Annotated in this window: 41 protein-coding genes and 1 pseudogene; 19 read left to right on the top strand and 23 right to left on the bottom strand. The window is 71.9% G+C overall.

The window, feature by feature from the left end; genetic code table 11:
• Both G3I42_RS36065 and metG read left to right on the top strand, forming a co-directional pair.
• A partial coding sequence (locus tag G3I42_RS36065) for a VWA domain-containing protein (RefSeq protein WP_239096902.1) occupies window positions 1-697 on the top strand: 697 nt, incomplete at its 5' end.
• 239 nt (window positions 698-936) lie between these two features.
• Window positions 937-2655, top strand: coding sequence for a methionine--tRNA ligase (gene metG, locus G3I42_RS36060; protein ID WP_164291859.1), 1719 nt, complete (start codon window positions 937-939; stop codon window positions 2653-2655).
• Between the two features lie 68 nt (window positions 2656-2723).
• On the opposite strand, the gene G3I42_RS36055 is transcribed toward metG, so the two are convergent.
• The 3 genes from G3I42_RS36055 to aspS all read right to left on the bottom strand — a co-directional run bounded on the left by G3I42_RS36055 (window position 2724) and on the right by aspS (window position 5384).
• Window positions 2724-3119 (bottom strand): type II toxin-antitoxin system VapC family toxin, encoded by a 396-nt coding sequence (locus G3I42_RS36055; protein WP_164291858.1) that lies wholly within the window; start codon window positions 3117-3119, stop codon window positions 2724-2726.
• Window positions 3116-3343 (bottom strand): hypothetical protein, encoded by a 228-nt coding sequence (locus G3I42_RS36050; protein ID WP_164291857.1) that lies wholly within the window; start codon window positions 3341-3343, stop codon window positions 3116-3118. The genes G3I42_RS36055 and G3I42_RS36050 overlap by 4 nt, the downstream gene beginning before the upstream one ends.
• 277 nt (window positions 3344-3620) lie before the next feature.
• Window positions 3621-5384, bottom strand: coding sequence for an aspartate--tRNA ligase (aspS, locus tag G3I42_RS36045; RefSeq protein WP_164291856.1), 1764 nt, complete (start codon window positions 5382-5384; stop codon window positions 3621-3623).
• Between the two features lie 146 nt (window positions 5385-5530).
• Here aspS and G3I42_RS36040 point away from each other — a divergent pair, with 146 nt between their 5' ends.
• Window positions 5531-7891 carry a SpoIIE family protein phosphatase gene (locus G3I42_RS36040; protein WP_164291855.1) on the top strand — a complete coding sequence of 787 codons (2361 nt, stop codon included), beginning with the start codon at window positions 5531-5533 and terminating at the stop codon, window positions 7889-7891.
• A 94-nt stretch (window positions 7892-7985) separates the two neighbouring features.
• Here the strand turns inward: G3I42_RS36040 and G3I42_RS36035 are convergent, their stop codons facing one another.
• Window positions 7986-9092: an AI-2E family transporter gene (locus G3I42_RS36035; RefSeq protein WP_164291854.1), complete on the bottom strand. Its 1107-nt coding sequence runs from the start codon at window positions 9090-9092 to the stop codon at window positions 7986-7988.
• A 165-nt stretch (window positions 9093-9257) separates the two neighbouring features.
• Between G3I42_RS36035 and G3I42_RS36030 the strand changes: the two genes are divergently transcribed.
• Complete coding sequence (locus tag G3I42_RS36030; protein ID WP_164291853.1) at window positions 9258-9788, top strand: Uma2 family endonuclease; 531 nt, start codon at window positions 9258-9260, stop codon at window positions 9786-9788.
• On the opposite strand, the gene G3I42_RS36025 is transcribed toward G3I42_RS36030, so the two are convergent.
• Window positions 9754-10317, bottom strand: a complete 564-nt coding sequence (locus G3I42_RS36025) for an XRE family transcriptional regulator (protein ID WP_203607777.1) — start codon at window positions 10315-10317, stop codon at window positions 9754-9756. The two genes, G3I42_RS36030 and G3I42_RS36025, sit on opposite strands and share 35 nt — an antisense overlap.
• 88 nt (window positions 10318-10405) lie before the next feature.
• Here G3I42_RS36025 and G3I42_RS36020 point away from each other — a divergent pair, with 88 nt between their 5' ends.
• Together G3I42_RS36020 and G3I42_RS36015 are read left to right on the top strand one after the other, a co-directional pair.
• The gene (locus tag G3I42_RS36020) at window positions 10406-10903 is read left to right on the top strand and encodes a YbaK/EbsC family protein (protein ID WP_164291852.1); all 498 of its coding nucleotides are present in this window, start codon (window positions 10406-10408) and stop codon (window positions 10901-10903) included.
• 56 nt (window positions 10904-10959) lie between these two features.
• Complete coding sequence (locus G3I42_RS36015; protein ID WP_164291851.1) at window positions 10960-11691, top strand: SDR family oxidoreductase; 732 nt, start codon at window positions 10960-10962, stop codon at window positions 11689-11691.
• Between the two features lie 263 nt (window positions 11692-11954).
• Here G3I42_RS36015 and G3I42_RS36010 read toward each other — a convergent pair whose 3' ends face one another.
• Entirely contained in the window at window positions 11955-12155 is a 201-nt protein-coding gene (locus G3I42_RS36010) for a CsbD family protein (RefSeq protein ID WP_164291850.1), read from the bottom strand.
• Between the two features lie 143 nt (window positions 12156-12298).
• On the opposite strand from G3I42_RS36010, the gene G3I42_RS36005 reads away from it, so the two are divergent.
• Both G3I42_RS36005 and G3I42_RS36000 read left to right on the top strand, forming a co-directional pair.
• Window positions 12299-12988 carry a GntR family transcriptional regulator gene (locus tag G3I42_RS36005; RefSeq protein WP_164291849.1) on the top strand — a complete coding sequence of 230 codons (690 nt, stop codon included), beginning with the start codon at window positions 12299-12301 and terminating at the stop codon, window positions 12986-12988.
• Window positions 12985-14349 carry an MFS transporter gene (locus tag G3I42_RS36000; RefSeq protein ID WP_164291848.1) on the top strand — a complete coding sequence of 455 codons (1365 nt, stop codon included), beginning with the start codon at window positions 12985-12987 and terminating at the stop codon, window positions 14347-14349. Before G3I42_RS36005 ends, G3I42_RS36000 begins: the two co-directional genes overlap by 4 nt.
• 47 nt (window positions 14350-14396) lie before the next feature.
• Here the strand turns inward: G3I42_RS36000 and G3I42_RS35995 are convergent, their stop codons facing one another.
• Window positions 14397-15221 carry a maleylpyruvate isomerase family mycothiol-dependent enzyme gene (locus tag G3I42_RS35995; protein WP_164291847.1) on the bottom strand — a complete coding sequence of 275 codons (825 nt, stop codon included), beginning with the start codon at window positions 15219-15221 and terminating at the stop codon, window positions 14397-14399.
• 405 nt (window positions 15222-15626) lie between these two features.
• Here G3I42_RS35995 and G3I42_RS35990 point away from each other — a divergent pair, with 405 nt between their 5' ends.
• Entirely contained in the window at window positions 15627-16013 is a 387-nt protein-coding gene (locus G3I42_RS35990; RefSeq protein WP_164291846.1) for a VOC family protein, read from the top strand.
• A gap of 6 nt (window positions 16014-16019) precedes the next feature.
• On the opposite strand, the gene G3I42_RS35985 is transcribed toward G3I42_RS35990, so the two are convergent.
• Complete coding sequence (locus G3I42_RS35985; protein ID WP_164291845.1) at window positions 16020-16508, bottom strand: LURP-one-related family protein; 489 nt, start codon at window positions 16506-16508, stop codon at window positions 16020-16022.
• 174 nt (window positions 16509-16682) lie between these two features.
• Between G3I42_RS35985 and G3I42_RS35980 the strand changes: the two genes are divergently transcribed.
• Window positions 16683-18518: an NHL domain-containing thioredoxin family protein gene (locus G3I42_RS35980; protein ID WP_164291844.1), complete on the top strand. Its 1836-nt coding sequence runs from the start codon at window positions 16683-16685 to the stop codon at window positions 18516-18518.
• Between the two features lie 162 nt (window positions 18519-18680).
• Here G3I42_RS35980 and G3I42_RS35975 read toward each other — a convergent pair whose 3' ends face one another.
• The 3 genes from G3I42_RS35975 to G3I42_RS35965 form a co-directional block, all read right to left on the bottom strand.
• A complete protein-coding gene (locus G3I42_RS35975) occupies window positions 18681-18935 on the bottom strand; it encodes a DUF6458 family protein (RefSeq protein ID WP_164291843.1) in 255 nt (84 codons plus the stop codon).
• Window positions 18936-19043: 108 nt separating this feature from the next.
• On the bottom strand, window positions 19044-20351 hold the full coding sequence (locus G3I42_RS35970; protein ID WP_164291842.1) for a M18 family aminopeptidase: 1308 nt from the start codon (window positions 20349-20351) through the stop codon (window positions 19044-19046).
• Window positions 20352-20829: 478 nt separating this feature from the next.
• Window positions 20830-22656 (bottom strand): acyl-CoA dehydrogenase, encoded by a 1827-nt coding sequence (locus tag G3I42_RS35965; RefSeq protein ID WP_164291861.1) that lies wholly within the window; start codon window positions 22654-22656, stop codon window positions 20830-20832.
• 255 nt (window positions 22657-22911) lie between these two features.
• Here G3I42_RS35965 and G3I42_RS35960 point away from each other — a divergent pair, with 255 nt between their 5' ends.
• The gene (locus G3I42_RS35960; protein ID WP_164291841.1) at window positions 22912-23403 is read left to right on the top strand and encodes an SseB family protein; all 492 of its coding nucleotides are present in this window, start codon (window positions 22912-22914) and stop codon (window positions 23401-23403) included.
• Between the two features lie 87 nt (window positions 23404-23490).
• On the opposite strand, the gene G3I42_RS35955 is transcribed toward G3I42_RS35960, so the two are convergent.
• Window positions 23491-23865, bottom strand: coding sequence for a VOC family protein (locus tag G3I42_RS35955; RefSeq protein ID WP_164291840.1), 375 nt, complete (start codon window positions 23863-23865; stop codon window positions 23491-23493).
• Between the two features lie 160 nt (window positions 23866-24025).
• Here G3I42_RS35955 and G3I42_RS38160 point away from each other — a divergent pair, with 160 nt between their 5' ends.
• Both G3I42_RS38160 and G3I42_RS35940 read left to right on the top strand, forming a co-directional pair.
• Window positions 24026-24640: a hypothetical protein gene (locus tag G3I42_RS38160; protein ID WP_239096901.1), complete on the top strand. Its 615-nt coding sequence runs from the start codon at window positions 24026-24028 to the stop codon at window positions 24638-24640.
• Entirely contained in the window at window positions 24630-25142 is a 513-nt protein-coding gene (locus G3I42_RS35940) for a hypothetical protein (RefSeq protein WP_164291839.1), read from the top strand. Before G3I42_RS38160 ends, G3I42_RS35940 begins: the two co-directional genes overlap by 11 nt.
• A gap of 47 nt (window positions 25143-25189) precedes the next feature.
• Here G3I42_RS35940 and G3I42_RS35935 read toward each other — a convergent pair whose 3' ends face one another.
• A complete protein-coding gene (locus G3I42_RS35935; protein WP_239096900.1) occupies window positions 25190-26215 on the bottom strand; it encodes a hypothetical protein in 1026 nt (341 codons plus the stop codon).
• 102 nt (window positions 26216-26317) lie between these two features.
• Between G3I42_RS35935 and G3I42_RS35930 the strand changes: the two genes are divergently transcribed.
• A complete protein-coding gene (locus G3I42_RS35930) occupies window positions 26318-26971 on the top strand; it encodes a TetR/AcrR family transcriptional regulator (RefSeq protein ID WP_164291838.1) in 654 nt (217 codons plus the stop codon).
• Between the two features lie 123 nt (window positions 26972-27094).
• Here G3I42_RS35930 and G3I42_RS35925 read toward each other — a convergent pair.
• From G3I42_RS35925 to G3I42_RS35915, 3 genes and pseudogenes are all read right to left on the bottom strand, one after another.
• Window positions 27095-27277: pseudogene (locus tag G3I42_RS35925) on the bottom strand (DUF397 domain-containing protein); the annotation flags it as partial.
• A gap of 104 nt (window positions 27278-27381) precedes the next feature.
• The gene (locus G3I42_RS35920; RefSeq protein ID WP_164291836.1) at window positions 27382-27573 is read right to left on the bottom strand and encodes a DUF397 domain-containing protein; all 192 of its coding nucleotides are present in this window, start codon (window positions 27571-27573) and stop codon (window positions 27382-27384) included.
• Window positions 27570-28403, bottom strand: coding sequence for a helix-turn-helix transcriptional regulator (locus G3I42_RS35915; protein ID WP_164291835.1), 834 nt, complete (start codon window positions 28401-28403; stop codon window positions 27570-27572). Before G3I42_RS35915 ends, G3I42_RS35920 begins: the two co-directional genes overlap by 4 nt.
• A gap of 278 nt (window positions 28404-28681) precedes the next feature.
• Here G3I42_RS35915 and G3I42_RS35910 point away from each other — a divergent pair, with 278 nt between their 5' ends.
• From G3I42_RS35910 to G3I42_RS35900, 3 genes are all read left to right on the top strand, one after another.
• Window positions 28682-29383 (top strand): formylmethionine deformylase, encoded by a 702-nt coding sequence (locus G3I42_RS35910; protein ID WP_164291834.1) that lies wholly within the window; start codon window positions 28682-28684, stop codon window positions 29381-29383.
• Window positions 29384-29513: 130 nt separating this feature from the next.
• Window positions 29514-30704, top strand: coding sequence for a cytochrome P450 (locus G3I42_RS35905; protein ID WP_164291833.1), 1191 nt, complete (start codon window positions 29514-29516; stop codon window positions 30702-30704).
• A 283-nt stretch (window positions 30705-30987) separates the two neighbouring features.
• Window positions 30988-31944, top strand: a complete 957-nt coding sequence (locus tag G3I42_RS35900; RefSeq protein WP_164291832.1) for a pirin family protein — start codon at window positions 30988-30990, stop codon at window positions 31942-31944.
• Between the two features lie 225 nt (window positions 31945-32169).
• Here G3I42_RS35900 and G3I42_RS35895 read toward each other — a convergent pair whose 3' ends face one another.
• Window positions 32170-33012 (bottom strand): sulfite exporter TauE/SafE family protein, encoded by an 843-nt coding sequence (locus tag G3I42_RS35895; RefSeq protein ID WP_164291831.1) that lies wholly within the window; start codon window positions 33010-33012, stop codon window positions 32170-32172.
• Window positions 33013-33223: 211 nt separating this feature from the next.
• Between G3I42_RS35895 and G3I42_RS35890 the strand changes: the two genes are divergently transcribed.
• The gene (locus G3I42_RS35890) at window positions 33224-34150 is read left to right on the top strand and encodes a serine hydrolase (protein ID WP_164291830.1); all 927 of its coding nucleotides are present in this window, start codon (window positions 33224-33226) and stop codon (window positions 34148-34150) included.
• Window positions 34151-34342: 192 nt separating this feature from the next.
• On the opposite strand, the gene G3I42_RS35885 is transcribed toward G3I42_RS35890, so the two are convergent.
• The 4 genes from G3I42_RS35885 to G3I42_RS35870 all read right to left on the bottom strand — a co-directional run bounded on the left by G3I42_RS35885 (window position 34343) and on the right by G3I42_RS35870 (window position 40354).
• Window positions 34343-35851 (bottom strand): dihydrolipoamide acetyltransferase family protein, encoded by a 1509-nt coding sequence (locus G3I42_RS35885; RefSeq protein WP_164291829.1) that lies wholly within the window; start codon window positions 35849-35851, stop codon window positions 34343-34345.
• A gap of 17 nt (window positions 35852-35868) precedes the next feature.
• A complete protein-coding gene (locus tag G3I42_RS35880; RefSeq protein WP_164291828.1) occupies window positions 35869-36849 on the bottom strand; it encodes an alpha-ketoacid dehydrogenase subunit beta in 981 nt (326 codons plus the stop codon).
• A gap of 2 nt (window positions 36850-36851) precedes the next feature.
• On the bottom strand, window positions 36852-38192 hold the full coding sequence (gene pdhA, locus G3I42_RS35875) for a pyruvate dehydrogenase (acetyl-transferring) E1 component subunit alpha (RefSeq protein WP_164291827.1): 1341 nt from the start codon (window positions 38190-38192) through the stop codon (window positions 36852-36854).
• Between the two features lie 527 nt (window positions 38193-38719).
• Complete coding sequence (locus G3I42_RS35870) at window positions 38720-40354, bottom strand: protein kinase (RefSeq protein ID WP_164291826.1); 1635 nt, start codon at window positions 40352-40354, stop codon at window positions 38720-38722.
• A 390-nt stretch (window positions 40355-40744) separates the two neighbouring features.
• Between G3I42_RS35870 and G3I42_RS35865 the strand changes: the two genes are divergently transcribed.
• Window positions 40745-42664 (top strand): protein kinase, encoded by a 1920-nt coding sequence (locus tag G3I42_RS35865; protein ID WP_164291825.1) that lies wholly within the window; start codon window positions 40745-40747, stop codon window positions 42662-42664.
• Between the two features lie 270 nt (window positions 42665-42934).
• Here the strand turns inward: G3I42_RS35865 and G3I42_RS35860 are convergent, their stop codons facing one another.
• Entirely contained in the window at window positions 42935-43471 is a 537-nt protein-coding gene (locus G3I42_RS35860) for a bacterial proteasome activator family protein (protein ID WP_164291824.1), read from the bottom strand.
• Window positions 43472-43865: 394 nt separating this feature from the next.
• Complete coding sequence (locus G3I42_RS35855) at window positions 43866-44033, bottom strand: hypothetical protein (protein WP_164291823.1); 168 nt, start codon at window positions 44031-44033, stop codon at window positions 43866-43868.
• Window positions 44034-44338 lie beyond the last annotated feature (305 nt).

Raw genomic sequence — 44338 nt, 5'->3', positions numbered from 1 at the left:
GGCCACCCCCCTCGCAGCCGCCCCCTCCGGTCCCGCCACCCCCGCCGCCCGCGTCAAGCGCCTCGCGCCCGCGCTCGTCCCCGCGCACAAGAGCGCCGGTGCCGTCCTGCGCAAGGCCGGGCTCACCGGGACGCGGGCCCGCGTGTACCTCGTGCTCGACCGTTCGGGCTCGATGCGCCCGTACTACAAGGACGGCAGCGCGCAGGCGCTCGGCGAGCAGGTGCTCGCGCTCGCGGCGCACCTCGACACCGAGGCCGTCGTGCGGCTCGTCTTCTTCTCGACCGCGATCGACGCGACGGGCACGCTCGCGCTCGACGCCTACGAGGGCGTGGTCGACGCGCTCCACGAGGGCGCGGGCCGGATGGGCCGCACCAACTACGCGCTGGCGATCGAGGAGGTGCGCGCGCTGCACGAGAAGGACGCGGCGGGCGAACCCGGCCTCGTCGTCTTCCAGACGGACGGACCGCCGGACGCACGGACGGCCGCGACGCAGGCGCTCAAGGCGGCCGAGGCCGAACAGCCCGAGCTGCGCTGGCAGTTCGTGTCCTTCGGCGAGACGGAGTCGAAGAACTTCGACTACCTGCGGCGGCTCAGGGCGGGCAACGCGGGCTGGTTCCCGGCGGGCCCCGTACCGAAGGAGCTGACCGACGCGGAGGTGCTCGGCGGGCTGCTGGCCGACTGGCGGCCGCAGGGCTGAGCGAGGCGGCGAGCGCGGCCGGGTCCCGGAGCCGGGGCCCGGCCGTCTCACGTTGGGTGACCGTCCGGCCCCCGGCCGTACCGCCACCTCGCGCGCGGTGTCCACGGAGAGAAACCCCCGGAGCCGGTCTCGCCCGTTCGGCTACGATTTCCGGGATAACAGGTGACCGGCGGACACACCATTCGTCCTCCGCCCCTCACCTTCCGTAGCGACTCGTAGCAGCTTGGGAGCAGCCCCCGATGGCTCGACACCTCATCACCAGCGCCCTTCCGTACATCAACGGGATCAAGCACCTGGGCAACATGGTGGGGTCCATGCTCCCGGCCGACGTCTACGCGCGGTACCTGCGCCAGCGCGGGCACGAGGTGCTCTACATCTGCGCGACCGACGAGCACGGCACCCCCGCCGAGCTGGCCGCCGCCGCGCAGGGCGTGCCCGTCGCGGAGTTCTGCGCCGCCGCGCACGACGCGCAGAAGGCCGTCTACGACGGCTTCTCGCTCGCTTTCGACCACTTCGGCCGCTCCTCGTCCGCGCAGAACCGCGAGCTGACCCAGCACTACGCGCGCAAGCTCCAGGAGAACGGTTTCATCGAGGAGCGCGCGATCCGGCAGGTGTACTCGCCGGTCGACGGCCGCTTCCTGCCGGACCGCTACGTCGAGGGCACGTGCCCGCACTGCGGCTACGACAAGGCGCGCGGCGACCAGTGCGAGAACTGCACGCGCGTGCTGGACCCGACGGACCTGATCAACCCGCGCTCGGCGATCAGCGGTTCGACGGACCTGGAGGTGCGCGAGACGAAGCACCTCTTCCTGCTCCAGTCCAAGCTCCAGGGCGAGGTCGAGAAGTGGATCGACGCGACGGCCGACTCCTGGCCGCAGCTCTCCTCCTCGATCGCGCGCAAGTGGCTCACGGAGGGCCTGCACGACCGGGCGATCACGCGTGACCTCGACTGGGGCGTGCCCGTACCGGCCGACGTGTGGCCGGAGCTGGCCGCCGAGGGCAAGGTCTTCTACGTGTGGTTCGACGCGCCCATCGAGTACATCGGCGCGACGCGCGAGTGGGCCGAGGCGGCGCCCGAGGGCACGGGCCGCGACTGGAAGTCGTGGTGGTACGAGGCCGACGACGTGCGCTACACGGAGTTCATGGGCAAGGACAACGTGCCCTTCCACTCGGTGATGTTCCCGGCGACGCAGATCGGGACGCGCGAGCCGTGGAAGCGCGTGGACTTCCTGAAGTCCTTCAACTGGCTCAACTACTACGGCGGCAAGTTCTCCACCTCGCAGCACCGGGGCGTCTTCACGCACGACGCGCTCGAACTGCTCCCGGCCGACTACTGGCGCTACTTCATGATGGCGAACGCGCCGGAGTCCGACGACTCCTCCTTCACCTGGGAGCACTTCCAGGCGACGGTCAACAAGGACCTCGCGGACACGCTCGGCAACTTCGTCAACCGCGTGCTGTCCTTCTCGCGCAAGCGGTTCGGCGACGCGGTGCCGGAGGGCGGGACGCCGGGCGAGGCGGAAGCGAAGCTCGGCGAGGAGATCGCCCGGCTGCTCGCGGAGTACGAGGAGCAGATGGAGGCGCTCCAGTTCCGCAAGGCGGCGGCGGCGCTGCGCGCGCTGTGGTCGGCGGGGAACTCGTACCTGGAGGAGAAGGCCCCCTGGCTGGAGATCAAGACGGACCAGGAGGCGGCGGCCCTGACCCTGCGGACCGCGATGAACCTGATCCACCTCTACGCGGTCGTCTCCGAGCCGTTCGTCCCGACGACGGCGAAGGCGATGCGGACCGCCTTCCGGCTGGACGGGGACACGGCGACGTGGATCTCCCGGGACGGCGCGAAGTCCCTGGCCGCGGTCCCGGCCGGCACCCCGTTCATCGTGCCACCGGTCCTCTTCGCGAAGCTGACGGACGACGACCTGGAGGTCTTCAAGGAGCGGTTCGGAGGGGCGGAGGACTGACCCCTCCGGGGTCCGGAGGTGGGGCCGCTGCCCGGCGCGGGTGGCGGCCCCGGCTGCGTGTACGGGGGTCAGCCGATGAGCTCGACCGCGCAACGCTTGCCCGTGCCGCGTTGCAGACGCGCATCACCCGTGAGCAGCGTCGCGCCGAGCTGCTCCGCGAGGGCAATGTAGGAGGCGTCGTAGGGCGAGTAGTTGTGGCGCAGCTCCCAGACGCGGAAGAGCAGCCCTTCGTGCTTCACTCGGCGTATCGGAAAGGACGGCAGCTTTCGCATGGCCCTGTCGGCCATGTGCTCCGTGACCTTCCCGGCGCGCAGAAGACTGCGCGTCACGTTGATGAACTCCAGGTCGATCAGCGCCGGGGCGTAGACCTCGGTCATGCCACGCAAACGTTCTCTGGCGGCCTTCCCCTGCGGCCCCTCCTCGTAGTGGAGCGACACCAGCACCGAGTTGTCCAGAACGATCACCGGTCGCGGCCCTCGCGCTGCATCGCGACGATCTCGTCCATGGTCACATCGCTGACCGCGTGGTCGCGCAAATCGTCCAGGACCTCGTCAATACTGGGCCGCCGGGCCAGCTCTTCCACCTCGATACGCAGGTACTCCTGCAACGAGCGCCCGGACTCGGCAGCGCGTCGGCGCAGTATCGCGTACGCCTCGTCGTCGAGATTGCGGATCTGTACAGTCGCCATGCATACAGGCTAGCGCTGGTCCAGCGCCACAGCAGCCACAAAAGCGGCCGGACATCCGTTCGGACATCCGGCCGCGAAAGGCCCGGAACCCAGCCAGGCCAAAACCCGGCCCCTCCAGCGGACCAGGTCAACACCCAGCCACTCTGGGGGGCACCTCCCGGCCGGAGGCTGGGGAGCTTGAGGAGCGGGGGCGCGGGGGCGGAGCCCCCGAATCCGGGGGTGCGGGGGCGAAGCCCCCGGGCGGGGGCCCGGGGCGGAGCCCCGCCCCCGCCTCCCGCTACTTCTGAACCGGCTTCCTGAGCTGGATGTTCAGCTCCCGCAGCCTCGTCTCGTCCAGCTCCGTCGGCGCACCCATCATGAGGTCCTGCGCGTTGCCGTTGAGCGGGAAGGAGATCGTCTCGCGGATGTTCGGCTCGTCGGCGAGGAGCATCACGATGCGGTCGATGCCCGGCGCGATGCCACCGTGCGGCGGCGCGCCGAACCGGAGGGCGCGCAGCATGCCCGCGAACTCGTGCTCGACGGTGTCGCGGTCGTACCCGGCGATCTCGAACGCCTTCAGCATGATCGCGGGCTCGTGGTTGCGGATCGCGCCGGAGGACAGCTCGATGCCGTTGCACACGATGTCGTACTGCCAGGCCAGGATGTCCAGCGGGTCCTTGTGCTCCAGCGCGTCCATGCCGCCCTGCGGCATCGAGAACGGGTTGTGCGAGAAGTCGATCTTCCCGGTCTCCTCGTCCTTCTCGAACATCGGGAAGTCGACGACCCAGCAGAACCGGAAGACGCCCTCCTCGAAGTGCCCGGCCCGCTTCGCGGCCTCGACGCGCACCGCCGACATGATCTTCGAGACCTCGTCGAACTCGCCCGCGCCGAAGAAGACGGCGTACCCGGGGGCCAGCGAGAGGCGTTCGGTGAGCGCCTTCACGTCGTCCGCCGTGAGGAACTTCGCGATCGGGCCCGCGAGCTGCCCGTCCTCGCCCACGCGGACCCACGCGAGGCCCTTCGCGCCCTGCTCGACCGCGTACTCGCCGAGCTGGTCGAAGAACTTGCGGGACTGGCCGGCCGTGTCCGGCACCGGCAGCGCGCGCACGTGCTTGCCCGCGAACGCCTTGAACTCCGACGAGGCGAAGACGTCGGAGATGTCGTGGAGTTCGAGCCGGGCGCGCAGGTCCGGCTTGTCGTTGCCGTACTTCAGCATCGACTCGCGGAACGGGATGCGCGGGAACGGCGAGGTGACCTCACGGCCGCCGCCGAACTCGGTGAACAGCTCCGTCATGAGCTTCTCGACGGGCTGGAAGACGTCCTCCTGCTCGACGAAGCTCATCTCGACGTCGAGCTGGTAGAACTCGCCGGGCGAGCGGTCGGCGCGGGCGTCCTCGTCGCGGAAGCACGGCGCGATCTGGAAGTACCGGTCGAAGCCCGAGACCATGAGCAGCTGCTTGAACTGCTGCGGGGCCTGCGGCAGCGCGTAGAACTTGCCGGGGTTCAGGCGCGAGGGGACGACGAAGTCGCGGGCGCCCTCGGGCGAGGTCGCGGTGAGGATCGGCGTCGCCATCTCGTTGAAGCCGAGCGCGACCATCTTCTGCCGCACGGCCGAGATCACGGCGGTGCGCAGCATGATGTTGCGGTGCATGCGCTCGCGGCGCAGGTCGAGGAAGCGGTACTCCAGGCGCCGCTCCTCGTTGACGCCGTCCTCGGCGTTGATCGTGAACGGCAGCGGCCCGGCCTCGCCGAGCACCTCCACCTCGCCGGCCTCGACCTCGACCGCGCCCGTGGGCAGGTCCGGGTTGACGTTCTCGGCGCCGCGCGAGACGACCTTGCCGTCGACGCGCAGGACGGTCTCCTTGGAGAGCTTGTCGAGCGTCTCGAAGGCGGGCGTGCCGGGGCGGGCGACGAGCTGGGTGATGCCGTAGTGGTCACGCAGATCGATGAAGAGGATGCCGCCGAGGTCGCGCCGATTGTGCAGCCAGCCGCTCAGCCGGACGTCGCTGCCGACGTCGGAGGCGCGGAGCTCGCCGCAGGTGTGGGACCGGTACCGGTGCATCTCTATCCAGTCGCTCGGGTGTCAAGAATGTGGGCGTGCAAAACGTGCGCGTACCAGGTTACCGCCGCCCCGCTCGCCGCCCGGGCGCTGCCCCGAAGCACCCTTCCGACTGGCCACCCCCTCCGCGATCTACGTAAAATACGACAATGGGTAGCGAAAACGTCGCCCCCACCCCCGCCGAAGCACTCTCCGTGCTGCGCACGGGCCTGTGGCGGTGGGACGACGCGGCCGGGACCATCGCCGTGGACGCCGAGGCGGCCCGGCTGCTCGGGCTGCCCGCGCACCCCGTGACGCTCACCGAGGCCGCCGTACGGGCCCGTTTCCACCCCTCCGACTGGAACGAGATCCAGAGCGTCATCACCCTCGCCGCCGCCGAGGAGACCCTGGGCGAGGCACGGCTGCGGGTCATGGACGAGCAGGGCAACGTCGTACGGGTCGTCCGCACCCGCTCCCGCCCCACCCGCCCCGCCGCCCCGCCCGAGGAGGAGGACGTCGCGACCGAGCGCGACGTGGCCGACACCGCGGCGACGTGGCTCGGCAGCGACGTCACCGCCCCGGCCGCGGGCCGCACCTCCCGTACCGGCCCCGGTTTCGTCCTCGTCGGGACCTTGCAGGAGATCACCGAGCCCTCGCCGGGAACCGTCGCGCGGGCACCCGTCACGGGCGACTGGCGGCGCTCGCGCGAAGCGTTCCTGCTCGACGCGGGCCGCGCGCTCGCCGAGGCCCGCTCCACGACGGAGGTCCTGCGAGTCGCCGCCGGGCTCTCCATGCCGGGCTTCTCGCCGGACGGTCTCGCCGTCTTCGGCGTCGAGAACGACCACCTCACCGTCATCGGCCACCACGGCCACCGCAGGGACGCCGCCGCGCCCTTCGCCGACATCCCTCTCGACGCGGACTACCCGGCCGCCGAGGTCGTCCGCACCGGGCGCGCCGTCTACCTCTCCTCGCCGCAGGAGTACCGCGAGCGCTACCCCGCGACGTGGCCGCTCGTCGCCGCCTTCAACCGCAAGTCCTGGGCGTTCCTGCCGCTCGTCGCCTCCGGGCGCACGATGGGCACCTGGCTCGCCGCGTTCACGTACCCCGTCGCCTTCACCGTCGACGAGCGCTCCGTGCTCGCGACCGTCGCGCGGATGCTCGCGCAGGCGCTGAGCCGCGCCGGGATCGCCGACTCGCAGCGCGAGCTGTCCGAGGACCTCCAGCGCTCCATGCTGCCGCGCCTCGGCCCCGCCATCCCCGGCATGAGCCTCGCGGCCCGCTACGTACCGACCGGCGGCGGCCTGCGCGTCGGCGGCGACTGGTACGACATGATCCCGCTCCCCTCGGGCCGTACGGCGCTCGTCATCGGCGACGTGCAGGGCCACGACGTGCGCGCGGCCGGGCTCATGGGCCAGTTGCGGATCGCGGTACGGGCCTACGCGGCCGAGGGGCACCGCGCGGACGCCGTCCTCACCCGCGCCGCGCGCTTCCTGCACGGCATCAGCGAGACGCGCGGCATGGACTCGACGGCGGTGGAGGACGCGGACGCCCTCGACGACCTGGACGACGAGCCGCGCTTCGCCACCTGCCTGTACGTCGAGGTCGACCCGGCGAACGGGACGCTGGAGATCGCCCGCGCCGGGCACCCCGAACCGGCGGTCCGGATGGCCGACGGCACGATGCTGCGCCGCTCCGTCGCGGGCGGCCTCCCGCTCGGCATCGACCCCGACGCGGACTACCCGACGACGCGGCTCGTCCTCGAACCCGGCGAGACGATCATGATGTGCACGGACGGCCTCATCGAGACCGGCGGGCACGACCTCGACACCGGCTGGCGGCGGCTGCGGCGCGCCGTCGAGTCGTACGAGGGCGACGACGTCGAGGGCCTCGCGGACGCGCTGCTCGGCGCCGTCCACGGGCCGGGCGCGGAGCAGGACACGGGGCCGCTGCGACCGCTCCACGAGGACGACATCGCCGTCCTCCTGCTGCGCCGCGCGCTCATCGGCTCCTCCAGCCGGCTGCGCCACCCGCGCGGGCGCCGCGCGATCCTCTCCGTCGCGCAGGCGGAGCCGGAGCGGGTGGCGGGGGCGCGGCGGCAACTGCGCGACCTGCTGCACGACTGGCCGGAGCGCGAGCAGGTCGACTCGGCGGTGCTGATGTGCTCCGAGATGCTCACGAACGTGCTCGTGCACACCGAGGGAGACGCCCTCCTCATCGCCTCCGTGACGGGGCCGCCGGGGGCGCGCCGGATGCGCGTCGAGGTCATCGACGACGACGACACGCTCCCGCACCGCCGCGACCCGGGCGAACTGGCCTCCTCGGGGCGCGGCCTGGTGCTGATGGAACTGCTCGCGGACGACTGGGGGGTGTCGCCGCGGGGCGAGGGGAAGTCGATCTGGTTCGAGCTGCGGGAGGAGGAAGAGGAGGAGGACGAAGACGGCGGGGACGGGGACGTGGAGGGCGTGGGCGAGGGCGGCGGGGCGGACGCGGACGACGGCGGCGCGGAGGGCGCGGGGCGCGAGGAGCCGTGACGAGGTGGGGGTCCGGGACCCCCGTGCGGTCCCGGACCCCTATCCGTACCGTAGAGCGTTACGGACCGTTTTATGTGATTTAACGGTGAACCGTTCAGGGAGTGTCGCCCGCCTCCCCCGCGCTCGCGCCGCCGCCCTCGCCCCCGTACCGCTGCCGCAGCTCCCGGAAGATCCCGAACGCGGCGGCGGTCAGCGGGACCGCGAGGAGCATCCCGAGGATGCCCGCGAGCGAGGCGCCCGCCGTGATCGTCACCATGACGACGGCCGGGTGCATCTGCACGGTGCGGCTCTGCACGACCGGCTGGAGCAGGTGCCCTTCGAGCACCTGCACCGCGAGCACGACCCCGAGCACCCACAGCGCGATGACGAAGCCCCGGTCCGCGAGGGCCACGAGGATCGCGACGGCGCCGGAGAGGAACGCGCCGAGGTAGGGGATGTACGCGCCGAGGAAGACGAGCGCGCCCAGGCCGAGCGCGCCCGGCACCCCGAGGACGAGCAGGCCGATCGTGATGAACGTGGCGTCGATGAGCGCGATGATCGTCGTGCCGTGCATGAAGCCCGCGACCGCCTGGTACGCGCGCCGCGCCATCGCCTCCACGAGGTCGGAGCTGCCGCCGGGCGACAGTTCGCGCAGGGCGTGCAGCGCGCGGCCCGCGTCGCGCAGGAAGAAGAACATCAGGAGCAGCGCGAGCACGGCCGTCGCCACGAAACTGCCCACGACGCTGAGGCCGTTGATCACGCCGGTCGCCGCCGTGCCGCCGAACTTGTTGAGCAGTTGGCGGGCGTTGTGCGTGATGTCGTCGAGCGAGGCGTCCTCGGCGCCGACCCACGAGGCCGCGTCCTCGTAGCCGCTGCGGATCGAGTCGAGGATCTGCTGCCCGTTGTCGACGATCGCGCTCGTCACGATGTACCCGGCCCCTCCGACCGCCGCCACGACGGCCGCGCACGTGATCCCGGCCGCGAGCGAGCGCTGCACGTGCGCGCGCCCCACGAGCAGCGAGTGGAGCGGGCGCAGCAGCGCGGTCCCGAGCACGGCGAGCAGGATCGGCGTGACCGCGGTCTTCAGCTCCACGCACAGCCAGATCGCGACGGCGGCGACCCCGGCGGCGAGGAGGACGAGCACGCACCAGGCCCCGAACCTGCGCATCGGCTCGGGCAGCAGCTCTGCGGCGGACTTCGCGGACGGGGGCGGTACGGACATGGGCCCAGCGGACCACGGAGCGGGCCCGCGAGGCGCGAAGCCATGCCGGGCGGGAGGGCGGAAGGGGCGTCGCGGCGGGCGGGGAGCGACGGGAACGGGGAATGCGGTACGGCCGGACGGGTCGGGCCGATCGCCGTATCCTTGCACCACGGGAAGGAGCCGTTGATGAGCGTCGACGCGATCGTGCGGACCGTGTTCCCCGAGGGATACACGGTCTTCTTCGGTGCCGATGAGAAAGTGATCATGACTCCGCAGAGCGAAGAGCACTCCAGCACGATCCGCTCGATGCAGATCGACACGCTCGCTCTGGGTCGTCACGCGAAGGTGACGTCCGACGTGTACCTCGACTTTCCCGCCGACGAGAACTCCGCCCCGGACCTCGCGATCCTCCGGGAGGACGCGCGCAAGGACGGCAAGCGGTACAGCTTCGAGGACGTCCTCCTGATCTGCGAGGTCGTCTCCGTCTCCTCGGCCCGCAAGGACTACGACGACTGCACCGCCAAGTACGGCCGCTACGGCATCCCCGTCTACCTGGTCGTGGACCCCTACGCGCAGGAGGTCGTGGTACACACCCAGCCGAACGGAACCGGCTACATCGCCGCGTACACCCATAAGTACGGCACCGGCAAGCTCCCCATCGACCTCGCGGACGGCCGCACCTTCACTCTCGACCTCGACGCGCTCCCTCGCCCCTGAGCGCGCCGGCACCGGCGGCCGGGTAGCGGACGAGGAGGATCGCTTCCGTGTCGCCGGACGTGGCGCGGTAGAGGTGCGGGACATCGGCGGGCCAGGTGTGCGCGTCGCCGGGGGTGAGCCGTACGGGGGCAGTGGCGGTGCCGGCGAGGACGGTGCCGGCCAGGACGGTCAGGTGCTCGCGAGTGCCGGGGGCGTGGGCGGCCGAGCATTGCGCGGCCCCGGCGCGGACCCGTACGCGGTACGTCTCCGTGACGGCCGCGTCGTCCTCGTACCGGTCGAGGAGGCGGGCGTCGACGGCGGCGCCGGACGTCGTGGCGGCGCGGGGGCCGAGCACGGTCGTCAGGGGGACGCCGAGCGCGGTCGTCACCGCGTACAGCGTCTCCAGCGTCGGGTTCCTCGTCCCCGCCTCCAGCCCCGACAGCGTCGCCTTGCCGAGGCCGGATCGGCGCGCGAGCGCGGAGAGCGAGAGCGCGCGCGCCTCGCGCAACTCCCGGATACGCGCGCCCACTTCGACGGCCTGACCGGTCAAGGCGACTCCTTCGGAAAGCGGTTTGGTCCCTCGTACCCCGTCCCCTATCGTTCCATATACGGAACGCACCTTGCGAAGGAGCCCCTTCATGGACACCACCGAGCCGACCACCACCCCCCTGCCCGCCCGCTGCGCCCCCGTCGTCGCCGCGCTCGCCGCGCACGGGATCGCGGGCGAGGTACGGGTACTGGGCGAGCCGGCGCCGACGGCGGCCGCCGCCGCGGCGGCGCTCGGCTGCGAGGTCGGGGCGATCGCGAACAGCCTGGTCTTCGTCTCGGACGGCGAACCGGTCCTCGTCCTGACGAGCGGCGCGCACCGCGTCGACACGAAGGCGCTCGCGGCCCGCTGGGGGCGCGGCAAGCTGCACCGCGCGAGCCCCGAACAGGTCCGTACGGCCACGGGCCAGGCGATCGGCGGCGTCGCCCCGGCCGGCCACCCCGCCCCGCTCCCCACGGTCGTCGACGCGGCACTCACGGCGTACGACGAGGTCTGGGCGGCGGGCGGCCACCCGCACACGGTCTTCCCCACGACGGCCGCGGAACTGCTCCGGCTGACGGACGGCGTGCTGCTCGACGTGACGGCCTGAACGCGACGGCGGAATCCCGCCAGCGCCGATCCGCGTCCTCCACAACCATCAATCCCATGAACGGACTTGAGGGAAAAACGGCTCTGGTGACCGGTGGTTCGCGCGGGATCGGGGCCGCCGTCGTGCGGCGGCTGTCCGCCGAGGGGGCGCGCGTGGCGTTCACGTACGTGCGGGAGGAGGCGCGGGCGGCGGCGCTCGCGAAGGAACTCGACGGGCCCGCGCTCGCGCTGCGGGCCGACAGCGCGGACCCGGCGGCGGTGCGGGGCGCGGTGGCGGAGACGGTACGGGCCTTCGGCGGCCTCGACGTCCTGGTCAACAACGCGGGCGCGTTCCACGTGGGGGCGCTCGAAGAGCTGGGGGACGCGGAGATCGGGCAGTCCCTCGCGGTCAACGTCCGCGCCCCCTACGAGGCGGCCCGCGCCGCCGCCCCGCACCTCCCGGAGGGCGGCCGGATCATCACGATCGGCAGCAACACGGCCGTCCGCGTCCCCTTCCCCGGCTTCGCCCTCTACGCGATGAGCAAGACGGCGCTCCTCGGCCTCACGAAGGGCCTCGCCCGCGAACTCGGCCCGCGCGGCATCACCGCGACCCTCGTCCACCCGGGCCCCACCGACACCGACGCCAACCCCGCCTCCTCCCCCCAGGCCCCCACGGTCGCCGCCCTCACCGCCCTCGACCGCTACGCCGCCCCGCACGAGATCGCGGCCACGGTGGCCTTCCTCTCCGGCCCGGACGCCACGTACCTGACGGGCACGGAGATCACGGTGGACGGGGGGTGGGGGGCGTGAGGGGCTGAGGGGGCCGGGGGCTCGGAGGGCGGCCCGGCCTCGTACCCCCCGCACACACCGAGACCCCCGCCCGGAAGGGGCGGGGGTCTCGTGGCGGAGGCGGGTGCGCACCGGAGCCCGAGGGGGGCGTGGCTCCGGTGGCACCCGGTCCTTGGGGTGGACGCGGGGCGGCTCGGGTCAGGGATTGCCCCGGTCCAGGTCTGCGAGCGCCGTGGCGCGAGGCGCCGGGCGCGGTGAGCGCGAGGCGGCCGTCGTGCGAGGCGTCAGTGGCGGAAGGCGTCCTTCGTCTTCTCCTTCGCCTGCCGCATGTCACCGCGGGAGCGTTCGACGCCGCCCTCGGCCTGGAGCCGCTCGTTGCCGACGAGCTTGCCCGCCGTCTCCTTCGCGGCGCCCTTCACGCGCTCCGCGCGGGCGGTCGACTTCTGGTCCGTATGGTGCGCGTGCTTGCCGTGCTTCGCGGCCATGATCGTGCTCCTTCGCTTCGGGCTGTGAGCCGTATCGCTGACACCGACCGCGTGCCCCGCCCCTCGCGCCTCACACCTCCCGGCCCGTGTCCATTTCGCGGACACCTCCGAGGACGTACGCATCTTGTATCTATGCTGTGCGCATGCCCTCCGTCCCCACGGCCGCCCCCTCCGCCGACCCGCAGCCCAAGCCACCCAGACAACCCCCCGCCGCCGACCGCGTCTACGCGCACGTCAAGCACCGCATCCTCGACCGCAGCTACGCCGGCGGCACCCTCCTCACCGAGGGCGAGGTCGCCGACGAGGTCGGCGTCTCGCGCACCCCCGTACGGGAGGCGATGCTGCGCCTGGAGGTCGAGGGCCTGCTCAAGCTCTATCCGAAGAAGGGCGTCCTCGTCCTGCCCGTCTCCGCGCAGGAGATCGAGGACGTCGTCGAGACGCGGCTGCTCGTCGAGCAGCACGCGGCGCGCAAGGCCGTGCCCGCCTCGCCCGCCCTCCTCACCCGCCTCGAAGAGCTGATCGCCGAGCACGCGCGGCGCGCCGAGTCGGGCGACTACGAGGGCGCCGCCGCGAGCGACCGCTGCTTCCACGCCGAGATCGTGCGTAGCGGCGGCAACGAGATCCTCTCGCGCCTGTACGACCAGCTCCGCGACCGCCAGCTCCGCATGGGCGTCGCCGTCATGTACGCGCACCCCGACCGCACCACGAAGAACCTGCACGAGCACCGCGAGATCCTCGCCGCCCTGCGCGCGGGGGACGCCGCGGCCGCCGTCGACGTCGTCGAACGGCACGTCAGCTGGTTCCACACGCTCGCCCGCGGGGAGGTGCGATGACCGCGCAGTCGGTGCCCGCGCGTGCCACGCTCCCCGGCGATCCGCCCGGCGGCCGGGCGGCCGTCGCGATGTGGGGCGTCGGCGTCTCCGTCTACTTCGTCGCGATCATCTTCCGCACGTCGCTGGGCGTCGCGGGACTCGACGCGGTCGACCGCTTCCACGTCGGCGCCTCGGCGCTCTCGACGTTCTCCATACTCCAGCTCCTCGTCTACGCGGGGATGCAGATACCCGTCGGCCTCATGGTCGACCGGATGGGCACGAAGAAGGTGCTGTGCCTCGGCGCGGTCCTCTTCACCCTCGGCCAGCTCGGCTTCGCCTTCTCGCCGAACTACACGACGGGCCTGCTCTCGCGCGCGCTGCTCGGCTGCGGCGACGCGATGACGTTCATCAGCGTGCTGCGCCTGGGCAACCGCTGGTTCCCGGCCCGGCGCGGCCCCTTCGTCGGCCAGCTCGCCGGCCTCGTCGGCATGGCGGGCAACCTCGTCTCGACGCTCGTGATCGCCCGGCTCCTGCACGGCATCGGCTGGACGGCGGCCTTCGCGGGGAGCGCGGGACTCGGCGTCGTCGTCCTCGTCGTCACACTCCTCTTCCTCAAGGACCACCCCGAGGGCCACGAGCCACCACCCCTGCCCGCCGCGCACCGCGGCGCCGCCTACGTCCGCGCGCAGATCGCCGCGACGTGGCGCGAGCCGGGCAGCAGGCTCGGGATGTGGACGCACTTCACGACGCAGTTCCCCGCGATGGTCTTCCTGCTCCTGTGGGGCATGCCGTTCCTCGTCGAGCAGCAGGGCCTCTCGCGCGGCACGGCGGGGAACCTGCTCACGGTCGTCATCCTGTCGAACATCGTCGTGGGGCTCGTGTACGGGCAGCTCATCGCCCGCCACCACGGCGCCCGCGTCCCGCTCGTGCTCGGCACGGTGGCCGCGACGGCCCTGCTGTGGGCGCTGGTGCTGAGCTGGGGCGACACGGCCCCGATGTGGCTCCTCGTGCTACTGACGGCGGTCCTCGGCGCCTGCGGCCCGGCCTCGATGATCGGCTTCGACTTCGCCCGCCCGGCCAACCCGCCCGAACGCCAGGGCACGGCCTCGGGAATCGTCAACATCGGCGGCTTCACCGCCTGCATGATCCTGCTCCTGGCCATCGGCATCCTGCTCGACGCGACCGACGACAACTACCGCATCGCCTTCTGCGCGATCTTCGCGGTGGAGGCCCTGGGCGTCAGCCAGTTCCTGCGGCTGCGGGGCCGGGCCCTGCGCACCGAACGCGAGCGGCTGACGACAAGCAAGATCGAGGTCGTCCACGTACCCCAACAATCCAGCTCCTCCGGGGGCACCTCCCGGCCGCAGGCTGGGGGAACGTGAGGAGCGGAGTGGGGGGCGGAGCCCTGTAAAGAGGGGCCCGCCCCCGCTCAGGGCGTCACAGCGAAGTTGGCCAGGATCGCGGAAACCAGCTCCTCGTCCCCCTCCGACTTGACGTCATGCGCGGCCCGCTCCGCCGAGACCCGCCCGCACGCCAGCCGGAAATACGTCTCCCACTCCATGCTCAACGTGGCGATCGGCCCGAGCGACGGCGCCCCGTCCACCGTCCCCCGCCCCTCCGCGTCGACCCGTACCGTCCGCAGGAACTCGACGGGCCCGCCCACGTCGAAGACCACCGCGCTGCCGGCCGGAGCCCCCGCCCGCTTCGCGACCACCTTCGGCAGCCCCATCAGCAGCTCGTCCCGTGCGACATACGCCCCCGGCGAGTCCAGGTTCCCCGGCTGCCCGAGCGCGACGCGCAAGTCCTGCTCGTGCACCCACACGTCGAAGGCGCGCCGCCGCATGGCGACTTCGAGGGTCTGCTCGGTGCCGAGCGGCCCGCGCAGCACCGCGTCCGGCGCCCGGTTCTCGTTCCTGAGCTGCCGGTTGCGGCGGATGATCGTGTACTCCAGCTCGCCGAGCATCTCGGGAGCGGTGTGGTGGCGGCGGACGTCGACCTGCATCTCCATGTACCGCTGGTGCTCGGTACGGACGTGGTAGAGGTCGCGCGGCAGCGTGTGGATCGGGCGCGGGTCGCCGAGGATCTCGCAGTCCATGCCGATGACGTGCGAGATCAGGTCCCGCACCGACCAGCCGGGGCACGGTGTCGCCCGGTTCCAGTCCGCGTCCGCGAGGGGCTGCACCAGCGCGGATATCGCTTCCACGGAGTGGGACCAGGCGTCGGCATAGGTCTGAAGGCTGGGATGGAGGCTCACGGGACCCCTCGTGCGGTCGGTACGGCGCGGCGGTGGCCGCGGCAGGACATCAGGTCGTCAGGGACGGCTGGCGGGCGGTCAGGTCGGCGGCAGTGCTGCGCCGGTCGGTGCGCGGGTGCTCGGGGGCCGGGGGGAGAGAGCCCCCGGAAGAGCACAGTACGCCGCCGGGTGTCGCCCTGGCAGTGCTTTCGAGTGACGATGGTAGGCCGGAGTTGACGTCCCGCCCCACCCGGCGGTGGTACGGTGCGCCGCCGCACGACGGCACCGCGCCACGTATGCCCGGTACGCGCGTCCCCGTACGCCGGACGAACGCCTCCCCGCGCGCCCCGCACACGCTCCCCGGCCACCGCCCCCGCCGATCCGCCTCCCCGCGCCCAAGCCCCCGCTCCCGTACGCTCGGTGGCCATGGTGCAGGTACTGAGCAGCAGGATTCTGCTGCGCCCCACGGACCCCGACCGCTCCCGCGATTTCTACGGCCGCAGGCTCGGCCTCGCCGTGCACAGGGAGTTCGGCACGGGCGAGGAGCGCGGCACCGTCTACTTCCTCGGCAACGGCTTCCTGGAGGTCTCCGGCCGCTCCGCCGAACCCCCGTCCCCCGCACTCGGCATCTGGCTCCAGGTGCCCGACGCGGCGGCGGCGTACGAGGAGTTGCGCCGCGCCGGGGTGGAGATCGAGCGCGAGCCGCGCCAGGAGCCGTGGGGGCTCATCGAGATGTGGGTCCGCGACCCGGACGGCGTCCGGATCGCGGTCATCGAGGTGCCCGAGAAGCACCCCCTGCGCTGGCGCCCGTGACCGGCCTCAGTCGTCCTTCCCCTCCGCGAGCGCGATCACGCAGACGGTCACGGCGATGAGCAGCGCGGGGTCCACGTCCTCCCGCACGACCTGGACCCCGTACGTGTCGCGGACGGTGAACCAGCGCCGCGAGATCTGCGCGAGCAGTTCCCCGTCGTACTCGATCGCGAACTCGCGGTCGAGGATCTTGCCGCTCACGTCCAGCTCGGTCCCGTCCGCCATCTCCACGCGGAAGTGGTTGCGCAGGAGCGAGAGCCGCTTGCGCTTCACCCTGGCGAGGTGCTCGCCCTCCCGCTCGATGACCATCTCGCCCATGAGGCTGATCAGCTTCTTGTGGATGTCGACGAGCACGCGCCCCTGCTCGTCCTTCAGCTCGAAGGTCTGCCGGACCCGCATCGCCTTCCCGTCGACCAGGAAGACCTTGCGGCCCGACTCGTCCTCGATCCAGTAGTCGTCACCGATGGAGAACAGCCGCTCACGCACGAGGTATCTCATGGCCCTACGGCTACCCGATTTCCCGCCGGAAAGCGGAAGCGACGGGCGATGTTTCACGTGAAACATGACGTGGCCCACAGGAAGCCCGGCGATGTTTCACGTGGAACATCGCGATGTTCCACGTGAAACATCCGGGCCACGGATCGCCGCAGGTGAAGTGGCACCCTGGAGACCATGAACGACGCCTCTCCCGCGCCCGCCCGCCGTGCCCGTGTCCGCGCCCCCGAACTGGTCGGCAAGGGCGGCTGGCTCAACACCGGCGGCACCTCCTACTCACTCGCCGATCTGCGCGGGCGGATCGTGATCCTGGACTTCTGGACCTTCTGCTGCATCAACTGCCTCCACGTGCTCGACGAGCTGCGCGAGCTGGAGGAGAAGCACCGGGACACGGTCGTGATCATCGGGATGCACTCGCCGAAGTTCGTGCACGAGGCGGAGCACGCGGCCGTCGTGGACGCCGTGGAGCGGTACGGGGTCGAGCACCCGGTGCTGGACGACCCGGAGCTGGCCACCTGGAAGCAGTACGCCGTACGAGCCTGGCCGACGCTCGTCGTGATCGACCCCGAGGGCTACGTCGTCGCCCAGCACGCGGGCGAGGGCCACGCGCACGCGATCGCGACGCTGGTCGAGGAGCTGGAGGCGGAGCACGAGGCGAAGGGCACGCTGCGGCGCGGCGAGGGCCCCTACGTACCGCCCGAGCCCGTCGCCACCGACCTCCGCTTCCCCGGGAAGGCGCTGCGGCTGCCGGGCGGGACGTTCCTGGTCAGCGACACGACGCGGCACGCGCTCGTGGAACTGGAGGCGGACGGCGAGACGGTGCGGCGGCGCATCGGCAGCGGGGAGCGCGGGCTGCTCGACGGGAGCGCGGCCGAGGCGCGGTTCAACGAGCCGCAGGGCCTCGCGCTGCTCCCGGACGGCGCCGTCGTCGTCGCGGACACGGTCAACCACGCGCTGCGCCGCGTGGACCTCGCGAGCGGTGAGGTCGCGACGCTCGCCGGGACGGGGCGGCAATGGTGGCAGGGCGAGCCGGTCGCGGGCGCGGCGCGCGAGATCTCGTTGTCGTCGCCGTGGGACGTGGCGTGGTTCGACGGCAAGGTGTGGATCGCGATGGCGGGCGTGCACCAGCTGTGGACGTACGCCCCGGAGGCCGGGACGGTGCGCGCGGCGGCCGGCACGACGAACGAGGGCCTGGTCGACGGCCCGGCGGACGAGGCATGGTTCGCGCAGCCCTCGGGGCTCGCGGTGAGCCCCGACGGCGAGCGGCTGTGGATCGCGGACGCGGAGACGAGCGCGGTGCGCTGGATCGACCGCGCGGGCACGGTCCGTACGGCGGTCGGCACCGGCCTCTTCGACTTCGGGCACCGCGACGGCGCGGCCGGTCAGGCGCTCCTCCAGCACCCGCTGGGCGTCACGGCGCTCCCGGACGGCTCGGTGGCCGTCGCGGACACGTACAACCACGCGCTGCGCCGCTACGACCCGGCGAGCGACGAGGTGACGACCCTCGCGACCGACCTGCGCGAGCCGAGCGCGGCGGTCGTGGACGGCGAGGAGATCGTCGTGGTCGAGTCGGCGCGCCACCGCCTGACCCGGCTGCGGCTGCCCGAGGAGGCGGTACGGGTCGAGGCGGTCGCCCACCGCACGCGGCGGGCGGCGACCGAGGTGACCGCCGGGAAGCTCGCGCTGGACGTCATCTTCCAGGCCCCGACGGGCCAAAAGCTCGACACCCGCTACGGCCCCTCGACGCGCCTCCTTGTCTCGTCCACGCCCCCCGAGCTGCTGCGCGCGGGCGAGGGCGCGGGCACGGACCTCGCCCGCGAGCTGGAGCTGAACCCGGAGATCACGGAGGGCGTCCTGCACGTGTCGGCGATGGCGGCTTCGTGCGACGACGCCGAGGACAATGAATATCCCGCGTGCCACGTGCACCAGCAGGACTGGGGCGTCCCGGTGAAGCTCGTCGCGGAGGGCGGCGAGACGCGGCTGGCGCTGGTGCTGGCGGGGCTGGACGGCTGAGGCGGAGGGCCTACGGGGGCGGTCCGTTCGCCAGGGGGCGGCCCGTGCCCGTACCCCCGGCATCCTCACGCCGCCGCGCGCCCCCGTACACGCCACCGGCCGTCACCGAGAGCGGTGACGGCCGGTCAGGGGAGCGGCGGAAGCTGCGGGAGGAAGGCCCCGTCAGTAGCCGCCGTGCTCACGACGGATGCGCTCCTCCTCGGTCATCGGCTGCGAGGTGATGATCGGCGCGCCACCGGTGGTGGTGATCATGCGCCGCTTGCGCGCGATACTCGTGAAGGTCACGACGCCGATGATGCCGACGACCATGAGGATCACGCCGACCAGGCTCAGATCGAGCCCGCTGACGTGCCAGTCGGTCGCGAAAGCGAGGATCGCGCCGACCGCGATCAGGATGATGCACCCACCAAGTCCCATGACGAGCCTCCTTGTTGCCGTCCGTTCCGCACGGGTACCCCCGGGGGCGCACCGCACACGGCCGTGCGCCCCGCAAGAGCCCCGCGGCGGATGCGGGCGACGGGAGCCTCAGCCCTCCAGGAACGCCACCAGCGTGTTCGCGAGGTAGTACGGGTCCTTGTCCCCGCACAGCTCCCGCACGCTGTGCATGGAGAGGATCGCGACGCCGATGTCGACCGTCTTGATGCCGTGGCGCGCGGCCGTGATGGGGCCGATCGTCGTGCCGCACGGCATCGAGTTGTTCGACACGAAGCTCTGGTACGGGGCCCCGGCGCGCTCGGCGGCGGCGACGAAGACGGAGCGGCCCGCGCCGTCCGTGGCGTAGCGGTTGTTGACGTTGACCTTGAGGATCGGGCCGCCGTTGACGCGCGGGTGGTGCGTCGGGTCGTGCTTCTCGGCGTAGTTGGGGTGCACGGCGTGGCCCGTGTCCGAGGAGAGGCTCACCGAGGAGGCGAGGGCGCGGGCGCGGTCCTCGTAGGAGCCGCCGCGGGAGGCCACCGAGCGCTGGATGACGTTGCCGAGGAGCGGCCCGTCCGCGCCCGTGTCGGACTGGGAGCCGGTCTCCTCGTGGTCGAAGGCGGCGAGGACCGGGATGGAGGACAGCTCGCCGGAGCGGGACGCGGCGATGAGCGCGGCGACGCCGGAGTGCACCGAGAACAGGTTGTCCATGCGGGGGCCCGCGACGAACTCGTTCTCGCGCCCGAGGTAGGCGGGCGCCTCGACGGGATACGCGAGCAGGTCCCAGCCGGTGACGCTGCCCTCCTCCAGCCCCGCCTCGCGCTCCGCGAAGGCGATCAGCTCGCCCTCGTGCCCCTCGCCGAGGCCCCAGACGGGCTGGAGGTGGCGCTGCCGGTCGAGCTTGAGGCCGTCGTTGACGCCCCGGTCGAGGTGGACGGCGAGCTGGGGGACGCGCAGCAGGGGGCGGTCGACGGTGAGAAGCTTCGTCGAGCCGTCGCGCAGACTGAGCCGGCCCGCGAGGCCGAGGTCGCGGTCGAGCCAGGAGTTGAGCAGCGGGCCGCCGTACAGCTCGACGGCGACCTGGCGGAAGCCGTGCGCGGAGAAGTCGGGCTGCGGCTTGACGCGCAGGCCGGGGGAGTCGGTGTGCGCGCCGACGATGCGGAACGGCGTGTGCGCCTCGACGCCCTCAGGGACGAACCAGGCCACGAGCGCGCCGCCGCGCAGCACGTACTTGCCGCCCGGCGTGCCCTCCCACGCCGCCTCCTCGGCGACCTGCTGGAACCCGGCCCCGTCCAGGCGCCGCGCCGCCTCGGCGACGGCGTGGTACGGCGTGGGGGACGCCGCGAGGAAGGTCAGGAGGTCGTCGGTGTGCGTCCGGTCGAACGGCGCGGAGGCGGGGGCGGAAGTGCTGGTCGTCATGGGGAGAGCCTAACGAGGGGGGTGGAGGCGGGGGCGGGACGCCTGAGGCGCGCTGCCGCAGGACAGACCCCCACCCACCCGGGGGGCTCCCCTGTAACCATTCTTTCGCACCCCGCAACCCCCCAGCCCCCCTCCCGCCCAATCTGTGGATAACTTCGCCGAAGTCGCAAAACGCCTCACCCCTTCGAGCGAAACCGTCCGAGCAATGCGGCTTCGAGCGAACGCGCCACGCGAACGCCCCCTGGGCGCACGACCCGACCGGCCGCACCCGGCACGCACGAGCCCCCCGGCACGCACGAGCCCCCCCCGGCACGCGGGAACGCCCGCCCCCAGCGAACGCCAACGCCCGCCCCCGACAAACGCGAACATCCGCCCCCGGCGAACGCGAACACCCGCCCCCAGCGAACGCCAACGGCCGCCCCCGACAAACGGGAGCGGCCGATCGCGCCGAAGCCTCAGCGCTCTGCGCGCACAGGGCTCAGAACGCCTCCTCCGGCAGGTCCATCAGCTCCAGGTCCGTCGACTCGGCAAGCGCCCGCTCGACCGCGACGCGGGGCAGGATGTTGGCCGCGAAGAACTTGGCGGCCGCGATCTTGCCCTCGTAGAAGTGCTTGTCCTTCGAGGAGGCCGAGGCGAGCTTCTCCTCGGCGACGGCCGCGCCGCGCAGCAGCAGGTAGCCGACGACGACGTCACCGGCGGCGAGCAGCAGGCGCGAGGTGTTGAGGCCGACCTTGTAGATCTCGCGGGCGTTCTCCTGGGTGGCGGCGAGCTGCGTGAGCATCGCGCCGACCAGGGCCTCCAGCTCACCGGCGGCCTTCGCCAGCTCACCGCGCGCGGCGGCCAGCGTCTCGCCGCCGGGCCCGACCGCGAGGAACTTCTTGATGTCCTCCGCGACGGAGTTCAGCGCGGCGCCCTGGTTGCGGACGATCTTGCGGAAGAAGAAGTCCTGGCCCTGGATCGCCGTCGTGCCCTCGTAGAGGGTGTCGATCTTGGCGTCCCGGATGTACTGCTCGACCGGGTACTCCTGGAGGTAGCCGGAGCCGCCGAAGGTCTGGAGCGACTGCGCGAGCTGCTCGTAGGACTTCTCGGAGCCGTAGCCCTTGACGATCGGGAGGAGCAGGTCGTTGAGGGCGTGCAGCTCGGCGGCGTCCTCGCCCGCGGCCTCCTTGACGGCGATCGAGTCCTGGACGGCGGCGGTGTGCATGACGAGCGCGCGCATACCCTCCGCGTACGCCTTCTGCGTCATGAGCGAGCGGCGCACGTCGGGGTGGTGCGTGATGGTGACCTTGGGCGCGGTCTTGTCGGTGAAGTTCGCGAGGTCGGGACCCTGCACGCGCTCCTTGGCGTACTCCAGCGCGTTGAGGTAGCCGGTGGAGAGGGTCGCGATGGCCTTCGTGCCGACCATCATGCGGGCGAACTCGATGATGCGGAACATCTGGCGGATGCCGTCGTGCTTGTCGCCGATGAGCCAGCCCTTGGCGGGGTGGCGGTCGCCGAAGGTCATCTCGCACGTGTTGGACGCCTTGAGGCCCATCTTGTGCTCGACGTTCGTCGCGTAGACGCCGTTGCGCTCGCCCAGCTCGCCGGTCTCCCAGTCGAACTCGTACTTCGGCACGAGGAAGAGCGAGAGGCCCTTGGTGCCGGGCTTGCCGCCCTCGGGGCGCGCGAGAACGTAGTGGAGGATGTTCTCCGACATGTCGTGCTCGCCGGACGTGATGAAGCGCTTCACGCCCTCGATGTGCCAGCTGCCGTCGGCCTGCTCGATCGCCTTCGTACGGCCCGCGCCGACGTCCGAACCGGCGTCCGGCTCGGTGAGGACCATGGTCGAGCCCCACTGCCGCTCGACGGCGATCTCCGCGACCTTCTTCTGCGCCTCGTTGCCCTCGTCGAAGAGGATGCCGGCGAAGGCCGGCCCGGAGGAGTACATCCAGATGGCCGGGTTGGCGCCGAGGATGAGTTCCGCGTACGCCCAGATGAGGGAGCGCGGGGCGGTGGTGCCGCCGATCTCCTCGGGCAGGCCGAGGCGCCAGTACTCGGAGTCCATGAACGCCTTGTAGGACTTCTTGAACGTCTCCGGTACGGGCGCGGTGTTCGTCTCGGGGTCGAAGACGGGCGGGTTGCGGTCCGCGTCGGCGAAGGACTCGGCCAGCTCGTTCTCGGAGAGCCGGGCCAGCTCGGCGAGGATCGACTTCGCGGTCTCGGCGTCCATCTCGGCGAAGGGACCCGAACCGTAGACCTTGTCGCGGCCCAGGACCTCGAAGAGGTTGAACTCGATGTCTCGGAGATTCGACTTGTAGTGCCCCACGGCGACGGCTCCCTTGCGCGGTACGGGGAGGCTGCCCTCCACCCGGACGTATCAGACATACAAGCCGATATCAGTACGGGATGCCCACGCGCACGCGTACCTGTACCGGCTGGTAGCTACGATGATGCTACCCGCGAGTAATAAGACGCAAGCCCTGACGGCCCGGGCGAATGAGGAAGTCGTCACTCCGGCCCCCGGAGCCCGCTCCCCTCACGGCCCTCCCGGCCCCCGTACCACCTCGGTACTCTTTCCCCCATGTACGGCTACGACCCGAACGCGGGCGCCCAGCAGCAGTACGCGCAGCCGCCGCAGCAGCCCCAGCCCGGCGGCTACGGCCAGCAGCAGGACACGTACGGCCAGCAGCAGCCCCCGCTCTACCCCGAGCCGTCCCCGCCCTCCCTCGCCGAGGCGGTCCGCGCCTTCACGACCGGCCAGTTCACCTCGGACGACTTCCAGCAGATCTTCGCCGCGTCGAAGGTCTACTGCCCGCGCGGCGACACCCCCGGCTTCCTGGCCCTGCACAACACGCAGCAGCCCGTGATCCCGATGTTCACCTCGCTGAAGGAACTGCGCCGCTACGCGGGCAAGGACTCGAAGTACTTCGTGATCACGGGCGCGGAGGTCCTGGACCTCCTCCCCACCGGCTACGGCTTCGTCCTGGACATGGAGGGCGAGCACCGCATCGTCTTCGACGCGAAGGCGGTCGAGGAGATGGTCGAGTACGCGATGCGAAGGATGTACGGCTGACACCCTCCCCCCGGGGACGCACGCGGGCGCCGGGCGCGGGCGGCCGGGCCTCAGCCTGACCGCGCCTCGCGGGTCCGGCGCCAAGGCTCAGGCCGCGGGCGGCACGAACACGCAGAACTCGTTCCCCTCGGGATCTTGCATGACGTGCCAGGGGACGCCCTTCTCCACGTCGGGCTCCGCGACGACCCGCGCACCCAGTCCGCGCAGCCGCTCGACATCCCCGTACACGTCGATGTGCATCCGGTTCTTGACCACCTTGCCCTCGGGCACGGGGCACACCCAGATCAAGGGTCCGCCTCCCGCCGCGTCGACGATGGCCACCGGCTCCCCGGCCGGCCCCTCGCCCTCCCGCCGCACATACCCCATCGCGGCACACCACCAGTCGGCGAGCGCCTGATGATCCCGCGCGTCCAGACAGAGATCCTTGAACCGGGCGGGCGCGGTCTTCGAGGAAGAGGTCATGCGCCCAGCCTGCCCGCGCCCGCCCCCCGGCCACCACCCCTTTGCACCACCGCGCCCCCCAAGCCCGCCCGATCGAGGCCCCGTTCACCGCGATCGACAGTAATGTCCCTCTTTGTACCGCTCCTTGACGGGGCACGGACCAGCAGAGGGGAAGACCGGAGTGAACCGGGCCAAGATCCTGGCGAGCGCGTTCGCCGCCACCGCCGTATGCGCCGCGCTGACCGCCACCCCGGCGACGGCGTCGACCGGCGCGGGCGTCCGCGCGGCGGCCGGCGACCCCGCGTACAAGATCCTCAAGCACCTCGACTACTCGGGCCCCGGGAAGGCTTCGCTGCGCGCCGGGTACTACGACCGCGCGCGGGACAAGGGCTTCGGCTGGAACAAGGTCAAGAAGAAGCACAACATCACGAAGTACTCGGCCGTGGAGTTCATCGCGAAGTCGCCGAACCGCGACCGCGTGGGGAAGACGACGACCTACCACCTGACCGGATACGCCGGTAAGTACCGCTGCCGGAACGGCGTGTGCAAGCTCGAAAAGCAGTACAAGATGATCCTCTCGGTCAACCAGAAGGTGCTGCGCGACGGCCAGGACAAGGGCGTGATCACCATGTACTGCAAGGGCGTCGTCCGCTGCCCGAACTGGGTCAGCACGACCCTGGCCAAGGAGAACAAGCGGTCGGCGGCCCCCGCCGGGAACGACGAGTACGTCAGCTCGTACACCCCCTTGGCGAACCGTCTGAACGACCCCGCCCGGTCCGCCCCGCATGACCGGTGACGCGGACAGCGCGTTCCTCACCCACGCCTCGGAGGCCGCCTTCGACCTCGGCGAGGACCGCTTCCGGCTCACCACGCTGCGCATCCACCCCCGATCCGTCGCGTTCACCGAGACCGAGGGCCCCGCGCAGCCGCCCGTCTACCGCGAGGGCCCGCCTCCCGGCACCGGCCGCGAGGCGCGCCGCACGTACGACTGGCAGCCTGCCGCAGCGGCGCCGGCCTGGATGAACATGGCCTGGCTCCTGGACGACCTCGCGGCCTGGGTCGGGCAGATGGCGGAGGACCACGTCGTACTGGCGGGCGTCGAGTCCCCCGAGCCGGACTGGTGCGACGTCCTGGTCCGCGACGGCGACACCCCGTACCGGGCCCGCCTCGCTCTGGCCGCCCGGGACGAGGTCCTGGACTATCCCGGTATGTACCTCCGCGAACTGTTCGCCGAAGGCCGCCACCGCGACCACCTGGCGGAGAACGGGACACTGGTCGATCTGCGCGGCGTTCTCTGACCCCTCCGGACCGCCGTCCGCCCACCGACGGCCCCGGTGGGCGCACGTCACCTCCGATAGCACCGCGCCACCTCCCCGAAGGCGGCCTTGGGCTCCCACGCCATGTCGGGGTAGGCCCGCCCCCGGCGCCCTTCGAGGAGTTTCACGATTCCCAGCCCGGCCCGGTCGAGGTCGTCCCGGGGATCGCCGTCCGGGCGGTGCGGATAGCCGGCCAGGGCGAAGAGGAACACGAACGCGCTGTCCACGCCCTCGCTGTCGAAGATCTCCAGGAGTTCGCCCAGATACGCGGCCTGGCCCGCCTCGTCCCGCTCGTAGACGCCGTTCAGCCGTATCGGCGCCCGGGTGTGCGGATCGTGCTCGACCACATCGAGCACCCGCCCGCCCCGGTCTCCCGCGCCCCGGTAGGCCGCGGTGCCGAAGCCGGTGATGGCGAGCGGCTTGGGTCCCCGGGCCAGTTCGCGCACCGCCCCACGGAACCGGTCGGCGACCTCGGCGGAACGGATCAGCTCGTACGTCACGATGTCGAAGGGCGTCCAGTCGACCTGCTCGAACTGGATGGCCGCGTACGTGAGCCGCCCCCGGAAGCGCGCGCGCACCGCGGTGGCGGCCTCGCGCAGGAACGCGTTGACGCGCACGCCCAGTTCGCCCATGGCCGCGCCGCGCCGCTCCGGCCGCCCCATCAGTCGCTCGACCCGCTCCCCGGGGTTCTCCCCGGGCAGGAACCCGCGGTTCATCACGCTCAGCTCGACCCCCGCGACGAACACGACCTCCGCTCCCTGCCGCCGGAGCCGTTCCGCTCGCTCGGCGCAGTCGCGGAAGAGCCCGAGGATCCGCTCAGCGTCCAGCTCCAGCGGATAGGGCGAGAACCACACCTCCAGGCCCAGCGCGGCGGCGGCACCGGCGGCCAGTTCCAGTCGCTCCGGGTCACCGCCGATGATCTGGACCGCGTCGCAGTGCAGGTCGTCGCGGATGACGGCCAGTTCGCGCCGGACCACCGCAGGGTCGAAGTGCTCGCGGGATGTCCGCCCGTGCACGACGAGCCCCGTGTCGTAGGTCATTCCTCGTGCCCGCATGGCGACGCCCCCTCGGTCCGTTCCGGTCGCGTCGAGACTGACAGAAAAAATGCGTGCACGCAAATTTGCGTGCACGCAGTATGTCGTGAGAGGCTGGGCGCCGTGACGACACCACCATCAGGACTGCGGGAACGGAAGAAGCAGGCCACACGCGAGGCGCTGCGCGAGGCGGCCCTGCGGCTGGCCGTGGAGCGCGGACCGGATCAGGTGCGGGTCGAGGACATCGCCGAGGCGGCCGGGGTCTCGCCGCGCACCTACAACAACTACTTCACCAGTCGCGAGCAGGCGATCGTCTCCGCCGTGACCGCCGACCGGGAGGCGCGGATCGCGGCGGCGATCGCGGCCCGGCCCCCGGGCGTACGCCTGGCCGACGTCGTCACCGAGGCGGTGGCCGAGCAGTACGCGCACACCGGCGAGCGCCAAGAGCGGGCGCTCCTGCTGATCACCACCCGCCCCGCCCTGCGGGACGCCTTCCTCGACACCACCGGCGGCATCGAGCCCCCGCTCACGACGGTGCTCGCCGAACGCCTGGGGGACGCCGGAGGGCCCACGGCACGCGTTCTCTCCGCGAGCGTGGCGGCGGCGGTGCGCATCGCGCTGGAAAGCTGGCTCGCACCGTCCCAGGACGCGGAGGCCGCCGAGACCGTCTCCGGTGGGCTCGTCGTGCCCTCCGGCTCCCTGCCCGACCGACTCCGCGCGGCACTGGCCCCGCTCGCGCCCGCCTTCGACGCCGCCGAGGGGGCCGCCCAGCCGTGACCGATGCCCCGACAGGGGGTGGCGCCGCCGCTCCCGCGAGGGTGATCAGCCCCGAGTCAGGGCACGCGCGGGGACGCGCGGACGAGCCACACCCGGCGGTTTCCCAGGCAGCACCTGGACGTCCCGCCCCACCCGGACAGCGGCCAGGAAGCCGGCGAAGGCGGGGCGGCCGAACTCGACCACCGGGCCATCGTCGGCGGCGGTTTTGCTGTCGCGGACGGGGATGGTGGGTTCGGACACGGCCAACTCGACGCAGGCGCCGCTGTTGCCGCCGCTGTAGCTGGACTTGATCCATGTGCGGGTCATGACGGGCCTCCTCAGGCTGGGTTGCTTTACGGGGCTTCCCACGGTTCGGTACGACGAAGCCCGCCGCCCCGGGCGTGGGGCAGCGGGCTCGTGTGCGTTCGGGGTCAGCTCTCGCGGACCGCGCCGAGGAAGGTGGCAAAGGCCGGGCGCGCGAACTCAATGACCGGGCCACCGTCGGCGCGCTTGCTGTCGCGGACCGGGACACCGGCCAGGCCCAGCGCGATCTCTACGCAGTCCCCGCCGCTGGCCCCGCTGTAGCTCGACTTGGTCCACTGGCTGGGTCGTACCTGCGTCATGAATCATGCTCCTTCAACATCGCACGGAGAATGTCCACCGAGACTTCTCTACTCGCGGCGGTCATGCGCAGACGCTCGCAGATCTCGACGGTAACTGCTAGCGCCGCAGGGCTGTAGTCCACCTGCCCGCCCGTAGGCGATTCGGAATAGACGATGTCAGGATTCTTGCCCTCCATGGTGAACATCGTGAAGGGGACGTGGCACGGTGACGCCCCAGCCGAGAAGGGCAGAATTTGGAGGATGACGCGCGGTCGTTTCGCCACCTCCAGCAGATGCTGGATCTGTTTGCGCATGACCTCCGGACCACCCACGGGGGTGTGCAACACGCCCTCATGGATGAACAGCCACACACTGCGAAGCGTGGGCCTGTCCCACTGCTTTTTACGCTTCATGCGCTCAGCGACGAGTGCACGGATCTGCTGATCGTCCCTGCTCGGCGAACCCGCGCGAAAGACGGCCTCCGCGTACTCCTCGATCTGGAGAATGCCCGACAGGAAGACGGCGGAGAAGCTCGTGATCCGTACCGCTTGTCGCTCCAAGTCACGGTATGGCCCGAACCACTCCGGCTGCGCTTCCTCCTCAAGCATTCGCTTCAAGATGTCCTGGTAGACCTCGCCCGTTTTGGCGACGGCGTCCATGGCCGCCGCGAACGCCAGCGACGGCGGCGAGGTGCCGTTCTCCACCTTGGCGATCTGGGCTTGTGAGTAGTGGAGCAGTGCGGCGAAGGCCCGTTGCGAAAGCCCCAGGCGCTCGCGGAGCTTCTGCACCTCGGTCTTGAACGTCCAAGTTGCTGGTGAGAAATCAGAGTTCGGATCCAGAGAATCGGTCATATGTTCCAACACCTCCCTCATGCTTACGCGTTGAAGCGATGCGCTGGCGATTCCGAATCGAATCACGCAGGTGGAATCGGTAGATAAGTACTCGACCCCTCCCCCCGGGCGCAAGCTATTGCCATGCCTCAGGAAACCCCTCACCCGAGGGTCACTCACTGCGTCGTCTGTACTCAACTCGCCCGCGAGGAGCGGGAGGCCGAGGCGCGCGGGGATTTCTCCCGGGCCGTCGACTGCCGCGTGCTGAGGGCCCGTCACCCGCGTCATCGGAGCGCCCGGTGATCGTCGTCTCGCTCGGCGGCGACGCCCACCGCGCCGTACTGCTCGGGCGGGCGCGGGTCGGGACGCCGGGGGACGCCGCCGCGTGGCTGCGCGGGGAGGCGCTGCGGCTCGCGGTGCGGCTCGATCCCGGGCCCCGTACGCGGTGGGCGGCGGCGCCCGGCCTCGTACGTCCCGCGTACGCACAGGCCTTGGACGCGCCGACCGCGATGCGGGAGTGGGCCGAGTGCGCCGAACAGGCGCGTGCGGTGCGGGCGTTGCTCGCCGAGGGGCATCCGTACATCCGCAGATTCCAGGACCCGGGCGGCTCCTGGTACGAACTGAACGCCGCCCCCGCAGAGAACGCAGGTATCCCTATGAACCAGCCATCGCCGGACGTGCCGCGCTGTGAGGCGACCGGGCAAGTGACGCAGATCGTGGCCGAGTTGGCCCAGGACGTGACGCGTACGCCGGGTGGCGCGCCCCGGGCCCGGGTCCGCTGCGCGCTCGCCCCGCACCTCACGTACGAGCACCAGGGGATCGTGCGCGAGCTGAGCGGGGAGGCGGGGCACGTATGGGGGACGTTCGGGGCGGCCGTGCCGGTGTGGCGCGTACGGGTCGCGCCGCCGTGCCCGCACTGGGCGGGCGCGCTGCGGTGCGGGCTGTACGAGGACCACCCGGGCGCGTGCGTACCCGCACGGCCGAGCGAACAGCCGGTCTGAGGCGGCGACCGGGCCGGGGCGGCTCGGTGCGAAAGGGCGGTGACCTGGGCGGACGTCACGTCGTTGGTCGGGGCAGGGTCCGCCCGGGGTGATCCGGGCCGACAGGACTGCCGTATCCAGGAGGAACGCCGTGTCCACTCTCCGCACCGTCCCCTTGCACAGGATCACCGGACAGGAGACCGGTCCGCCCCGGCCCGTCGAGCTGCCGGACGGGACCCCGGTGTGGCTCGTCACGCGGTACGACGACGTGCACCAGGTGCTCAACGACCAGCGTTTCGGGCGCGCGCCCGTCCAGGCGCCCGGGGCGCCGCCGCTCGGCGACAGCCCCAGTGTGCTCAAGAGCCGCGAGGCGATCGGGCGGCAGGACGGTGGCGCCCACCTGCGGCTGCGGCGGGCCGTCGGCCGGGCCTTCACGCCGCGCGCGGTCGCGCACCTGCGGCCGTGGGTCGCCGAGGTCATCGAGCAGTTGCTCGACGGGCTCGTCAAGCAGGGTCCGCCCGGCGACCTCGTCCGGGACTACGCCATGCCGCTGCCGTCGCTCGTGATGCACCGGCTGCTCGCCGTGGAGGAGGTTCCCTTCGAGACGATCTTCCACTGGTCGCAGCACGCCATGGCGGGCGCCAGCGCCGCCCGGGAGGAGGGCGACCGGGCACGGGCCGAACTGGCCGAGTTCGCGGGGGCGCTGCTCGCCGCGCGGCGGAAGGCTCCCGGCGACGACCTCGTCAGCTCCGTCGTCCTGGCCGCCGAGTCGGAGGGCGGCATTCCCGAGTCCGCGTTGGTCAATCTGATCTCCACGGTGATCATCGGGGGTCACGACACGACCATGACGATGCTCGGCAACTCCCTCCTCTACCTCCTGACCGAACAGCCCCTCGCCTGGCAGCGGCTGCGTACGGGCGAGGAGGCCGCCGCCGCGCTCACGGAGCGCCTGCTGCACCTGATCCCGATCGGCGATCCCGACGAGGGCGCCGGGCACCTCGTCACCGCCCGGGAGGACATCGGCGTCGGCGGGGTGACGATCCCGGCGGGCGCGCTCGTCTCGACGGACCGCCTCGCCGCCCACCACGATCCGGCGGTCTTCCCCGGCGACCCGCACGACCCCGAGGCGCTGTTCGCGCCACTGCCCCGGCCCACGCTCGCCTTCGGCGCGGGGCGGCACTACTGCGTGGGGACGTGGCTCGCGCGGGCCGAACTGCAACTCGGGCTGCACCGGCTCGCCGTCCGGCTGCCGGGGCTGCGGCTCGCCGTGGACGCCGAGGGGGTCGAGTGGCGGCACGGGTCGATCACGCGCAGCCCGGTGCGGCTGCCCGCGAGCTGGTGAGGGGGCGGGGCGGGGGCCTGCCGGGCCGGTGAGCGGCTGGGGCGGGGGCGGAGCGCGCTGGTGAACGGGCGGGACGGAGGCGGGACGGGCTGGTGAGCGCCTGCGGGTGAGCGGTTGTGGGGTGGCCGGTCGGGAGGGGCCGCGTGCGGGGAATGTCACGTCGCCGTGCGCGGTTCCTTCTGGCGGGAAGTTCGAGATTCAACTAATCTCGGTCGTGAAAGTTCGAGTTTCAACGGCTCGGACGAGTCGATCCGTGCACCCCGCGGATGAGAAGGAGACCGCCATGCCCGCCGTGACCGTGGAGAACCCGCTGACGCTGCCGAGGGTCACCGTGCCCGCCGAGGCACAGGCCCGTCCCGTGCTCGGGGTGACGACCGCGCCGAGCGGCTTCGAGGGGGAGGGCTTCCCGGTGCGCCGGGCCTTCGCCGGGATCGACTACCGGCACCTCGACCCGTTCATCATGATGGACCAGATGGGCGAGGTGGAGTACGGCGTCGGCGAGGCCAAGGGCACACCGTGGCACCCGCACCGCGGCTTCGAGACCGTCACGTACATCATCGACGGGACCTTCATCCACCAGGACTCCAACGGTGGCGGCGGCACGATCACCAACGGCGACACGCAGTGGATGACCGCCGGTTCGGGCCTGCTGCACATCGAGGCGCCGCCGGAGCAGCTCGTCATGAGCGGCGGCATCTTCCACGGCATCCAGCTGTGGGTGAACCTGCCCGCGAAGGACAAGATGAAGAACCCCGGCTACCAGGACATCCGCGGCGGGCAGGTCAAGCTCCTCACCACGCCGGACGGCGGCGCGCTGCTCCGCGTCATCGCCGGTGAGCTGGACGGCCACGACGGGCCCGGCATCACGCACACGCCGATAAGCCTCGTCCACGCGACCGTACGGCCCGGCGCCGAGGCGACGCTGCCGTGGCGCGAGGACTTCAACGGCCTCGCGTACGTGCTCGCCGGGCGCGGCACCGTCGGCCCCGAGCGCCGCCCCGTGCACACCGGGCAGGCCGCCGTCTTCGGCGCGGGCGGCTCGCTGACCGTACGGGCCGACGAGTCGCAGGACAGCCACACGCCCGACCTGGAGGTGCTGCTCCTCGGCGGGCAGCCGATCCGCGAACCGATGGCGCAGTACGGGCCGTTCGTCATGAACACCCGCGAAGAGCTCCAGCAGGCGTTCGACGACTTCCGGGCCGGCCGGCTCGGCAGCGTCCCCGCCGTGCACGGCATGTGAGCCGACGCGTTAAGCTGGACAAACGGGTGCACAAGCGCCGGGCAGGGGCGGTACGGCCGAAAGGCCACCGATCCCCACAGGACCGGGCGCCGCACCCCTCCGGTACGGAAGGCCGGGTGTCTCTCTCCCCCGTGGGCGCCCGGCCTTCCCCGTACCCGGACGCGGTCCGGCGCCTGGTTCTCGGCGGGCGGCCGGGTACACGGCGGGCGGCCGGGTTCGTGGCGGTCAGACGAGCAGGCGGACGACCGCTGCCACGCCGATCACGATGACCGTGGCCCGCAGGACGGTCGGGGAGAGGCGGCGGCCGATGCGCGCGCCGAGGAAGCCGCCGAGGATCGAGCTGACCGCGAGGATCGCGATGACCGCCCAGTCCACCGGGGCCACGACCGCGTAGATGATCCCGGCGACGAGGTTCACGACGGCGGAGAGCACGTTCTTGAAGGCGTTGATCCGCTGCAGCGGGTCCACGAGGAGCAGACCCATCACGCCGACGAGCATGATGCCCTGGGCCGCGGTGAAGTAGCCGCCGTAGACGCCGATGAGGAAGATCAGGACGTAGAGGAGAGGGGTGAAGGGGGGCGCCGCGGGCCCGGTCGGGGTGGCCGGGGCGTCGGTCGGGGTGGCCGGGGCGTCCGTCGGCGGTTGCGCCGGCTCCGTAGCCGTCGCCTCCGCCTTCGCCGCCTTGCGTTCCCTCAACCGCCGTGTCGCGAGCGGCTGGAGGGCCACGAGGAGGACCGACATGCCGACGAGGACCGGCACGATGACCTCGAAGGCGTCCTTCGGGAGCGAGAGCAGCAGCGCCGTGCCGCCGATCGCACCGAAGAAGGAAGCGACCGCCAGACGCGCCACGCGGCGGCCCTGGCCTGCGAGTTCGTGGCGGTAGCCGTACGCACCCGTGATCGTCCCGGTGATGAGGCCGACCGCGTTCGATGTCGTCGCCGTCACCGGCGGATAGCCGAGCGCGACGAGGACCGGGAACGTCACGAGCGTCCCCGAGCCCACCACGGTGTTGATCGCCCCGGCCCAGACCCCGGCGATCCCGATCAGCAGCCCCTCCCACCACATCATGCCCACGACAGTAGAGGGCGGGGGGCGGGGCGAGACGGCCGGGCCGTGCGGTGGGGCGGGGCGGCGGGGCGATATGTCGTCGCTTGCGAAACTCGCACAACTCCCCTCTCCCCACGTGCAACTCCACACGTCGCCTCGTTGTCTGAAGGGGGTAGGCGTGTGCTGTGCGCCACCCTCGAATTCTTTTCTCCCGTCTCTTACGGAGCATCGTGTGAACCTCGGTCTCAGTCCGCGCCGTACCGTCACCGTCGCCCTCACCGCCGGTGCCGTCCTCGTCGCGCCGCTCGTCGGCACGGCGCAGGCAGCCTCGGCACCCTCGGTGAGCGCCAAGGGCGCCTTCCTGCTGGACACTTCCTCGGGCAAGACGCTCTACAGCAAGGCCGCCGACACCAAGCGGCAGATGGCGAGCACGACGAAGGTCATGACGGCCACCGTCGTCCTCGACACCAAGGGCCTCAATCTCGACAAGAAGGTCACGATCAAGCAGGCGTACCGCGATTACGTCGTCAAGAAGGGCGCCAGCACGGCCGACCTGCGCACCGGCGACAAGGTCACGGTGCGCCAGCTGCTCTACGCGACGCTGCTGCCCTCCGGTTGCGACGCCGCGTACGCCCTCGCCGACACCTTCGGCACCGGCAAGACCGCCTCGGCGCGTACCGCCAACTTCATCTCGAAGATGAACGCCAAGGCGAAGTCGCTGAAGATGAAGAACACTTCGTACGACTCCTTCGACGGCATCCCGACGAAGAGCAAGAACTACACGACGCCGCGCGACGCCTCGCTCCTCGCTCAGCACGCGCTCAAGAGCTCGACCTTCCGCACGGTGGTCAAGGCGAAGAGCACGAAGCAGAAGGCGACCGCGAGCAACGGCAAGGCCCGTACCTACACCTGGTACAACACCAACAAGCTGCTCGGCTCCTACAAGGGCGCGATCGGCATCAAGGCCGGCACGGCGAGCGGCTCGGGCCCGTGCCTCGTCTTCGCCGCGACGCGCAACGGGAAGACCGTCGCGGGCGTGATCCTCAACGACAGCAACCGTTTCGAGGACGCCGCCAAGATCATGGACTACGCGTTCAAGTCGAACAGCGCGAAGACGATGAAGCTTCAGGCGCTGCCGAAGGGCGCGCAGAAGGACTGACGGCAGGGGGCCGCGGAGAGCGGATGTTTCACGTGAAACATCCGCTTCCAGCGGGCCTGTTGATGTTTCACGTGAAACATCCACTGCCGGAGGACCTGGTGATGTTTCACGTGAAACATCGGGAATGACGCAGGGGCCCGGTCCGCACTCCGTGTGCGGGCCGGGCCCCTGTTTTATGCGGTGGGTGCTCGCTCAGCCCCAGGTCAGCAGCCGCTTGGGCTGTTCCAGGACCGCCGCGATGTCCGCGAGGACCTTCGAGCCGAGTTCGCCGTCGACGAGCCGGTGGTCGAAGGAGAGCGCGAGCGTCGTGACCTGGCGCGCCTTCACCTTGCCCTTGTGGACCCACGGCTGCGGCTTGATCGCGCCCACGGCGAGGATCGCGGACTCGCCGGGGTTGAGGATCGGCGTGCCCGTGTCGACGCCGAAGACGCCGACGTTGGTGATGGTCACCGTGCCGCCGCGCATCGCCGCCGGGCTCGTCCGGCCCTCGCGGGCGGTCCCCACGAGATCCGAGAGCGCGGTCGAGAGCCCCGCGAGCGAGAGGCTGTCCGCGTCCTTGATGTTCGGCACGACGAGGCCGCGCGGAGTCGCGGCGGCGATGCCGAGGTTCACGTAGTGCTTGACCACGATCTCCTGGTTCTCCTCGTCCCACGCCGCGTTGATCTCCGGGTTGCGGCGGATCGCGAGAAGCAGGGCGCGCGCGACGAGGAGCAGCGGGTTCACCCGCAGGCCGGCCATGTCCGGGTCGGCCTTGAGCTTCTCGACGAGCTTCATCGTGCGCGTCACGTCCACGGTGACGAACTCGGTGACGTGCGGCGCGGTGAAGGCCGAGCCGACCATGGCCTGCGCGGTCGCCTTGCGGACGCCCTTGATGGGGATGCGCGTCTCGCGGGCGGGCTGGGCGCCGGACGGGGCAGCCGGGGCTTCGGGCGTCTCGGCGGCGGCCTGCTGGACCGCCGGTTCTCCCTGCGCTGCGGGCTGCTGTCCGGGCTCCGGCGCGGATGTGGCCGCCGCGTGCACGTCCTCGCGCGTGATGATCCCGTCCGGGCCGCTCGGGACAACCGCGGCGAGGTCGACGCCGAGGTCCTTCGCGAGCTTGCGGACGGGGGGCTTGGCGAGGGGGCGGGACGCGGGGGCGGTGGCGGCCGAGGCGGTGGCGGGTGCGGGCTCGGGGCTCGCGGGGGCCGGGGCCGGCTCGGGAGTGGCGGGCGGCTGCTCGGGGCGGGCGTTGCCGTTGACCCGTACCGCCTCGGTGGGCTGCGCGCCCTGCGCGGGCTTGCGCGGGCGCCGCTTCGTGGAGGACTCGGCGACGCCGTAGCCGACCAGGACCGGCTGGCGGGCCGCCGCCTTCTCCTCGGGGGCGGCGGGTGCCTCGGCGGGCGTCGCCCGCTCCGTACCGGCCTCGCCCGTCCCCGTACCCTCGTCCCCTTCGCCGCCGCCCGTGTCCACCACGATGATCACCTGGCCGACATCGACCGTGGTGCCCTCGGGGAAGCGCAGCTCGCGGACCACGCCGTCGAACGGGATGGGCAGTTCGACGGCCGCCTTCGCCGTCTCGACCTCGCACACGACCTGGCCGTCGGTCACGGTGTCGCCGGGCTGGACGTACCAGCCGAGGATCTCGGCCTCGGTGAGCCCTTCGCCCACGTCGGGCATCTTGAACTCGCGCAGCCCAGTGGTCTGTCGTGTCATCGTCGTCATGACTCCTTCCCCCCGTCTCAGTACGCGAGCGAGCGGTCGACGGCGTCGAGCACCCGGTCGAGGCCCGGGAGGTACTCGTCCTCCAGGCGGGCGGGCGGGTACGGCACGTGGTAGCCGCCGACCCGCAGGACGGGGGCCTCCAGGTGGTAGAAGGAGCGCTCGGTGACGCGCGCGGCGATCTCCGCGCCCGTACCGAGGAAGACGGGGGCCTCGTGGACGATGACGAGCCGCCCGGTCTTCTCCGTCGTGGCCTGCACGGTGTCGAAGTCGATCGGCGAGAGCGAGCGCAGGTCGACCACCTCGACGGACCTGCCCTCGGTCGCGGCGGCCTCGGCGGCCTCCAGGCACGTCTTCACCATCGGCCCGTACGCGACGAGCGAGACATCGGTGCCCTCACGGACGACACGCGCCTTGTGGAGCGGGCCCGGGATCGACTCGCGCTCGACCTCGGCGCGGTCCCAGTAGCGGCGCTTCGGCTCGAAGAAGATCACCGGGTCGTCGCTCTGGATGGCCTGCTGCATCATCCAGTACGCGTCCGACGCGTTCGACGGCGAGACCACCTTGAGGCCCGCGACGTGCGAGAACAGCGTCTCGGGCGACTCGCTGTGGTGCTCGACCGCGCCGATGCCGCCGCCGTAGGGGATGCGCACGACGACGGGCAGCTTGATCTTGCCGAGCGCGCGGGCGTGCATCTTCGCGAGCTGCGTGACGATCTGGTCGTACGCCGGGAAGACGAAGCCGTCGAACTGGATCTCCACGACGGGCCGGTAGCCGCGCAGCGCGAGGCCGATCGCGGTGCCGACGATGCCGGACTCCGCGAGCGGGGTGTCGATGACGCGGCGCTCGCCGAAGTCCTTCTGGAGGCCGTCGGTGACGCGGAAGACGCCACCGAGCTTGCCGACGTCCTCCCCCATCACGATGACCTTGGGGTCGTTCTCCATGGCGGTGCGCAGCGATGCGTTGATCGCCTTCGCCAGTGCCAGTTTCTCCGCAGCCATGGTCACTCGCCCTCTCCGGCCGAGACGTCCGCGAAGGACGCCTGGTACTCCTCGAACTGCGCGCGCTCCTCGTCCACGAGGGAGCTTCCGTCCGCGTAGGCGTTCTCGAAGATCGCCAGGCGGTCGGGGTCCGGCATGGCGCGGATCGCCTCGCGCACGCTCCGCCCCATCGCCTCGCTCTCCTCTTCGAGCGAGGCGAAGAACGCCTCGTCGGCGAGGCCCTCGGCGAGCAGGTGGGCGCGCAGTCGCTCGATCGGGTCCTTCGCCTCCCACGCCTGCCGCTCGTCGTCCGTGCGGTAGCGGGTGGGGTCGTCGGAGGTCGTGTGGGCGCCCATGCGGTACGTGAACGCCTCGACGAGCATCGGGCCCTGGCCGGAGCGGATGTGCGCGAGCGCGGCGCGGGTCACGGCGAGGACGGCGAGGACGTCGTTGCCGTCGACGCGGACGCCGGGGAAGCCGTAGCCGCGGGCGCGCTGGTAGAGCGGCACGCGCGTCTGGCGCTCGGTGGGCTCGGAGATGGCCCACTGGTTGTTCTGGCAGAAGAACAGCGTCGGCGCGTTGTAGACGGCCGAGAAGGTGAACGCCTCGGCCACGTCGCCCTGGCTGGAGGCGCCGTCGCCGAAGTAGGCGACGACGGCCGAGTCGGCGCCGTCGAGGCCGATGCCCATCGCGTAGCCGGTCGCGTGCAGGGCCTGGGAGCCGATCACGATCGTGTACAGGTGGAAGTTGTTGCTCGTGGGGTCCCAGCCGCCGTTGTTCACGCCGCGGAACATGCCGAGGAGGAGCGTCGGGTCCACGCCCCTGCACCACGCGACGCCGTGCTCGCGGTAGGTGGGGAAGACGTAGTCGTCGGGGCGCAGCGCGCGGCCCGAGCCGATCTGCGCGGCCTCCTGGCCGAGCAGCGAGGGCCACAGGCCCAGCTCGCCCTGGCGCTGGAGACTCGTGGCCTCGCTGTCGAAACGGCGCGTGAGGACCATGTCGCGGTAGAAACCGCGCAGCTCGTCGGCCGTGATGTCCTCGACCCAGCGGTCGTACTCCGGATGGGGGACGCGGACGCCCTCCGGGGTGAGGAGCTGCACCAGCTCGGGCTCGTCGGCAGGGGTGGCGGGGGTGGGCGCGGGGGCCGCCTTCGCCGGGGTCGCCTTGGCCTTGCGGGCCGTGGCGGGCGCCTTGGCCGCCGAGGCTGCCGTCTTGGCCGCCGGGCCTGCCGTCTTGGCCGCTGAGGTGGGCGTCTTGGCCGCTGAGCCGCGGCGGGCGGGGGCCTTGGCGGCGCTCTTGGCCGGGCTGGCGCTCTTCGCCGGGGCGGGCGCTGCGGCTCGCGCCGGCGCCTTCTTGGCAGTCACGTGTGTTCCTCCGTCGGTCCGGCTCCCGGGATCTGCCGGAAGCTGGGTATCCCTCCGTCTCCTGGGACGGAGAGGGAAGGCGCCTGCTCCCCTCCCGCGCACGGGGTGGGTGCGGCTCGGCCGGGAACAGGCGTGACAAGTGCCCCGGTGAGCCCCTGCAACATGCACGTTACCCAGTGCGCCAATACTCCGCGAACCCCCACTGACCTGCAATTTTGCTTGGATTTCCAAGTAAATCGAGAAGGCCGGGGAGGGCGTCGCCCGCAACTCCTGGTCACAGCCTCGCAGGGGGCCGGAACACCGGCACGTTAACCCGCGCACCCGGGGCGCGGGAAGAGCCAATGTGACCGGCGGCGCATCGGCTGCGCGGGGAGCGGAGGTGTGTGAAACTGCCCCCGCGTGCGGGAACGGACATATCGGCCGCGTTTTCGTGGCGCGGGGGTCGCGATGTTTCACGTGAAACATCGCGAAAGGGCCGGTCCGATCGGGGAATCGGGGCCGGCCCTCGCGGTTGTCGGGGGTGCGGCTCAGCCCTGCTGTCCGGTGGTGGGCTCGCCTTCGCCGGGGTTGCCGGTGTTCGTACCACCGGTCTCCTCGCCGCCCTGGTCGCCGCCGTCGCCGGGATCGGTCGGCTGGGTCTGCTCGCCGCCCGGGTCCTGGCTGTTCTCGCCGCCGCCGGTCTCGGTGCCCCCGCCGCCCTGGGTGTTGCTGGGCTCCGGGGCGCCGCCGCCCCCGGGGGCCTCGTCGGTCGTGCTCGGCGCGGGCTGGGACTGCTGGTTCCCGCCGCCGCTGGGCTGGTTCTGTCCCCAGCCGTTGCCGCTGCCCGTATCGCTGCCGGTCCCCGTGTCGTCGCTCTGGTCCTCCTCGGCGGTCTCGGAGGGCTCGGTGCTCTTCTTCTCCTTCTTCTCCGTCTGCGAGACGGAGGGCTGCGGCTTCTTGTCCGTGTCCCCGGACGTGTCGCTGCCGAAGTTGTTCATCGCGACGGCGACGCCGACGACGATCGCGACGACGGCGAGCGCGGCGATGACGTAGAGCCGGGTCTTGCTGCCGCCGCGCCGGGGGCCGCCCCCGGCCTCGTACCCGCCGTCGTCCTCACCGAGCGGACGCAGCATCGGCTGCTGCGGAATCTGCGCCGTGCCGCTGCCGAAAGGCATCGTCGCGGGGCCCGCCTGCGGCGTGCCGAAGGCGGCGACATCGACGTGCCCCGTGTTCCAGCTGCCGGTGAACGCGCCCTGCTCGTGGAGCATTTGCAGCGCGTACTGGACGAGCCCGCTCATCTCCTCGGCGCTCTGGAACCGGTCGTCCGGCTCCTTCGCGAGCGCGCGCAGGACGAGCCCGTCCAGCTCGGGCGGGCAGTTCTCCGCCATCTGCGAGGGCGGCACCGGCGGGTCCTGCACGTGCTGGTAGACCACCGAGAGCGGGGTCTCGCCGGTGAACGGCGGGCGCGAGGTGAGGAGTTCGTACAGGAGGCAGCCGGTCGCGTAGAGGTCGCTGCGGTGGTCGACGGCCTTGCCGAGCGCCTGCTCGGGGGAGAGGTACTGCGGGGTGCCCATGACCATGCCGGTCTGCGTCATCGTGGACTGCGCGCCGTGCAGCGCGCGGGCGATGCCGAAGTCCATGACCTTGACGGCGCCCGAGTTCGTGATGATGACGTTCGCCGGCTTGATGTCGCGGTGCACGATGCCGTGCTGGTGCGAGTAGGCGAGCGCGTCGAGGACGCCGGAGACGATGATCAGCGCCTGGTCGGCGGTGGGCGCCTCCGCGCTGAGCAGCAGCTCACGGATCGTACGGCCCTCGACCAGCTCCATGACGATGTACGGGACGACGTTGCCGCCGACCGTGTCCTCGCCGGAGTCGTAGACCGCGACGACCGCGTGGTGGTTGAGCCCCGCGACGGACTGCGCCTCGCGCGTGAACCGGGCCTTGGAGACAGGGTCTTCGGCGAGGTCGGCGCGCAGCAGCTTCACCGCGACGGTGCGGCCGAGACGTACGTCCTCGGCGGCCCACACCTCCGCCATACCGCCCCGCCCGAGCCGGTGCGTCAGCCGGTAGCGGCCATCGCCGACCAGTCCTCCGTTACCGAAGGACTCGGGGGCGTCCGACAGGGGGCCGCCAGTCGCCTCCGGGTCGGACGGGCCCTGGGCGCGCTGCGTCTGTGCCATCGGTCCTCGCCGTCGTTTCTGTCCCGCGGTCCGTGCGGGTGTTGTTACGGTCCTCCATCGCCACGCTACAGCCTCACAGGGGCCTCGCGGTCCGGGACGGAACGGCCATCCGGCCCCCCACCCGGCAGGCCGGGCATATTCCCTGGCCGCGCGAGTGTGCGCCGCGTCACGCCCGTCCCGCCCTCGTACCGCGTACGGTCACGACTCGGGCACCTCGCTTGACCTTCCCGTGCCCTGGGGCAGACTTGGCCGGAACCGGTCAAGGATCATCGCACGCGGCCGGAGCACACACGGACGGCCGGGAAGCCGGAACGCCCCCCGAGCGGCACGGGGACGACGGGACCGGCGGGACCTGCGGGACGGCGGGGACGGCGGGGGATGGCGGGGGATATGAGCCAGGACGACGACGCGCGCGGCCGGTACGTGGGGAACGGGGACGGGGGGAACGGGGGGCGCGATCCGTACGCGGCGGAGGGCGACGGGGCGCGTGACCCGTACGCGGGGAACGGCGACGAGGCGCGTGACCCGTACGCGGGGAACGGCGACGAGGCGCGGGACCGGTACGTCGGGAAGACGGTGGCCGGTGGCCGGTACCGGCTGGAGGAGCTGCTCGGGGCCGGGGGCATGGCATCCGTGCACCTCGCGTACGACTCCGCGCTCGACCGCCGGGTCGCGATCAAGACCCTCCACACCGACCTCGGCCGCGAACCCGCCTTCCGCGAGCGTTTCCGCCGCGAGGCGCAGGCGGTGGCGAAGCTCGCCCACCCGCACATCGTCTCGGTCTTCGACACCGGCGAGGACCAGCTCGACGGCGCGACGACTCCGTACATCGTCATGGAGTACATCGAGGGCGATCCGCTCGGCACCCTCTTCGAGCAGGACGTCCGGGCGCACGGGGCGATGCCCGCGCAGCGCGCGCTGAAGATCACCGGGGACGTGCTCGCGGCCCTGGAGCTGAGCCACGAGATGGGGCTCGTGCACCGCGACATCAAGCCGGGCAACGTCATGGTGAACCGGCGCGGCGTGGTGAAGGTGATGGACTTCGGCATCGCCCGCGCCATCCAGTCCGGTGTCACATCGATGACCCAGACCGGCATGGTCGTCGGCACCCCGCAGTACCTCTCCCCCGAGCAGGCGCTGGGCCGTCCCGTGGACGCGCGCAGCGACATCTACTCGGTCGGCGTCATGCTCTTCCAGCTGCTGACCGGACGGCTCCCCTTCGACGCGGACTCGCCCTTCGCGATCGCCTACGCGCACGTCCAGGAGCCCCCGCCGGTCCCCTCGACGCTGAACAGGGCCCTGCCCCCGGCGGTCGACGCGCTCATCGCCCGCGCCCTCCGCAAGAACCCCGCCGAGCGCTTCCCGCACGCGGAGGCGATGCGGGAGGAGTGCGAGCGGGTGGCGGGGGCGCTGACGGGGGCGGGGCCGGGTGTGGGGGGCGCGGGGGGCGGTGGTGACGCGGGCGGCGTGGCCGGCGGGGGTGCTGGGCACGGGGTGAGCGGGGCGGGGCAGGCGGGGCAGGCGGGGCAGGCGGGGCAGGCGGGGCAGGCGATTTTTCCGCCTGTGCCGCAGCAGGGCTTTCCGCCGGCGCCGCAGCCGCAGGCGTACGGCACGCCTCCGCCCGCGTACGGGGCGGCGCAGGGCGGCTATCAGAGCCCGGCGCCGAACCCGTACGGGCAGACGCCGCCGTACGGGAACGGGGGCGCCGCGTACGGCGGCGCGCCCTCGTACGGGCAGGGCTCGGGCGCGTACGGATATCCGCAGGCCGGTGCGGTGGGGGCGGGGCACGACGGGGGCGGTGCGGGTGCGGGCGGTGCGGGTGCCGTCGGTTCGGGTGCGGTCGGTTCGGGCGGCGGGCCGAAGTCCGGGAAGAAGGGGCGGCGGACGGTCCTGACGATCGCGGTCGCGGCGCTCGTCCTCGTGGGCGGAGGGCTGTGGGTCGCGTTCGGGACCGGTGACACGAAGGACGAGCCCGACCGCAAGCCGGTGGCCGAGGAGTCCGGCGCCCATCCGCCCGGCTACCGCAGCCCCGAGACGGACCGGACGCTGTCCCCCGACAAGTGCGTCTCCCGCACGCCGCTGTCGTGGGCCCCGGACAAGGTGATGGTGCCGGACGTCCAGTACAAGTACCTGAAGTCCGCCGAGGCGTGCCTGAAGGCGGGCGGCTGGAAGTGGACGGTCGAGAGGGTCGACAACAACACCTTCGGCGACGGCACGGTGATCAGCCAGAAGCCGGACCCGAACAAGGAGGTCGACAAGAAGGACAAGCCGTCGATCACCTTGCGGGTGTCGACGGGGAATCCGGCGTGAGGCGTGAGGTGAGGGCGAGGGGCGGTGTGACGGGGGCCGGGCTGGTGTGACGGGGGGGGCGCGCGGAGGCCCGTAGGCGCGGGGAAGCCCGTACACGGATGGGGCTCGTACGGGCGGATGGGCCCGTAAGCGCGGACGTGCCGTACGCGCGGAAGAACCCTGCCGCGCATGGCGAAGGGCGGCGCCGGAGTCTGTCGTCCGGTCGCCGCCCTTCTTCGCTTCGCCTGGCCGGTCGGTCGTGACCGACGGTCCCCGTGTACGCGCCGGGGGTCAGAGGTAGGGGCCGCCCGTACGGCCGCCGCCGAGATCGCCCTCGTCCCCGCCGCTGCCGGGCGGCAGCGCCCGCCGCATCTGCTCCAGTTGGGCGCGGGCGGCCATCTGCTGGGCGAAGAGGGTCGTCTGGATGCCGTGGAAGAGGCCCTCCAGCCAGCCCACGAGCTGCGCCTGCGCGATCCGCAGCTCGGCATCGCTCGGCGTGACCTCGTCGGTGAAGGGGAGCGAGATCCGCTCCAGCTCCTCCACCAGCTCCGGGGCGAGCCCGTCCTCCAGCTCCTTGACGGAGCTGGCGTGAATCTCCCGCAGCCGGGCCCGGCTCGCCTCGTCGAGAGGCGCGGCCCGCACCTCCTCCAGCAACTGCTTGATCATGCTGCCGATCCGCATGACCTTGGCGGGCTGGGCGACCATCTCGGTGATCGGGGTCTCGCCCGACTCGTCATCCACACCCCCGCCGCCGAGCGCCATCCCCTCCTGCCCGACGACCAGGACCTGCGGCTGCTCCTGCGACCGTTCGTTCCTCGGGATCTCCATACGCCCATTCTGTCGCACGCCTGCGGATTGCTTGAAGGCAGTGGGCTGGGCGGTGGGGGTGCGGGGGGATGCGGAGGGATGCGAGCGGCGGGGGCATGTCGTCCGGCGGGGCGTGGGGTGGGGTGGGGAGGGAGTGGTTGGGGCGCCGGGCTCGGTGGGAGGTGGGGCTGAGTGGGGAGGCGGGGTCCGGTACGGGTCGGGGTCCGTACGGGGGTGGGGCGCCGCGTGTGGCCCGTCGTGGACGCGCTGTCCTCCTCCGGGTCCCTTTACCGGCCGGGTTTCCGCACCGGCGCGGGCTGCGGGCGGCGCGAGCGGCTGGCTTGCTGGCGGCGGGGATGCGGGCGTGCGGCGCGGTTCAAGCGCCGGCGTGCGACGGCGCGCACGGCGCAGGGCGTCAGACGCGGCGGAGGCGGAAGGCGAGCAGGGCGGTGGCGAGGCCGCAGCCCAGACAGATGAGTCCACCGCCCAGGACGAGACGGCTGCGCCCGTCCGTGAGGAATCCCGTACCTCTCGCACCCACGGTGAAGGGGACGTCGTCGGCCAGAGGCATCTCCCCGGCCACGGCTCCCTCCGTCTCAGGAGCCCCGCCAGGTGGCCGCGGGAGCGGAGGGCGGAGGGCGCGATCGCGCTGCGGCGCCGAGGGCGCGAGCGGGAGCACGGGCGGGGCGGCCGGAACCGTCCGGGACGCGGCGGGGTGCCGTGGGGCCGTCGTCCGCGCTTCATGCCCCGTACGAGAGGGCGGAACGCTCGCAGCGGCCCCGGCCGCATCGCCACTGGGCGAGGCGGAGGCAGCAGGGGTGGCGGAGGGGCCGAAGCCTCCGGGCCGGTGCGGGTCGGCGGAGGGGGAGGCGGGGGCGGCGGGGGCTG

The organism is Streptomyces sp. SID11385, from assembly GCF_010548245.1.
Taxonomy (GTDB): domain Bacteria; phylum Actinomycetota; class Actinomycetes; order Streptomycetales; family Streptomycetaceae; genus Streptomyces.
This window is presented reverse-complemented; position numbering and strand designations above follow the sequence as displayed.

What these genes read in the sequence shown, in the direction of transcription:
- G3I42_RS35865 (WP_164291825.1), top strand. Translation starts at nt 40,745, where the DNA reads ATGAGCCAGGACGACGACGCGCGCGGCCGGTACGTGGGGAACGGGGAC.
- G3I42_RS36000 (WP_164291848.1), top strand. Translation starts at nt 12,985, where the DNA reads ATGACCGCGCAGTCGGTGCCCGCGCGTGCCACGCTCCCCGGCGATCCG.
- G3I42_RS35980 (WP_164291844.1), top strand. Translation starts at nt 16,683, where the DNA reads ATGAACGACGCCTCTCCCGCGCCCGCCCGCCGTGCCCGTGTCCGCGCC.
- G3I42_RS35985 (WP_164291845.1), bottom strand. Translation starts at nt 16,508, where the DNA reads ATGAGATACCTCGTGCGTGAGCGGCTGTTCTCCATCGGTGACGACTAC.
- aspS (WP_164291856.1), bottom strand. Translation starts at nt 5,384, where the DNA reads ATGCACCGGTACCGGTCCCACACCTGCGGCGAGCTCCGCGCCTCCGAC.
- G3I42_RS36005 (WP_164291849.1), top strand. Translation starts at nt 12,299, where the DNA reads ATGCCCTCCGTCCCCACGGCCGCCCCCTCCGCCGACCCGCAGCCCAAG.
- metG (WP_164291859.1), top strand. Translation starts at nt 937, where the DNA reads ATGGCTCGACACCTCATCACCAGCGCCCTTCCGTACATCAACGGGATC.
- G3I42_RS36050 (WP_164291857.1), bottom strand. Translation starts at nt 3,343, where the DNA reads ATGGCGACTGTACAGATCCGCAATCTCGACGACGAGGCGTACGCGATA.
- G3I42_RS35900 (WP_164291832.1), top strand. Translation starts at nt 30,988, where the DNA reads ATGCCCGCCGTGACCGTGGAGAACCCGCTGACGCTGCCGAGGGTCACC.
- G3I42_RS35970 (WP_164291842.1), bottom strand. Translation starts at nt 20,351, where the DNA reads ATGACGACCAGCACTTCCGCCCCCGCCTCCGCGCCGTTCGACCGGACG.
- G3I42_RS35870 (WP_164291826.1), bottom strand. Translation starts at nt 40,354, where the DNA reads ATGGCACAGACGCAGCGCGCCCAGGGCCCGTCCGACCCGGAGGCGACT.
- G3I42_RS35920 (WP_164291836.1), bottom strand. Translation starts at nt 27,573, where the DNA reads ATGACGCAGGTACGACCCAGCCAGTGGACCAAGTCGAGCTACAGCGGG.
- G3I42_RS36020 (WP_164291852.1), top strand. Translation starts at nt 10,406, where the DNA reads ATGGACACCACCGAGCCGACCACCACCCCCCTGCCCGCCCGCTGCGCC.
- G3I42_RS35885 (WP_164291829.1), bottom strand. Translation starts at nt 35,851, where the DNA reads ATGACGACGATGACACGACAGACCACTGGGCTGCGCGAGTTCAAGATG.
- G3I42_RS36015 (WP_164291851.1), top strand. Translation starts at nt 10,960, where the DNA reads ATGAACGGACTTGAGGGAAAAACGGCTCTGGTGACCGGTGGTTCGCGC.
- G3I42_RS35990 (WP_164291846.1), top strand. Translation starts at nt 15,627, where the DNA reads ATGGTGCAGGTACTGAGCAGCAGGATTCTGCTGCGCCCCACGGACCCC.
- G3I42_RS35940 (WP_164291839.1), top strand. Translation starts at nt 24,630, where the DNA reads ATGACCGGTGACGCGGACAGCGCGTTCCTCACCCACGCCTCGGAGGCC.
- G3I42_RS35860 (WP_164291824.1), bottom strand. Translation starts at nt 43,471, where the DNA reads ATGGAGATCCCGAGGAACGAACGGTCGCAGGAGCAGCCGCAGGTCCTG.
- G3I42_RS36010 (WP_164291850.1), bottom strand. Translation starts at nt 12,155, where the DNA reads ATGGCCGCGAAGCACGGCAAGCACGCGCACCATACGGACCAGAAGTCG.
- G3I42_RS35955 (WP_164291840.1), bottom strand. Translation starts at nt 23,865, where the DNA reads ATGACCTCTTCCTCGAAGACCGCGCCCGCCCGGTTCAAGGATCTCTGT.
- G3I42_RS35960 (WP_164291841.1), top strand. Translation starts at nt 22,912, where the DNA reads ATGTACGGCTACGACCCGAACGCGGGCGCCCAGCAGCAGTACGCGCAG.
- G3I42_RS35975 (WP_164291843.1), bottom strand. Translation starts at nt 18,935, where the DNA reads ATGGGACTTGGTGGGTGCATCATCCTGATCGCGGTCGGCGCGATCCTC.
- G3I42_RS35895 (WP_164291831.1), bottom strand. Translation starts at nt 33,012, where the DNA reads ATGATGTGGTGGGAGGGGCTGCTGATCGGGATCGCCGGGGTCTGGGCC.
- G3I42_RS36030 (WP_164291853.1), top strand. Translation starts at nt 9,258, where the DNA reads ATGAGCGTCGACGCGATCGTGCGGACCGTGTTCCCCGAGGGATACACG.
- G3I42_RS36040 (WP_164291855.1), top strand. Translation starts at nt 5,531, where the DNA reads ATGGGTAGCGAAAACGTCGCCCCCACCCCCGCCGAAGCACTCTCCGTG.
- G3I42_RS36035 (WP_164291854.1), bottom strand. Translation starts at nt 9,092, where the DNA reads ATGTCCGTACCGCCCCCGTCCGCGAAGTCCGCCGCAGAGCTGCTGCCC.
- G3I42_RS35880 (WP_164291828.1), bottom strand. Translation starts at nt 36,849, where the DNA reads ATGGCTGCGGAGAAACTGGCACTGGCGAAGGCGATCAACGCATCGCTG.
- G3I42_RS35915 (WP_164291835.1), bottom strand. Translation starts at nt 28,403, where the DNA reads ATGACCGATTCTCTGGATCCGAACTCTGATTTCTCACCAGCAACTTGG.
- G3I42_RS35935 (WP_239096900.1), bottom strand. Translation starts at nt 26,215, where the DNA reads ATGCGGGCACGAGGAATGACCTACGACACGGGGCTCGTCGTGCACGGG.